We start from the raw sequence: 57,091 nt of genomic DNA on the forward strand, positions 1-57,091 counted from the left end.
CAGTGCGCGGCGATCGGCAACCAGACGGGTGGCCGCGTCGGCTTCTTCCTGAAGACCGACGATTTCGCCCGCGATTATGCCGCGATGCTCGGCGCCGGTGTGCGCTTTCTGGAGGAGCCCAGGCATGAGGTCTACGGCACGGTCGCCGTCTTTACGGATCCTTACGGCAACACCTTCGACCTGATCCAGCATGCCGCAGCCCGAACCACTTGATTGCGACGGGTTGCCCGTGCATAAGCCGCGGCGTTAGCAACATGGGCGAACAGCCCTGGGGCCCTCCACCAGCCTATTGAGGACGACATGAGCGAATTCCAGAAACTCGTATTCTCCGGCGTGCAGCCGACCGGCAATCTGCATCTCGGCAACTATCTCGGTGCGATCCGCCGCTTCGTGGCGCTGCAGGAAGGCAATGACTGCATCTACTGCGTCGTCGATATGCATGCACTCACCGCCCAGCTGGTGCACGAGGACATGCCGAGCCAGACGCGCTCGATCGCCGCTGCCTTCATCGCCGCCGGCATCGATCCGGAAAAGCACATCGTCTTCAATCAGTCGGCCGTGCCGCAGCATGCGGAACTTGCTTGGATCTTCAACTGTGTCGCGCGCATCGGCTGGATGAACCGCATGACGCAATTCAAGGACAAGGCCGGCAAGGACCGCGAGCAGGCTTCGCTCGGCCTCTACGCCTATCCAAGCCTGATGGCCGCCGACATTCTCGTCTACCGCGCCACCCATGTGCCAGTCGGCGAGGACCAGAAGCAGCATCTGGAGCTTGCCCGCGACATCGCGATGAAGTTCAACCTCGATTATGCCGAGCATATTCGCAAGAGCGGCTACGGCATCAACATCACCGTCGGCGACGAGCCGGTGCATGCCTATTTTCCGATGGTCGAACCCTTGATCGGCGGACCGGCGCCGCGCGTCATGTCGCTTCGCGACGGCACCAAGAAAATGTCGAAATCCGATCCTTCCGACCTCTCGCGCATCAATCTGATGGACGACGAAGAGGCGATCTCGAAGAAGATCCGCAAGGCCAAGACCGATCCGGACGGTTTGCCGAGCGAGGTCGACGGGCTCCAGGGCCGTCCGGAAGCCGACAATCTGGTGGCGATCTATGCCGCGCTCGCCGACAAATCGAAGGCCGAGGTGCTTACCGAATTCGGCGGCCAGCAATTCTCCGTCTTCAAGCCGGCGCTGGTCGATCTCGCCATCCATGTGCTGGCGCCGATCACCGGCGAGATGCGCCGGCTGATGGACGATACCAGCCATATCGACGCGATCCTGCGCAAGGGCGGCGAACGCGCCAGGGAGCGCGCCGAAGTGACGATGAAGCAGGTGCGCGACGTCATCGGCTTCCTGTACTGAGACAATGCCCCTGTCCTTCGGGGAGCAAGGGAATCCCCAGAGGCAGAAGCGCCAAAAACTGCGCTTGCAATTTTTCCGCTTCGGGTGTCAGAGTCCGCCCCATGGTATCGAAGCGACTCTCACGGCTCGAAGGCCACCGCCGAAAATTCATGGCGGTGATCGACGGGACACCCGAATGCCAGCGCGCCGTTCATTATGCCGGCCGGCGCGCGAAGAATTCCAATGGCGGCCTGGTGCTGCTCTATGTGATCCCCAACGGCGATTTCCAGCAATGGCTCGGCGTCGAGGAGATCATGCGGGCCGAGGCGCGCGAGGAAGCCGAGGCAACGGTTGCCAAGATCGCCCAGATCGTGCGCGAGACGATCGGCATCGAGCCTGAGGTCGTCATCCGGGAAGGCAGTGCCGCCGAGCAGATCAACGCCGTGATCGAAGAAGACCGCGATGTGGCGATCCTCGTTCTTGCCGCCGGCTCGGCAAAGGAAGGTCCCGGACCACTGGTTTCGTCGGTCGCCGGACGCGCGGCGGCGTTTCCGATCCCGGTCACTGTCCTGCCGGATACGCTGACCAATGAGGAAATCGACGCCCTCTGCTGAGCCTATTTCTTGAGTACAAGTCTCTTGATTAGGTCGGGCAATGGGCTTATCTTCTTTGGAAGAATTCTAAAGACGGCCGAGGTCTCGAGCCTGTCACATGGAGAGCCAGATGTTCATTCAGACCGAAGCCACGCCGAACCCCGCCACACAGAAGTTCCTGCCGGGCAAGGTTGTCATGGAAAACGGCACCGCCGAATTCCGCAGCGCCGAAGAGGCTGAAGCCTCGCCGCTCGCCGCCCGCCTGTTCGAAATTCCTGGCGTCACGGGAGTCTATTTCGGCTATGATTTCATTTCCGTCTCCAAGGACAACGCCGAATGGCAGCATCTAAAGCCGGCTATCCTTGGCTCGATCATGGAGCATTTCATGTCCGGCAAGCCGGTCATGGGTGATGCTTCCATCCTTTCCGAAGATGCCGATGCCGGGGACGAGTTCTTTGATGAAGGCGACGAGTCGATCGTGCTGACCATCAAGGAGCTTTTGGAGACCCGCGTGCGTCCGGCCGTCGCGCAGGACGGCGGCGACATCACCTTCCGCGGCTTTAAGGACGGCAAGGTCTATCTGAACATGAAAGGCTCCTGCTCCGGCTGCCCGTCTTCGACGGCGACGCTGAAGCACGGCGTCCAGAACCTGCTGCGCCATTTCGTTCCCGAAGTGCAGGAAGTGATTGCCGCTTAAGAATTTCGAATTCGCTCCGGCCGTTCATCTCAGGTTCGGCCGGAGGGTCTATGGTTAGGCGGCAAACAGTTTATTCGGAAATTGATGGCATGATCGTTCTGGCGCTCGACACGGCAGGTGTGGATTGCGCTGCCGCCGTTTATGACAGCGGCAGGAATACGGTGCTGGGGGAGGCATCGGACATGATCGGCAAGGGGCATGCTGAACATCTGATCGGGATCGTCGATCGCGCGCTGGATCAGGCGGGTGTCACACTTTCTGACGTCGACCGCCTTGCCGTCACCATCGGCCCCGGCTCGTTTACCGGCATCCGCGTCGGCGTTGCCGCAGCCCGGGGTTTTGCGCTTTCCCTCAATGTGCCCGTCGTCGGCGTCACCACGCTCGAGGTGATGGCATCAGCCCAGCGTGCGAGGACGCCCGGCCGTGCCGTGCTGGCGGCGATGGACGCCAAGCGGGACGAAATCTATCTCCAGTCCTTCGCCGCCGATGGTTCCCCGCTGGATCAACCGCGGGCGGCAAGCGTTGCCGAGGCCCAGGCTTTCGCCGCCGGCTTCGATGGTGAAATCACCGGTTCGGCAACGCCGCTCCTGAAGGCCGGCGCCGGCGGCGACCACCCCAACGTCTTTCCGATTTCGATTGTCGCTCGTCTGGGGGCTGCGGCCCCTGCCGACGCCGGAAAGCCCAAGCCCCTCTATCTGCGCGGACCGGATGCCAAGCCGCAGGCCGGATATGCGATTGCGCGACGAGTGTGACATGCTGGAAGCCTATCTGACGCTGAAGCCGGAATTCGAAATCATCGCCATGGAGCGCGAGGATTGCCGCGACGTCGCCGTCCTGCATGGCGAGCGTTTGGCCCAGCCCTGGGGCGACGGCGAATTCCACAGCCTGCTGTCGCAGGAGACTGTTTTCGGCTTCGTCGCGCGCCAGACCAACGCCATCCTGAAAAAGCCGCTTCCCGGCTTTATCCTTGCCCGCCAAGTCGCCGGCGAAGCCGAGATCCTGACGATTGCCGTGCAGGCGAAAGCCGCCCGTGCCGGACTGGGCTGGCGGCTGATGCAGGCGGCGATGCGCGAGGCGCGGGCGCGTGGCGGCGAGAGCATGTTTCTTGAGGTCGACAGCGGCAATACGGCAGCACTCGGCCTCTACCGCAAGCTCGGTTTTGAAAAGGTCGGCGAGCGCCAGGGCTACTACAAGCAGGAAAACGGCGCCCCTTCCACGGCGCTTGTCATGAAGCGCGTTCTTCGATAGTTCCCTGGCAGAGCAGGACATGCGGACCGGCGCAAACGCCGTGCAGGCATTGTGGAAACGCGATTACTTTTGAAGGCGGGCCATGACCGACGTAGCCAAGACCCTCGAGGAGCTTTGCGCCGAACGCGGCATGCGCATGACCGAGCAGCGCCGCGTGATCGCGCGCATCCTCGAAGAATCCGAAGACCATCCCGACGTCGAAGAGCTTTACCGCCGTTCTGTGAAGGTCGACGCGAAAATCTCGATCTCCACGGTCTATCGCACCGTCAAGCTGTTCGAGGATGCCGGCATCATCGCCCGCCACGATTTCCGCGACGGGCGCTCGCGCTACGAAACGGTGCCGGAAGAGCATCATGACCATCTCATCGACCTGAAGACCGGCACGGTCATCGAATTCCGTTCACCTGAGATCGAGGCGCTGCAGGAGCGCATCGCCCGCGAGCACGGCTTCCAGCTGGTCGACCACCGCCTGGAGCTCTACGGCATTCCGTTGAAGAAGGAAGATCTCTGAAGCGATGGCCGCCCGGGAGTGCCGCATTTGATCGCCTGGCTGCGCATTGCCTTCGCTGCGGTCGTGATCCTTGCCGTCAGCATCGTGCTCATGCCGCTGCAGCTGTTGGCCCTGCGTTTCGACTGGCGGCTGCGCCGCAGACTTCCGCGCGTCTGGCACCGTATCATCTGTTATTGTCTCGGCATCCGCGTCCGGGTGACGGGCAGGCTGGAAGACCGCCGACCGCTGATGCTCTGCTCCAACCATTCGTCCTGGCTTGACATCATGGTCATGTCGGCCGTCGCCGACGTCGCTTTCATTGCCAAGATCGAGGTCAGAGACTGGCCGATCTTCGGCACGCTCGCCAAGCTGCAGAAGAGCGTGTTCGTCGTGCGCGAGGAAAGGCGCAAGACCGGCCATCAGGCAAATGAGATCGCCGGGCGCATGGCCGACGGGGAAATCGTCGTGCTTTTTCCGGAGGGCACGACCTCGGACGGCAACCGGTTGCTTGAGGTCAAGTCGTCGCTGTTCGGCGCTGCCGCGATGGCGGTGCCTTATTCGCCGACGGGAACCGTCGTGGTGCAGCCGGTGGCCGTTGCCTATACCAGGGTGCATGGCATTCCGATGGGGCGCTACCACCGGCCGCTCGCTGCCTGGCCGGGGGATATCGAGCTCCTGCCGCATCTGATCGACATCCTCAGATGCGGCGCCATCGACGCGGAAGTTTCCTTCGGCGAGGCGGTGGAATACCGCGCCGACAGCAATCGCAAAGAGGTGAGCGCGACGATCGCCTCGCGCATCCGCAGCCTTCTCAACACAAGCCTGCGCGGGCACAATGTCGGGTGAGCCGAGAGTCTCTTTTCTCGGACGGCAAAAACCACTAAATAGCGCGCCATGACACAGGATAACGCCCTTCTGCAGGCCCCGGAGGTTTCTCTCCGTGACGGCAGCAACAGCCGCAAGGTCTTCATCAAGACCTATGGCTGCCAGATGAACGTCTATGATTCCATGCGCATGAGCGATGCGCTTGCCCGCGACGGCTACGAACCGACCGAAGACATGGAACAGGCGGATCTCGTTCTGCTCAACACCTGTCATATCAGGGAGAAGGCGGCCGAGAAGGTCTATTCGGCGCTCGGACGCCTGCGCGAGATGAAAAAGAAGAAGGCAGCCGACGGCCGGGAGATGATGATCGGCGTAACCGGCTGCGTCGCCCAGGCCGAAGGTGAGGAGATCCTGCGCCGGGCGCCGGCCGTCGACGTCGTCATCGGGCCGCAGACTTATCACCGCCTGCCGGAGGCGCTGCGCCGGGCCAAAGAGGGCCAGCGCGTCGTCGATACGGAATATGCGATCGAGGACAAGTTCGAGCATCTGCCGATTGCCGAGAGCCGCAAGATCCGCGCCCGCGGCGTCACCGCCTTCCTGACGGTGCAGGAGGGCTGCGACAAGTTCTGCACATTCTGCGTCGTGCCTTATACGCGCGGCTCGGAAGTATCGCGGCCGGTCTCGCAGATTGTCGAGGAGGCCGAAAAGCTCGTCGAAGCCGGAGTGCGCGAAATCACCCTGCTCGGCCAGAACGTCAATGCCTGGCATGGCGCCGGACCGCGCGGCGAGGCATGGAGCCTCGGCGACCTGCTCTACCGGCTTGCCGAGATCCCCGGCCTGGCGCGGCTGCGTTATACCACAAGCCATCCCCGCGACATGGACGACCGGCTGATAGAGGCGCATCGCGACCTCCGGGCGCTGATGCCCTACCTGCACCTGCCGGTGCAATCGGGCTCCGACCGGATCCTGAAGGCGATGAACCGGCGTCATACGGCGGCCGAATATCTCAGTCTGATCGAGCGCATCCGCGCCATGCGCCCGGACATCGCGCTATCGGGCGATTTCATCACCGGTTTTCCGGGGGAGACAGACAAGGATTTTGAGGATACACTCAGACTTGTGGAGGAGGTGCGCTATGCGCAGGCCTTCTCGTTCAAATACTCGACTCGGCCGGGCACGCCCGGCGCGGAACTGAAGGACCAGGTGCCGGAAGAGATCAAGGCAGAACGGCTGGAACGCCTGCAAGTGCTTCTTTTGAAGCAGCAGCAGGAATTTGCCGAATCCTGCATCGGCAAGGAGATCGATCTGCTGCTCGAAAAGCCCGGCCGCATGCCGGGTCAGCTGATCGGACGTTCTCCCTGGCTTCAATCCGTGAATGTTGATGCAAAAGCATCGCAAATCGGTGACATTATCAAAGTGCGAATCACCGGAACCGGAACGAACAGCCTGTTTGCCGAACGCGCAGAGGCTACGGTCTAACCCAAGGAGCCCGACCGCTTGAACGGACAAGAATTGGTTTCTTCTTCACCGCGCCACCCCCGCACGCCGAGCGACACCAATCACTTCGTCCTGACGTTCGAGAACAATCGGTTCGCCAGCGAACTCTTCGGCCAGTTCGACCAGCATCTAAAGCTGCTCGAGGAGCGGCTGAATATCGATGCGCGGGCACGCGGCAATTCCGTCGTCATATCGGGCGATGTCGTGACCACCAATCAGGCGCGGCGCACGCTCGATTATCTCTATGAAAAGCTTCAGAAAGGCGGCAGCGTGGAACGATCCGACGTCGAGGGCGCAATCCGCATGGCGGTCGCCGCCGACGATCAGCTCAGCCTTCCCACCATGGAGCGCAAGGCCAAGCTGACAATGGCGCAGATTTCGACGCGCAAGAAGACGATCATCGCCCGCACGCCGACGCAGGACGCCTATATCAGGGCGCTGGAGCGCGCCGAGCTCGTCTTCGGCGTCGGCCCGGCCGGCACCGGCAAGACCTATCTCGCCGTCGCCCATGCCGCCCAGATGCTGGAGCGCGGCGCAGTCGAAAAGATCATCCTGTCGCGCCCGGCCGTCGAGGCCGGCGAGCGCCTCGGCTTCCTGCCCGGCGACATGAAGGAAAAGGTCGACCCCTATCTTCGCCCGCTCTATGACGCGCTCTACGATATGATCCCGGCCGACAAGGTCGATCGGGCGATCACCGCCGGCGTCATTGAAATTGCGCCGCTCGCCTTCATGCGCGGCCGCACGCTCGCCAACGCCGCCATCATCCTCGACGAAGCGCAGAACACGACGTCGATGCAGATGAAGATGTTCCTGACGCGTCTTGGCGAAAATGCCCGCATGATCGTCACCGGCGACCCGAGCCAGATCGACCTGCCGCGGGGCGTCAAATCCGGCCTCGTCGAGGCCCTGGAGCTGCTGAACGGCGTTGAGGGCATCTCGATCGTGCGCTTCAAGGACACCGACGTCGTGCGCCATCCGCTGGTCGGGCGCATCGTCAGAGCCTATGACGCCACCTATCTTGTCGAAGCCGAAGACGTCGGCCGGCAGGACTGATGGCTGAACTCGATATCCAGATCAGCATCGAGAATATCGGCTGGCCCGGCGAGGAAACGCTGCTGGTTTTTTGCGAGCGTGTGCTCGGGGCCGCCGCGGTCTATCTTCGCGACAATGAGAAGCAGCCCTTCCCGAAAATGCCGCCCGAAGTTTCGCTGGTCTTTACCGACGATGCCTCAATCCAGGACATCAATGCCGAATGGCGCGGCAAGGACAAGCCGACCAATGTCCTTTCCTTCCCGGCCTTTCCGGTTGAGCGCGGCAAGCTGCCCGGGCCGATGCTTGGCGACATCATCATCGCCCGGGAGACGGTGGAGCGGGAAGCCCAGGAACTCGAGAAGAGTTTTGACGACCACCTGACCCATCTTCTGGTGCACGGTTTCTTGCATCTTCTCGGCTACGACCATATGAATAATGCCGAAGCCGAAATTATGGAGGGGCTGGAGACTCGCATTTTGGCGCAGCTCGGCCTATCTGATCCCTACGAGGGTCAAGACCTTAAAATGGAACCATGAGCGACTTTACGACGAAGCCGGCGGCAGACGCCAAGGACTCCGAGCCATCCTCTTCTTCGGATGAGGTCGGCAGTAGTAGTCGGCCATCCGGCCGATCCCAATCCTTCTGGTCGCGCGCCGCCCGCATTCTCCGCCCGCAGCAGGGCTCGCGACTGCGCGAGGATCTTGCCGATGCGCTGATGACCGATGCGGCCGGCGACGACGCCTTTTCGCCCGACGAACGGGCGATGCTGCACAATATCCTGCGCTTTCGCGAGGTGCGCGTCGCCGACGTGATGGTGCCGCGCGCCGATATCGAGGCGGTGGACCAAAATATCACCATCGGCGAGCTGATGATCCTTTTCGAGGAATCCGGCCGCTCGCGCATGCCTGTTTATGCCGATACGCTCGATGACCCACGCGGCATGGTGCATATCCGCGACCTGCTCTCCTATGTCGCCAAGCAGGCGCGCAACAAGCGCCGCGGCCCGGCAAAGCCGGCCGCTGCAGCCCCGGCGATCGAAGTCGCGCCGGAGAACATCCAGAAGCCGCCGCGCTCGAGCAAGCCGAATTTCGATCTTGCCCGGGTCGACCTGCAGAAGACGCTGGCTGAGGCCGGCATCATCCGCAAGATCCTGTTCGTGCCGCCGTCGATGCTGGCCTCCGACCTCTTGCGCAGAATGCAGGTGAACCGTACGCAGATGGCGCTCGTCATCGACGAGTATGGCGGCACCGACGGTCTCGCCTCGCACGAGGACATCGTCGAAATGGTGGTCGGCGATATCGACGACGAACATGACGACGAAGAGGTGATGTTCAAGCGCGTCGCCGAAGACGTCTTCGTCGCCGACGCCCGTGTCGAGCTGGAAGAGATCGCTGAAGCGATCGGACCGGATTTCGACATCAGCGAACAGGTCGACGAGGTTGACACGCTGGGCGGGCTAATCTTCTCCGCGCTCGGCCGCATCCCCGTCCGCGGCGAAGTCGTCCAGGCCCTGCCGAACTTCGAATTCCATATTCTCGACGCAGATCCGCGCCGCATCAAGCGGCTGCGCATCACCCGCAAGCGCCACGCGATCCGCCGCCGCGCCAAGGAGGCTGGCGACATCACTCTCGGATCCGAGACCGGCGACGACCGGCCGGCCGAATCGACCACGAACTAGGCATCAGTACGAAAATCGGGTCGCCTTTCAGGGCCGATGCGGAAACAGGACAAAGAGCCGCTTTTTTGAAAGACTGCGCATGGGTTGATTCGCGGTTTGATGGGAGTGCGCATGGAGCGGCTTGCGGACAGGGTTATCCTCGTCTGGGGGTTAAAACGGTCGTTGCTGGCCGTCGCCGCTGGAGCATTCGCCGCTCTGGCGCTGCCGCCTTTCGGTTTTTTCGCGGCGATGTTTCTCTCCTTCACGCTGCTCGTCTGGCTGCTCGACGGGACGGCGGCTTCTCCTGAAAGCGGCCTGATCGGCAGGCTATGGCCGGCCTTTGCCGTCGGCTGGCTGTTCGGCTTCGGCTATTTCGTCGCCGGCCTCTGGTGGATCGGCCATGCCTTGCTGGTCGATTCGGAGGAATTTGCCTGGGCGCTGCCCCTGGCAGTCCTCGGACTGCCGGCCGGCCTTGCGGTCTTCTACGGGCTGGCGACTGCACTTGCCCGGATCGTCTGGTCGGACGGCATGGGACGGATCGCCGCACTTGCGGCCGGTTTCGGCCTGATGGAATGGCTTCGAAGCGTGATTCTCACCGGCTTTCCCTGGAATGCCATCGGTTACGGCCTTATGCCCGTTCCGCTGATGATGCAGTCGGCGCATGTGATCGGCGTGACGGGGGTGACGACACTTGCCGTCTTCGTCTTTTCCACCCCCGCGCTCATCGGGACGCGACAGGGCGCGAAGCCTGGAATTGCGCTCGCCGCCCTGCTGTTTACCGCACATCTCGGTTACGGCGCCTATGCCCTCCATCTGGCGCCGCGACCGCAGCCCTTGCCCGAGGACAAGCGACCCGTGGTGCGGCTGGTGCAGCCGGCCATCGATCAGGCGGCGAAGATGGACAACGACGCCGACCGCAATGCGATCTTCGAGACCCATCTGAAGCTTTCGGCCGAAGCGCCGAGGAATGGCGGACGCAAACCCAACATCATCGTCTGGCCGGAAACCTCGATCCCCTTCATCCTCACCGACAACCAGGATGCGCTGACGCGGATCGCCGATACGCTCGACGACGACCAGATCCTGATCGCCGGCGCAGTGCGCGCCGAGGAGCTGGGGCCCGGCACACCGGTGCGCTACTACAATTCCATCTATGTGATCGACGGCCGCGGCCAGATCATCGCCGCCTCCGACAAGGTGCATCTCGTGCCTTTCGGCGAATATCTGCCCTTCGAGGACATCCTCACCGAACTCGGCATCCAGAACGTCGTCGAGATACCGGGCGGCTTTTCGGCCGCCGCAAGCCGGCACCTGCTGGCGCTGCCCGGCGGCCTCAATCTCTACCCGCTGATCTGCTATGAGATCATCTTTCCGGGCGAAATGACCGGCGACATCGTGGATGCCAACGCGCTCCTCAACCTCACCAACGATGCCTGGTTCGGCATCACGCCCGGACCCTACCAGCATTTTCAGCAGGCGCGGGTGCGGGCAATCGAGACCGGCCTGCCGCTGATTCGCGACGCCAACAACGGCATATCGGCACTCGTGAACGCGCATGGGGAAATCATCGCAGGCCTCGGTCTTGGTGAGACCGGCTTTATTGATGCAACTGTTGATGGGTTCGGCAATGGGTTCGGAACCACATACCCCCTTCAGACATACTTCTGGTTGACCGAAGCACTGTTGATATTGATTGCGCTAATTTCACGCAGAGGTTTTATTTTAGGGTTGAATTGACCAAAAACCCCTAAAATTGCATAGTGGTGTCAATCGGCGTTCTTAACGTATGTTTATCGGCGGGTTCCCGCCGCTTACAACGTGGCGTTTTGGGATGGATCAGGGGCATGCCGGTTGGAAACAGAAATTCGTAGCTAGGGCACGACCATGATTGAAAATAAGAAGAAGCCGAATCCGATCGACATCCATGTTGGCAGCCGCATTCGCCTTCGCCGGACGATGTTGGGCATGAGCCAGGAAAAGCTTGGCGAAAGCCTCGGCATCACCTTCCAGCAGATCCAGAAATATGAGAAGGGCACCAACCGTGTCGGCGCGAGCCGTCTGCAGAACATCTCGAGCATTCTCAATGTTCCGGTCTCCTTCTTCTTCGAAGATGCGCCCGGCGAACATGCCGGCGCCGTCGGCGGCATGGCCGAAGCCTCCAGCTCGAATTACGTCGTAGATTTCCTCTCCTCCTCGGAGGGGCTGCAGCTCAACCGTGCCTTCGTCAAGATTTCCGATCCCAAGGTCCGCCGCAAGGTCGTGGAACTGGTCAAGGCGCTCGCTGCCGAAGCCGACGCTGACTGATCCAGCTCTCATCGCAAAATAGGAAAGGCGGTCGAAAGGCCGCTTTTTTGCGTTTTTCGGGCAAAATTTGTCACATCGCCGCAGATATAAAGATATATTTATGTCCTTGTGCGCTTGTCATCAGCGCTCGAACTGAGTACCTACTAGCTGGCTTTTATTCTTTGAGGGGAATCCCGGAATGCGCGCGAATTATCTCTTTACCAGCGAATCTGTTGCCGAAGGTCATCCGGACAAAGTGTGTGACCGCATCTCCGACGAGATCGTCGATCTGGTCTACCGCGAAGCGGCCAAGACCGGCGTCAATCCGTGGGGCGTGCGCATTGCCTGCGAAACGCTGGCGACGACCAACCGTGTCGTCATCGCCGGCGAGGTCCGCCTGCCGCCGAGCCTGATGAAGAAGGACAAGGACGGCAAGGACGTCATCAATCCCTCAAAGTTCAAGGCCGCCGCCCGCCGCGCCATCAAGGATATCGGCTACGAACAGGACGGCTTCCACTGGAAGAAGGCAAAGATCGACGTGCTGCTGCACTCGCAGTCGGCCGATATCGCCCAAGGCGTCGATAGCGCCGCCGACCAGCAGGGCGACGAGGGCGCCGGCGACCAGGGCATCATGTTCGGTTACGCCTGCAAGGAAACGCCGGACCTGATGCCGGCTCCGATCTATTATTCCCACAGGATTCTGCAGCTGCTTGCAGCCGCCCGCAAGAAGGGCGACGGTGAAGTCGCCAAGCTCGGCCCCGATGCCAAGAGCCAGGTGACTGTGCGTTACGTCGACGGCAAGCCGTCGGAAGTGACCTCGATCGTGCTTTCGACCCAGCATCTCGACGAGAGCTGGGATTCCAAGAAGGTCCGCGCCGTCGTCGAGCCCTATATTCGCGAGGCGCTCGGCGAACTGAAGATTGCCGAGGATTGCAAGTGGTACATCAATCCGACCGGCAAGTTCGTCATCGGCGGACCGGACGGCGATGCGGGCCTGACCGGCCGCAAGATCATCGTCGACACCTATGGCGGTGCGGCTCCACATGGCGGCGGCGCATTTTCCGGCAAGGACACGACCAAGGTCGACCGTTCGGCTGCCTATGCCGCCCGCTACCTCGCCAAGAACGTCGTCGCCTCCGGCCTCGCCGACCGCTGCACGATTCAGCTCTCCTACGCCATCGGCGTCGCTCAGCCGCTGTCGATCTATGTCGACCTGCACGGCACCGGCAAGGGTGTGTCGGAAGACCAGGTTGAAGCGGCGATCCGCCAGAATATGGACCTGTCGCCGTCGGGCATCCGCCGTCACCTCGACCTCAACAAGCCGATCTACGCCAAGACCTCGGCCTATGGTCATTTCGGCCGCAAGGCTGGCCGCGACGGCTCGTTCTCCTGGGAGCGCACCGACCTCGTCAAGGCGCTCAAGGAAGCCGTCAAGACCAAGGTCGCTGCATGACGGATATGGAGCGCCGGGGACGGGCGACCGAAGCCTTTTTCGGTCGCCGCAAGGGAAAGGCCCTGCGCGAACAGCAGGCGGAAACGCTGAATAGCCTGCTCCCGGCATTCCTCATCGATCTCTCGGCGGCTCCCCCGGAGCCGCTGACCTCCCTCTTTCCGGTTCCGGTCAAGACATTGCGGCTGGAAATCGGTTTCGGCGGCGGCGAGCATCTGATGCATCGCGCGCTGGAGACCCCGTCCACCGGCTTCATCGGCGTCGAGCCCTTCGTCAATTCGATGCAGAAGCTTTTGTCACGCGTCGGCCAGACGGGCGCGCAGAACATTCGCGTCTATAATGACGATGCGACGCAACTGCTCGACTGGCTGCCGGACGCTTCGCTCGACCACATCGATCTGCTCTATCCCGATCCCTGGCCGAAGCGGAAGCACTGGAAACGCCGCTTCGTCTCGAAGACCAATCTTGACCGCTTTCACCGGGTGCTGAAGCCCGGCGGCCTGTTCTGCTTCGCCTCCGACATCGACACCTATGTGAACTGGACGCTGATCAAATGCCGCGACCATGGCGGCTTCGACTGGCTGGCCGACAATGCGGCGGATTGGCTGACCCCCTATGAGGGCTGGCCGAGCACGCGCTACGAGGCCAAGGCACGCCGCGAGGGCCGCTCTTCGGCCTATCTGACCTTCAGGAAGATCTGAGGCTGTCGGCAATTTCCGGCATCCGGCTCTAAAACCGACGACGACAACAAACCGAACTGAACGCGCTACGCTCTCACTTGTGGCGCGTAGAGTTCCGCCGTGGAACGGTTGCAATTGCCGCTGACGCGACTATTTCCGTGCTGGCCACCCTCCGCTCAAATGGAAGGGAGAAAATGACCGGGAGCATGTCATGTGCCGAAATGATGATCCTACATCTGGCTTCCACTGCGGCGACAGTGTTGATTTTTCAGGTCGGTATTGGCTTCATGAGCGGCGACTGTGTTCAGGAACCGGTCGAGCATCGAGTTGAAGCTCTCCGGCTTTTCCCAGAAGGGCGCGTGTCCAGCCCCTTCTATTACATGCGCTTTGCCTTCGAAGAGCAACTGGATGTTCAGGCCCGAAAAATAGCTGAGTTTGACAAAGGGGTCATAAGATCCATTCACAAAAGCAATGGGTATATCAGCCTGTTCGACGGTGCGGCGCTGATCCACCCCCTGCCCCCGCAACATTGCTCGAGAAAAAACGCTCCTTAGTCTCCCGTCCGCGCGCGCTATGGCATCGCGAAAGGAGGAATTGCTCGTGTCTCCAAAGCAAAGAGACTGAAACCGCTCCACATCACGCGATGTAAAGTTCTCCTTTGATGCCAGAAGAATATCAAATGATGGATGGAATCCCCGCAGCATTCCGAGGAGACCGCTGTGGATCGGTGGCGTGCCGCACAACATCAGGCCCGAAATGCCGTTGCTGCTGCCCGCCATCTCAATCGCGACATGACCGCCAAGCGACCATCCCAGCACGGGAAAGCGATGAAGCCCCAGGCGGGCTGCCACCTCTCCTATGCAGTCGGCAAGACCGGTGACGGTGTAAGTTGACTGCGGATCTCGAGCGTCGCTCGATTCGCCATGTCCCGGAAGATCGAGCGCAATCAGACGCCAATTCCGGGACAACTGGCTGTGTAGTTGCTGTGAAAAGACCGTCCGTGAGCTGCCCGAACCGTGTATCATAACCAGTGGTGCAGCGCCATCAATAGTGTCACTGATGCGCACAGCGCCGTGGCTGGTGTCGATTGTACAGTGAAATATGTCCATAAACTGCGACCCCTAATGCGCAGCCAAAGTCTTGCACGAAAATATCTATGGCAGGTGCATGATCATCGTAAACCAGATCTGAACCAGGTCGTGCAATCACGACACGTTTCGGGGCGGTTACGCGTCAATACACAATCATTTGCCTTGGCGTTGTATACGGGTTAGGTCTGTCGCAGCAGCAATTGCAACCAACCTTTCACGGTGAGCATCACGATGCAATTTCTTCTGGACATTGTTATTTCGATCACCAGCCTGAGTGTCGTCGGGTTCTACGCGTGGTCGTTGCGAGGCCACTTCAACTCGCCGAAGATGGAAGCCGGAGCAAAGCTGATCACCGTCGTCGTCATCGCGACGACGGCGTTTTTCCTGTACCTGGTTTGGTCCGGGACGCAGATGCTATGGGTACAGCTAGTCGGACTAGGATTTGAAATCGGGTCGGCGGGCTTGTTCTGGTGGGCGGTGTCGGCGTCGCGAGAGGCCAGGTTGCGCTTTGTGTTCACCCTCGATCACCCAGATAGTCTTGTCACCGACGGTCCCTATCGCTACCTGCGGCACCCCTTTTACACGTCCTACCTGCTCTTCTGGTCGGGGTGGGCGCTGGCATCTTGGTCGATATGGTCGATCCTGCCGGTCTTATTTTTTACGGTTGTCTACGTGATTGCAGCCCGCAGCGAGGAGAGGAAATTCGCCCTATCACCGCTGGCATCCGAATATGAAGCCTATCGGCGCAAGACGGGCTTGCTGACGCCGTGGTTCGATTGGCGATAATGTCGCGACATCCGTCCCGACGGCAGCGAATCGAATAGAGCGACCGTGCACCGCAAGCAGTGAAACGTAGCAGACGGTGTTGACGGTCAGTGCAGGCTGACCGTCTTCAATTCGTCCTCGGCCGCTTTGAAGAAGGTGCTGGAACGGTTGTCCGTCAGCAGAATCGGCGTGCCGTCGGCGCCGAAGAGCGCCCAGAGATCGACATTCGGATCGATATCCGGCGCCTCTGGAAAACACTTGGCGACCTCGTCGGTGCGCATCTTTCTAATGTAGGCGACCTCGCCGTTGCCGATGTGGGCAAGCTCGGATTTGGTCAAGTGAGACGTGGCTTCTTTCATCAACATTCCTGTTCCTCCGGAAGAAGGGACCAACGGTTCGACAAACCGTTGTGCTACTGTGAAACCGAAATGTTAATTTTCTTGACCATGCGGGCGGGTTCGGGTCGAATTAGATCGACGGAGAGCAGACCGTTCTTTAGGCCGGCGCCTAAGACCTGCATGCCGTCGGCCAGCACGAAGGTGCGCTGGAACTGGCGGGCGGCGATGCCGCGATAGAGATAATCCCGCTCGCCCTGCTCCACCTGACGGCCGCGGATGACAAGCTGGTTCTCCTCGGTGGAGACATCAAGCTCCTCCTCGCTGAAACCCGCAACGGCAAGGGTGATGCGCAGACGCTCGGGCGCGCCGCTGTCGGCGGCGATACGTTCGATATTGTAAGGCGGGTATCCGTCGCTCGCCTTGGAAATGCGCTCCAGCGTCTTTTCCATGGCGTCAAAGCCCAGAAGTAGCGGGCTGGCGAAAGGGGTAATGCGGCTCATCTCTTTTCAAGTCCTTGATGCAAGCGACCATCCCGGACCTAAAAGTGCAGCATCCGGATGCCGCTAATATGGGGGCATGATCACGGCGCTGCAAGGCGCGTCGCGCCCTCCCCGATTTAAACATCTGTCACTTTTCGAATGGCGGCGTCTGCCTCCTTGCTTGACAAAGGACCTGCTGCCTCGCATCAAAACATGCCCGCGCGGAATGTGCCGATTTGTGACGGGAAATGAAGAAATGGTGCCCGCCGGGATAAGCGGCGTGGCGAGAACGGGACGATTGGAATGGCAAGCGCGAGAAAGATCATCATCGACACCGATCCCGGCCAGGACGACGCGGCCGCCATCATGCTGGCTTTCGGCAGCCCGGGTGAGCTCGAGGTGCTGGGGATCACGACGGTCGCCGGCAACGTGCCGCTGTCTCTCACCAGCCGCAACGCGCGCATCGTCTGCGAGCTCTGCAGCCGCACGGATGTGAAGGTTTCCGCTGGCGCCGACAAGCCGATCGCCCGCAAGCTGGTGACGGCAGAACATGTGCACGGCAAGACCGGCCTCGACGGCCCTGTTCTGCCCGAACCGACGATGGCGCTGCAACCCGGCCATTCCGTCGATTTCATCATCGAGACGCTGCGCCGCGAGCCGGAAGGCACGGTGACGCTATGCACCCTCGGGCCGCTCACCAATATCGGCATGGCCTTCCAGAAGGCGCCCGACATCGTTGCTCGCATTCGCGAGCTGGTGATGATGGGCGGCGGCTTCTTCGAGGGCGGCAATATTACGCCGGCCGCCGAATTCAACATCTATGTCGATCCCGAGGCGGCCGATATCGTTTTTCGCTCGGGCGTTCCGATCGTGATGATGCCGCTCGACGTGACGCACCAGCTGCTGACCCGCAAGGACCGGGTCAAACGCATGGCTGAGATCGGCACGGCGCCTGTTAAGGCCATGGTCGAAATGCTGGAATTCTTCGAACGCTTCGATATCGAGAAATACGGCTCCGACGGCGGGCCGTTGCACGACCCGACGGTTGTCGCCTATCTGCTGAAACCGGAACTTTTCCAGGGCCGGGACTGCAATGTCGAGATCGAGGTCCGGTCCGAACTTACCGCCGGCATGACCGTCGTCGACTGGTGGCATGTGACGGACCGCAAGCGCAACGCCAAGGTGATGCGTTACGTCGATGCGGACGGTTTCTTCGATCTCCTGATCGAGCGCTTCGCCCGCATCTGATTATTCTTTCCTTCTCCGAAGAGCGAAACGACCTCAGGCGTCTTTCTCGTCGAAGACGGAATTGGCTTCGGCCTCAACCGGTTTCGGGCCGCCCTTGGCGACGCCGACCATGGCCGGGCGCAGGACGCGCTCGCCGATGGTGAAGCCGGCCTGCACGACCTGGACGACGGTGTTGTTCGGCACTTCGGAGTTCGGCACCTCGAACATGGCCTGATGGAAATTCGGATCGAATTTCTGGCCGACCGGCTCCAGCTTGCGAACGCCGTGTCGCTCCAACGCCGAGAGCATCGAGCGCTCGGTCATTTCCACACCTTCGATCAGCGTGGTGAGGCCGGCGTCGGCCGTGGCTTTGGCCTCGGGAGAGATGGCGTCCAGCGCCCGGCGCAAATTGTCCGAGACGGCGAGCATGTCGCGAGCGAAACCGGCGACGGAATAGGATTTTGCATCCTTCACCTCGCGCTCGGTGCGACGGCGCAGATTATCCATCTCGGCGGCAAGTCGCAGATAGCGGTCACGCAGCTCGGCATTCTCGGCCTTCAGAAGCTCGAGCGGATCCGGCTGCTTGGCCTCCTCCTGCTCGACAGTGGCAGTCTCGACGTTGACGGCAGCGTCGGCTGCGGCATCGGCCGCAGTTGCGTCAGGTCCGTTTTTCGTCGTTTCATCGGTCATGACGGTCTCCGGTTGGTATTTTCAGATGCGCCCGATATCGAGGTTTGGCCGGAAAAAATCAAGTCTGCGTGACGAAGAAGCGAAAATTCCGCGCTTCCTCAGTGATGATGTCAAAGCGGATTGCGCGACAGGCGGGAGACGAGCTGAGCGGTGTAATCCACCATCGGCACGATGCGGGAATAATTGAGCCGCGTCGGGCCGATGACGCCGACAGCGCCGACGATCCGGTCATCATCGTCGCGATAGGGCGCGACGATGAGCGACGAGCCGGACAGCGAGAAGAGCTTGTTTTCCGAACCGATGAAGATGCGCACGCCCGAACCGCTTTCGGCCAGGTTGAGAAGCTCGATCAGGCTGTCCTTTTTTTCGAGATCGTCGAACAGCATGCGAAGCCGGTCGAGATCTTCGGCGCCGGCAAGGCCTTCGAGCAGGTTGGCGCGGCCGCGGATGATCAGCTGGGCGGGCTTTCCCTCCTCCGGGCTGCCGGCCCAGACTGCGATGCCGCGCTCGACAAGATCGCGCGAGAGCGCATCGAGTTCGTGGCGGACATCATCCTTCAAACGGCTCAATTGTTTGCGCAGCTCCGGCAGCGTCTGGCCGGACATGTGCGCGTTGAGGAAATTCGCCGCCTCCGTCAACTGCGAGGAGGTGATGCCGGCAGGCAGTTCGATGATGCGGTTTTCCACCTGGTCGTGATCGCCGACGAGCACGGCGAGCGCCTTTGTCGGTTCAAGCCGGATGAACTCGACATGTTTCAGCACCGGATCGCTTTTCGAGGTGATGACGAGGCCGGCCCCGCGCGAGATGCCGGAAAGCATGCGGCTCGCCTCGTTCATCATCGATTCCACCGGATTGCCGCCGCTTTCGGCCCGCACTTGGCGGTCGATACTGGCGCGGTCCTCGGCGGAGAGATCGCCGATCTGCATGAAGGCATCGACGAAGAAGCGCAGCCCGATCTGGGTCGGCAGCCGGCCGGCGCTGACATGGGGGGAATAGATGAGACCGAGTTCCTCGAGATCGCTCATGACATTTCGCACCGACGCCGGCGAGAGTGACATCGGCAACAGGCGCGACAGATTGCGCGAGCCGAGCGGCTCGCCGCTTTCGAGATAACCCTCGACGATGCGGCGAAAAATTTCTCTGGAGCGCTCGTCCAGCGCAGCAACGGCATCCGAAACCGACGTCGACCTGATGCCCATGAACCTCTCGAACCCACGCTGATGATGCTCCCGAAAATATAGTCAAACTCGCACGCGTGGCAAAAGGGAATTTGCAAATGAGCGCCGCCAATCGTAGAAGCGGTCAGCAACTCCAGGAGATAAGAATGCGGCCTTCAGGCAGAAAAACCGACCAGATGCGCAAGGTCTCGTTCGAGCGCAATTTTTCCAAGCATGCGGAAGGCTCCTGCCTGGTGAAATTCGGCGATACGCATGTGCTTTGCACCGCAAGCCTCGAGGAAAAGACGCCGCCATGGCTGCGCAACACCGGCAAGGGCTGGGTCACGGCCGAATACGGCATGCTGCCGCGGGCGACCGGCGAGCGCATGAAACGCGAGGCCGCCGCCGGCAAGCAGGGCGGCCGCACGCAGGAAATCCAACGGCTGATCGGCCGGTCGCTGCGCGCCGTCGTCGATCTGCAGGCGCTCGGCGAAAAGCAGATCACGCTCGATTGCGACGTCATCCAGGCCGATGGCGGCACACGGACCGCCTCGATCACCGGCGGCTGGATCGCGCTTTACGATTGCCTGAAATGGATGGAAAGCCGCAACATGATCAAGGTCGACCGGGTCCTGAAGGATCATGTCGCCGCCATCTCCTGCGGCGTTTTCGCCAACCAGCCGGTGATCGACCTCGATTATCTCGAGGATTCCTCTGCCGAGACCGATGCGAACTTCGTCATGACCGGCGCCGGCGGCATCGTCGAAATCCAGGGCACGGCCGAAGGCACGCCGTTCAGCGAAGAGGAATTCACCTCTCTGATGCGGCTTGCCAAGAACGGCATCAGCGAACTCGTCACCCTGCAGAAAGAGGCGATTGCGGGATGAATGCCATGCTGGAAGGCATGTTGGAAACGGCGCTTTATGCGCGCGATCTCGATCAGGCCGAGACGTTCTACGAGGGCGTTCTCGGGCTTGAAAAGATCTCACGCGCCGGCAACCGGCATGTCTTCTTCCGCTGTGGGCCAGGCGTTCTCCTCATCTTCAACCCCGAGGAAACGATAAAGCCGCCGGCAGCCGACGCGCTGCAGGTGCCGCCGCATGGCGCGACCGGCCAGGGCCATGCCTGTTTTCGTGTGTCCGGCCGCAATATCGATGCCATGGCCGAACGGCTGAAGGCGGCTGATGTCGCGATCGAATCCGAGGTGCACTGGCCAAATGGCGGCCGCTCGATCTATTTCCGCGACCCTGCCGGCAACAGCCTGGAATGCGCGGAGGCAAAAATCTGGGGCCTCGAACAGGATATCTGAATGCGCAAGCTCGAAACCAAAACAATCGTCGTCGCCAGCCACAATGCCGGCAAGATCCGCGAGATCCAGGAATTGATCGGGCCGCTTGGCTTCACCGCCAAATCCGCGGCCGAACTGAATTTCGTCGAACCTGACGAGACCGGCACGAGCTTCGAGGAGAATGCGAAGATCAAGGCGGTGGCCTCGGCCAATGCCGCCGGCATGCCGGCGCTTTCGGACGATTCCGGGCTGGTGGTCGACGCGCTCGGTGGCGATCCCGGCGTCTACACCGCCAACTGGGCGGAGACCGCAGACGGCACGCGCGATTTCGACATGGCGATGGCCAAGGTGGAAAAGGCGCTGCAGGATGCCGGCGCAACGACGCCTGAACAGCGCGGGGCGCGTTTCGTCAGCGTGCTCTGCCTTGCCTGGCCGGACGGGCATACCGAGCTTTTCCGCGGCGAGGTCGAAGGCCATGTCGTCTGGCCGCCGCGCGGCACGCAAGGCTTCGGCTACGATCCGGTCTTTCAGCCCGAGGGTTATGACGTCACCTTCGGCGAAATGAGCGGCGAGGAGAAACACGGCTGGAACCTCGGCAAGCCGCAGGCGCTGTCGCACCGGGCCCGTGCCTTCAAACTTTTCGTCGAAACCTGCCTGGAGGCATAAGGTCTGTTCGTGGGCAATTTCGATACGCCAAGCCTCTCGCGCGACGCCGCGCTGCTGCCCGATACCGGCGAGCCCGGCTTCGGCGTCTATGTGCATTGGCCCTTCTGCGCGGCGAAGTGTCCCTATTGCGACTTCAACAGCCATGTACGCCATCAGCCGGTGGACCAGGAGCGCTTTGCATCGGCTTTTCTGAAGGAGATGGCGGCAGTCCGGGCAATGAGCGGGCCGAAGACGGTGACGAGCATCTTCCTCGGCGGCGGCACGCCATCGCTGATGAAGCCGGAAACGGTCGATGCCATTCTCGACGGCATCGCGCGGCACTGGCATGTGCCCGCCGGCATCGAAATCACCATGGAAGCCAATCCGTCGAGCGTCGAGGCCGAACGGTTCCGCGGCTACCGCGCGGCCGGCGTCAACCGTGTCTCGCTCGGCGTACAGGCGCTGAACGACCGCGATCTGAAATTCCTCGGCCGGCTGCATGACGTCGCCGACGCGCTGAAGGCGATCCGGCTGGCGCGCGAGATCTTCCCGCGCATGTCCTTCGACCTCATCTATGCCCGGCCGGACCAGACAGTCGAGGAATGGGAGAAGGAACTGAAGGAAGCAATCTCCTATGCGGTCGACCATCTGTCGCTCTATCAGCTGACCATCGAGGAAGGCACGCCCTTCTTCGGTCTGCATAAATCAGGCAAGCTGATCGTGCCGGACGGCGAGCAATCGGCCCTGCTCTACGAGGCGACGCAGGAGATCACGACGCGTGAGGGCATGCCCGCCTACGAGGTTTCCAATCATGCCCGGCCGGGTGCCGAAAGCCGCCATAACCTGACCTACTGGCGTTACGGCGACTATGCCGGCATCGGTCCGGGCGCGCACGGCCGGCTGACGCGTGGGCATGAGAAGCTCGCGACGGCGACCGAGCGCAAGCCGGAAGCCTGGCTCGAGATGGTGGAGCGCGACGGCCACGGCATTATCGATGAGGAGCGGCTCGGTTTCGAGGAACAGTCGGACGAACTGCTGCTGATGGGACTGCGGCTCAGGGAAGGCGTCGATCTCGCCCGCTGGCAGCAGCTTTCGGGCCGTGAGCTCGACCCGAAACGCGAGGAATTCCTGCTCGAACATAAATTCGTCGAGCGGATCGGCAATTCGCGGCTGCGCTGCACGCCATCGGGCATGCTGATCCTCGATTCCGTCGTCGCCGATCTCGCCTGCTGGCACCCATAAGAGTTCCGGCGCGGTAACGATATCGCTGCCCGCGCCGAAAAATCTTCTCAGCCGTGGCTGGTGGCGCCTGCCTTGAAGAGGCTGCCGGTCGGCGTCTTCAGGAACATCTCCAGCGGAATGTGTTCCTGGTGCAGGAAACCGGACGCCGGCAAGAGACCATCGCGGACCATCTCGATGACGGCGACGACCGAGGCCGACGTCGTCCAGGCGATCGCTGTGCGGCGGGCGCCGGCGATCTCGATCGGGTAATAAGCGCGCACGAATTCCTTGCGACGCAGGCTGCCGTTCTCCGTGCCTTCCCCGGCCACGTGCACGTAGACGACATCGTCTTCGACAGGCGGCTTGGCATTGGTCAGGATCTCGCCGGCGAGCTTGCGCTTGTCGCGCATCAAGAGCTCATGGAAGAAGAAGTTCATCAGCTCCATATGGCCGGGATAACGCATGGTCTTGTAGTCGAGATTGTCAACCGTGCCGAGCATGGTGTCGCACATGGTGCCGAGGCCGCCCGATGTCGTGAATGCTTCGAGCTTGACACCACCGACATAGATGGTCTCGTGCCACTCCATCGGCGAGACGAGCTTGCGCACGCCGCCCTCGATGACCTCGCAATCATTCAGATATTCGTTGACGACGCCTTCCGGCGACCAGTTGAAGGCATAGCCGAGAAGACCCGTGGGATGCTGCGGCAGGGCGCCGACGCGCATGCGGATCGATCGGCAGCGATCGAAGCCGTCGGCCAGGCTTGCGCCGACGATGCCGACGAAACCGGGCGCCAGGCCGCATTGCGGCGCCATAAGTCCGCGGGCGGTCTTCGACAGTTCGATGATGAAATTGGTGGTTGGGACGTCTTCCGTCAGATCGAAGTAATGAATGCCGGCAAGATGGGCAGCGCGAGCCAGCTCGATGTTCAGGTGATAGGGCAGGCAAGACAGCACCGCCTCAACGTTCGAGAGCAGTTCGCCGATCACCTGCGGATCGGATATGTCGCCTGCGCGGCATGTAAAGGGCAGCTCGCCCAGGGGCAGTTGCGCATCGACACCAATGACCTTGAAGCCGCCTTCATGCAACAGCGTTGCCGCCAGCCGCCCGACCTTGCCGAGGCCGAGAACGGCGATCTTTTCGAAACTCATTCATTCCCTCCCATGCGCCGTTCGGCGCTCTTCTTGGACGCGGGGAGGTATAGAATAAAAAGCTTATAAAGGAAAACGGCTGGAATCGCTTCCAGCCGTCAAATTTCCCGACAGGTCCGCCGATTACTCGTTGATCAGCCGCTTCAGCAGCTCGATTTCGTGCGAAAGCTTGGTGTCACCTGATATCAGCTCCTCGATCTTGCGCACGGCATGCAGCACGGTCGTGTGATCGCGCCCGCCGAAGCGGCGGCCGATTTCCGGAAAGGAGCGCGGCGTCAGCGTCTTCGACAGATACATGGCGATCTGGCGCGGCTTGACGATCACGCGGGTGCGCCGATTGGAGACCAGTTCCTGGCGCGAGACGTTGTAATGCCTGGCGACGATGCGCTGGATATCCTCGATGCGTACACGGCGCGGTTCGCCCGAACCGACGAGATGGGCGAGCAATTCGTCGACGCGCTCGATCGACAGGTTCGGCTCGAAGGAGCGGCGGAAGATCAGCTGGTTGAAGGCGCCTTCGAGTTCCCGGCCGCTGGCCGTGATATTGCGGGCGACATGCTGCAGGAGGTCTGCGGGAATTTCGAGAGAGGGGTCCTCGAGCCGGGCCGCGGCCAGGCGCCGCTTGAGGATTTCGAGGCGCATTTCATAATCCGGCGCGTCGAGTTCGATGGCAACACCGCCCTGCAGGCGCGAGCGGACGCGCGGATCGAGCGACTCCAGCTCCCATGGCGCGCGGTCGGCGGCGACGACGACCTGCTTGGCGCTGTCGAGCAGCATATTCAGGAGATGGCAGAATTCATGCTGGATCATCTTGCCCTGCAGGAACTGCATGTCATCGATGATCAAGAGGTCGATGTTGCGCAACGAGTCTTTCAGCGTCAGCGCGTCGTTGTCGCGGATCGCCGTGGCGAAGCGCCACATGAAATATTCGGCCGTCAGATAGACGACACGCAGGGCCCGCGGGTTCTGGACCGCCGCATTGGCGATCGCCTGCAAGAGATGAGTCTTGCCGAGCCCGACCGTCGAATGGACAAACAGCGGATTGAACCGTACGGCGCCGGAGCCGACTTCCGCGATCGTTTTGGCAGCCGCAAGCGCGACGCGGTTCGAGCTGCCTTCCACGAAGGTATCGAAGGTGAAACGGCTGTCGAGCGGCGAGCCGAACAGCGGGGTACCGAGGCTTGCGGGCCTTGCGGCGGCAACGGCCGAAACTGCCTGCTGGACGGCCTGACCGGCCGGCTGGGCGCTCGGCGGACGGCGCATCTGCGCAGGAGCAGCCGTCTCGGGCTGGACCACCTCGTCGACGGCCTTCATGCCGCTGCGCGTTGCGGTGCGCACCAGGATTTCGATTTTCAGGATTTCCGGGTCTTCGGCCTGGAACAGACCGGTGATGAGATCGAGATAACGATTGTTGATCCACGACTTCAGGAAGGTCGTGGGAACAGAAAGGCGAACGACGCTCTTCGAGACCGAATGCAGCTTCAACCTGGCAAACCAGCTGGCATAGACGTCAGGACCGACCTGGGCCTTCAAGCGCGCGCTGACGCGCTCAAACAAAATGCTCTGCTTCATTTCCGCCTTAGCTTCCCCCACTTCCTGGCGCATGGAGCCGAACGCTTGCGGTGCCGCATCCCCATTGTCGAGCCCGCCTGCCATCATCGTATTCATCTGCATAATGCCGCCTTTCAATTCCACCGGGCGGCCTCCGCTAAAACAGCCGCCCGATCATTCCCCGCTTTGACGGGCTGGCGGCATCCTCATGAAGCCACTCGCCTGCCGGTTCACTCAAACACGACACAGAAGTCCATTGCAGGTACCGCATTCATGCGGCGCCTTCATCGGCTTTCCGTGCCAGGCTGTCGGTCAATCCTCGTTTTCGGCCGACCAGCCCGAACGCAATATTACTATCCCTATCCGGCAGCCTCACGTTAAACGTGTGGTTGCCATAGGCACAAAACATCCCTGTCCCGTAACAGCCACGTTACGGCCCAAATCCGTCAAGTGCTTGAAAAAACGGAAGCGCAAGGCTCCGTAACAGATGGCACAAATTCATCGCCCTGCCGACGTGGCAGTTAAGACCGAACTCTGCAGGTGATGTCCGCGCCCTCTGTTGGACGCCATTTAGGCAGGATCAAATGGCAAGATCAACGATGAATTTTACGCAAAATTAAGATGCGGCCATTGACTCCGGCCGCCCTTTTCGGGCGTCACACCAGCGTCAAAAAAGAATCGCAGTTGAATCAAAGAGATTCCCCATTCGGGCTATTTTGACACGCAAAGAAAGAAAAAAAATAAAAATCTTCTTGACTCGCCCGTGATCCGCAAAGGTTCGGCCAGAGTCGCGCAACGGGAAAGCATCCTTGCGCAAGCACTTGTTTTTAAAGTCTTTTTCATGTCATGGCACTGACACGAAACAGTCGTGAGATTTACCATGCAGAGGTTGTTCGGCGGAATCGAAAAAGCCCGGTAAAATTACCGGGCTAATCATAACGAGGAGGTCGTTAATGGATTATTACGCGGTCGTGGAGACCGACAGAGCCTTCACACGAGCGGCCAGGCGAGAGACCTTGCGCGATGCCGTGTTGGAGTGCAGCACACCCTTGCTGGCGGCGCGGGCGAGTTCCGGCTGAGCGGCCAGGAAAGCTGCCTTCGCCTTGTCGGCGTCACCGGATGCGATGGCCTCTTCGACCTGGCGAACGAAAGTACGCACGCGCGAGCGACGAGCCTTATTGACGTCGGTACGGCGGGCGATCTTGCGGGTCGCTTTTTTCGCCGAAGTTGTATTGGCCATGGATGCCTCTCTCAAGAATTCGAACAAACTCCGCCATTACCGCGGGCCCTGCGGCCACCAAATCCAGCAATACGGGAGCAATCGCGGAAAACCAGAGCGGCTTTCCGAACCGTGGGCGGGCATATAACCCTAAAGCCGGCCCGCGTCAACGCGGATTTTCAAGCTTTCCGGCAGCAAGCGCCGAAAAGGATTCAACGGTGCTTGAAGGCAGGTTTGCGCTTCTCGATGAAGGCGGCCATGCCTTCTTTCTGATCGTCCGTGGCAAAGAGACTATGAAACAGGCGGCGTTCGAACCGCAACCCTTCCTCCAGCGTCGTCTCGAAGGCGCGGCTGACCGCCTCCTTGGCCATCATGACCGAGGGCTGTGAAAGCGAGGCGATCTTTTCGGCCGCGGCCAAAGCCTCGTCGATGAGACGCTCGGGCGCCACCACACGCGAAACGAGTCCGGATCGTTCCGCCTCGGCCGCATCCATCACGCGGCCGGTCAGGATCAGGTCCATGGCCTTCGCCTTGCCGACGGCGCGCGTCAGCCGCTGCGAGCCGCCCATGCCGGGAATGACGCCAAGGGTGATCTCCGGCTGGCCGAACTTCGCGGTCTCCGAGGCGATAATGAAATCGCACATCATGGCAAGTTCGCAGCCACCGCCGAGAGCAAAGCCACTGACGGCAGCGATGACAGGCTTGCGCGCCTTGGCGACGTCATCCCAGCCGCTGATGAAATCACTCTTATAGATATCGGCGAACTGAAGCGACTGCATCTCCTTGATGTCGGCACCGGCGGCAAAAGCGCGTTCGGAGCCGGTGAGCACGATCGCACCGACGGTATCGTCTTCATGGAAAGCGGCATAGGCCTGCTTCAGTTCCCTCAGCACAGTGGAGTTCAGCGCGTTCAGCGCCTGCGGGCGGTTCAGCGTGACGAGGCCGACAGTGCCTCGGGTTTCCACGATCAAGGTCTCGTAAGCCATGCTGCTCTCCCGGTTTCTCACTGTTACTTCTGACAGGCGGCGCAATAGAAGGTGGAGCGGCCCGCCTGCACGATGCGACCGACCGTACTGCCGCAGCCGGGCGTGCCGCAAGCCTCACCTTCGCGATCATAGACGGAGAAGGAATGCTGGAAATAGCCGAGCGATCCGTCGGCCTGGATATGGTCTCGCAGCGACGAGCCGCCGGCGGCGATCGCATCGGCGATGACGTCGCGGATCGAGGCGACCAGCAGGTCGAGCTGCTGCTTCGGCCGGCCGCCGGGCGTCACCAGCGTGCCGGCGGCACGCAGCGGCGACAAATGCGCGCGCCACAACGCCTCGCATACATATATATTGCCGAGACCGGCAATGTTCTTCTGGTCGAGTAGCGCGCTCTTCAGCGGCTGCGCCTTGTCCCGGAAGCGTTCGGCCAGATAGGCGGCGCCGAGTTCGTTTCCCGTCGGCTCCGGGCCGAGATCGCGGAAGAAGGGATGGGCGGCAAGATCGGCGCGTCCGACCATATCCATGAAGCCGAAGCGGCGCGGGTCGTTGTAGATGACGCGGCGAACGCCGTCCGGACCCTGCAGATGAAAAACGACATGATCGTGTTTCTCGTCCTTCGAGCGTGCGTGGTGGAATTGCCCCGGCGTTGCGGAGGCGGCGCCCTCTTCGATGCGAAAGGAACCGGACATACCGAGATGGGAAATCAGCGTGTTGCCGTCGTCGAGATCGATCAGCAAATATTTTGCGCGGCGGCCGAGACCGACGATGGTGCGTCCGGAAACCCTGTCCGCCAAGGCATCGGGAAAGGGGAAGCGCAAATCCTTGCGCCGCAGTTCCAGCCTGGCAACCAGAGCGCCTTCCATCGCCGGCGCCAGGCCGCGTTTGACGGTTTCGACTTCTGGCAATTCCGGCATCTTAACCCATCTCTATCGAACGTGTTTCAACCGAGGACGATGTGCGCTATAGCGCCATGTGCCGCGGAGAGCGCGGTCCAGTGATAACGTCGCGCGCGGTCTTTCGCTACGGTCGCCGCGCCGATCTTCAAGGAACGGAGCAGCCTGATGTCAGAAAGCCGCACTTCCGCCGATGGCGGCATGGAGACCTCTTACGGCTTCCGCGAGGTGCCGGGCGGCGAGAAACAGGGTCTGGTCAACCAGGTATTCCACAAGGTCGCCAAGCGCTACGACATCATGAACGACGTCATGTCGATGGGCATGCACCGGGTCTGGAAAGATGCGATGATCTCGGCGCTCAACCCGCGCAAGGAGCCAGGCTACAAGGTGCTCGACGTTGCCGGCGGCACCGGCGACATCGCCTTTCGCATCATCGAGGCCTCTGGTCGGCAGGCACATGCGACGGTGCTCGATATCAACGGCTCGATGCTTGGCGTCGGCGCCGAACGGGCGGCAAAGAAGAAGCTTTCCGACAATCTCACCTTCATTGAGGCGAATGCCGAGGAACTGCCGTTTGAGGCCGCCAGCTTCGATGCCTATACGATCGCCTTCGGCATCCGCAACGTGCCGAGGATCGACAAGGCGCTGTCCGAGGCCTATCGCGTGTTGAAACGCGGCGGTCGGCTGCTGGTCCTCGAGTTTTCGGAAGTCGACATGCCGCTTCTCGACAAGATTTATGACGCCTGGTCGTTCAACGCCATTCCGCAATTCGGCAAGGCGATTACCGGCGATGCCGAACCCTACCAGTATCTCGTTGAATCGATCCGCAAGTTTCCGAACCAGGAGAATTTCGCGGCGATGATCCGACAGGCTGGTTTTTCGCGCGTCACCTATACCAATTATACCGGCGGCATCGCCGCGCTCCATTCCGGCTGGAAGCTCTGAGGGAATGAAGGAAAAGAAGACGAACCTCCCTCGGCGAGGCACTTCAGCATGAGCACTTTCGGAGCCTATTTTCGCCTTTGGCGCGTCGGCTGGGTGCTCGTGCGCGAAGGCGTCGTGTCGGCCCTGCCGTCCGAAGGCCTGCCGCCTTCGGTCGCACTTGCCAAATCCTTCGTCACGATTTTCGAGCGCGGCAGGGCGCGGTATCAGAAGCGCAGCGATCGGCTGGCACAGGCCGTCGAGCGGCTCGGCCCCTCCTATGTCAAGATCGGTCAGTTCCTGGCCACGCGGCCTGACGTCGTCGGCGTCGAATTCGCCAACGACCTGTCTCAGTTACAGGACCGGATGGCCTTCTTTCCCTCGGCGGCCGCAAAGGCGAATATCGAAGGATCGCTCGGGCGGCCGGTCGATGAACTCTATGCGAGCTTCGGCGAGCCGATCGCCGCCGCCTCGATCGCGCAGGTGCACCCCGCCGAAGTCGAAACGACAGAAGGCCGAAGGAAGGTCGCCGTCAAAGTCGTCCGACCGGGCGTGCGCCAGCGTTTTGTCCATGACATCGAGGCAATGTACCTGGTCGCTCATATGCAGGAGCGCTTCATGCCCTCCAGCCGGCGGCTGCGGCCGGTCGAGGTGACGAAGACGCTGGAACAGACGACGAAGGTGGAGATGGATCTTCGCCTTGAGGCCGCAGCGCTTTCGGAGATTGCCGAAAACACCGACAGCGATCCCGGCTTTCGCGTGCCGAAGGTCGACTGGGAGCGCACGGGCCGCGACGTCATCACCATGGAATGGATCGACGGCACGAGAATGTCCGACGTCGAGGGGCTGCGCGCGGCCGGCCATGACCTCAACCTGCTCGCCGACACGCTGATCCAGTCTTTCCTGCGCCACACGCTGCGCGACGGTTTCTTCCATGCGGACATGCATCCCGGCAATCTCTTCGTCGATGCCGGCGGCATGATCGTCGCGGTCGACATGGGTATTGTCGGGCGGCTCGGCAAGAAGGAGCGGCGGTTCCTCGCCGAAATCCTCTATGGCTTCATCACCCGCGATTACATCCGTGTCGCAGAGGTGCATTTCGAGGCCGGCTACGTGCCCGGCCACCACAATGTCGAAAGCTTCGCCCAGGCGATCCGGGCGATCGGCGAGCCGATCCACGGTCAGCCGGCCGAAACGATCTCGATGGGCAAGCTGCTGACGCTGCTGTTCGAAGTGACCGAACTCTTCGACATGGCGACACGGCCGGAGCTGGTGATGCTGCAGAAGACCATGGTCGTGGTCGAGGGCGTGTCGCGCATGCTCAACCCGCGTTTCAATATGTGGAAGGCCTCCGAGCCCGTCGTCGGCGACTGGATCCGCACCAATCTCGGCCCGAAACGGATCGTCACCGATCTCAAGGATGGGCTGAAGGCGGCGGTCAAGCTCGCCGAAGCTGCGCCCGAAATCGCAGCAAAAACCGAGAAATTCCACCATCAGCTGCTGCATATGAGCGAACACGGCCTGCGTTTCGACGATCAGACGGCCGAGGCGATCGGCAAGGCCGAGGCGCGGCACAACCGCTCGGGCAGGATCGCGCTCTGGGTGATCGCATTGACGCTCCTCTATATTGCCTGGATGTTGAGCTGACCGCTCCGACAACATGCTGTGTTCGGCATTTAGGATATCCCATGTGACAGAGGGCTGGCTTAGTCTCGCAGTTTAGGAGATACGGCACATGCACGAACGCCTTGGCATCGAACTTTCCGGACGGCCGCTCGGTTTTGCCGAGATGGTGACGATTGGTGCCGGCAAGGCGAGGATTTCGGCTTCACCAACCGGCATGGCCCGCATCGCGATTGCCCGCGAAATCGTCGAGGACGCGATTGCCGCCGGCACGCCCGTTTACGGATCGACGACGGGCGTGGGCGCCATGAAGGATGTGGAGTGGTCGGCCGACGAACTCGACACCTTCAATCTCGGCCTGGTGCGCGCCCATCATTTCGGCACCGGCACGCCCTTTTCCTGCAATGTCGTGCGCAACGCCATGGCAATCCGCGTCAACACGGCGCTGACCGGCCAGGTCGGCTGCACGCCGGAGCTGATCGACGCCTATATAAGGATGCTCGAGGCCGATCTCATCCCGGTCGTGCGCCGCACCGGCTCGATCGGCTGCGCCGATATCGGCCTGATGGGGCAGATCGGTGCTGTGTTGACCGGTGTCGGCGAAGCGGTCTATCGCGGCAGCCGGATGCAGGCGGCCGACGCTTTCCGGGCTGCGGGGCTGGAACCGGTGCGGATGGCGCCGCGCGACAGCCTCGCTTCGCTCAGCGTCAATGCAGTGAGCTTTGCGGCGGCGGCGGAAACGACGCGCAATGCCGCGGCCTCGATCCGCATTCTGCTCGCCACCGGGATGATGGCATCGGGTGCGCTCGGCGCCTCCCGTGATCCCTGGAAGGCGGTACGCCATGTCGGCACTGCGCGTGAGGCACTGATCGGCGCCTGGCTCTGCAACGCGTCGGACGAATGGGACTGGCCTGTTGCAACGCATGTGCAGGATCCGCTCAGCCTGCGCATGATCGCCCAGGTATTCGGCGCCGTCATCGAAAATCTGCTTTCGACCGGCCACAAGATTCTCGCCGCCACCGGACGCTCGGACGACAATCCCGTCGTCGTCGAGGGGCGGGTGATGACATCAGGCGGTTCGCTTCCGCTCGATGTGACGATCCTGCTCGAATCGGCCGCACTCTGCATGGCGCATGCGGCGCGCAACGCCTTCAACCGCTGTGTCATTCTCGGCAACGGGCAACGGCGCGACCTGCCGGTCAACCTCGTGCCGTCGGGACGGATTGCCACCGGCTTCGGGCCGATCATCAAGCTTGCCGGCGAAATCTTCTCGCGCGTCCTGTCGATGTCCGGCCCCGTTTCGGCGCAGTCGCTGGTGGTTGCGGCCGGCCTGGAGGATGAGGCCGCCTTCTTGCCGCTGGTCATCGAGCGCTTCGAGCGGCAGATGCAGGCACTGAAGCGCCTGGCGGCGCTCGAGGCGCTGCTGTCTGCCCAGGCGGTCGACATTCTCGGCGATGAGCCGAAGGGCGTGGCCGGCATGCTCTACGACGTCGTTCGCAAACATGCGGCCTTTTATACCGTCGACCGGCCGCTATCGGCCGAAGTGGAGGCGATCGAGGAAGAGCTCGGATCGGACGACTTTCTCGCGAAACTGACCGAGCAGGTTCCGATCGCCTCCTTCGACGATTTCTTCGCACTCGGCTCGCCGGAGCCCATCGAAGGGCGCTTGGCAAGCCGAGCAGGATGATTGCGGGCCGAGGCCCAAAATCTCAATTCTGCTCTACATTAACCCATCGATGCGTGATGCCGTCCGAAAGACGTTTCAAACTTTGGCATCACGTTTCGGCCGACAGCGGTTCCGACGTCAGTCTAGGAGGAAGCGGCATGGACTTCGATCTCGTTCTGCAGGGCACGGTGGTGCTGCCGGACCGCATCGTCGAAGCGGGTTATGTCGCCGTGCACGCCGGCAAGATCGCCGAAGTCGGCCTCGGCGTCCCGCCTGCGGCGCGCGAACGGCATCTGCTCGGAAGAGCGTTGATCCTGCCCGGCGCCATCGACGCGCAGGTGCATTCGCTTTCCCAGAAGGATCAGGAGGATTTCGTCTGGTCGACGCGGTCGGCAGCGGCCGGCGGCGTGACCACGATCGTCGACATGCCTTATGACGAGGGCAACCTCGTCTGCTCGGCGGCGGCCGTCAAGCGGAAGATCGACCATGCCGCCCCGCAGGCGCGCGTCGATTTTGCCCTTTACGGCACCATCGATCCGCAAGAAGGCCCAGCGCGAATCCGGGAGATGGTTGAGGCCGGCGTCGCCGCCTTCAAGTTTTCGACCTTCGGCACCGATCCCAAACGTTTTCCGCGCATTCCCCCCGCCCTGCTCGACGCCTGCTTTGCCGCAATCGCGCCGACCGGGCTGACGGCAGGCGTGCATAACGAGGATGACGAGGCGGTGCGCAGCTATATGGAACAGGTGAAGGCGAGCGGCATCACTGACTGGCGGGCGCATGGTCTGTCACGGCCGCCAATCACCGAGCTCCTGGCGATGCACACGATCTTCGAGACCGGCGCCAATACCGGCTGCCCCGCGCATGTGGTGCATTGCTCGCTCGGGCGCGGCTACGATATCGCCCGCGCCTATCGCCGCGATGCTTTTGCCGCGACAGTCGAATGCTGCATCCATTACCTGACGCTCGACGAGGAAAACGATGTGAGGCGCCTCGGCGGCAAGGCGAAGATCAACCCGCCGGTGCGGCCGCGCGCCGAGGTGGAGAGGCTCTGGCGGAAGGTGGCCGAAGGCGATGTCTGGTTGGTCTCGACCGATCACGTCAGCTGGTCGGAGAACCGCAAGACCGATCCCGACATGCTCGCCAACGCATCCGGCGTTCCCGGTCTCGAGGTGATGGTGCCCCTATTCGTCAAAGGCGCTTTCGAGCGCGGCATTCCCCTGACCTGGGCCGCGCGGCTGATGGCCGAGAACCCGGCGAAACATTTCCGGCTCGACCATATCAAAGGGGCGCTGGCCCCAGGCAAGGACGCCGACATTACCGTGCTGGAGCCGCGCGGAAGCGTCTACGATGCGGCTGCGAGCGGCAACAATGTCGTCGGCTGGAGCCCCTATAACGGCATCCGCCTGCCCTGGACCGTTTCCGCCACCTATCTGCGCGGCGAAAAGATCGCCGAGGGCGGGAAGGTATTGGCCGAGCCCGGCACTGGCCGGTTCATCCGGCCGCCGCCGCGCCAGGTCATTTCGGGAGCCGCCGCATGAGCCGCAATCTTCCCGTCAATGCCGACCGGATCGCTGAAGATATCCAGGCGCTTGCCGATATCACCGAGCCGGGGCGCTCCTGGACACGTCGGGCTTTCACGCCGCTGTTTCTGGAAGGCCGGGCCTATATCGAGACACGAATGAAGGCGGCAGGGCTGGAAACACGGATCGATGCCGCCGGCAATCTGATCGGCCGGCGCACCGGCAGGAAGCCCTGGCTCGGCACGATCATGATCGGCTCGCACTCCGACACGGTGCCGGAGGGTGGCCGCTTCGACGGCATTGCCGGCGTGGTTGCGGCGCTCGAGGTGGCGCGGGCGCTGCATGACCACGGCCTGGAACTCGACCATGATCTTGAGATCGTCGATTTCCTTGCCGAAGAGGTCAGCATCTTCGGCGTCTCCTGCATCGGCAGCCGCGGCATGACCGGACAGTTGCCGGAGGCCTGGCTGTCGCGGGCAAGCGGCGGGCTCGATCTTGCCGGCGGCATCGCCCAAGTGGGCGGCGAGCCGGGCGTGCTGGGACAGCAGAAGCGACCCGATCTGGCAGGCTTCCTGGAGCTCCATATCGAACAGGGGCCAGTGCTCGAAGCCGAAAGGGAGGATATCGGCATCGTCACGGCAATCTCCGGCATTACCCGCATCGAGATCACCGTCGAGGGGCGGGCCGACCATGCCGGCACGACGCCGATGGACAGGCGGGCGGATGCTCTGGTGGCGGCCTCGCAGCTAGTGCTCGACATCCGCAACGCCGCCGCCGAGCTTGCCAACACGCCGGGGCATTTCGCGGCGACGGTCGGCGAGTTCAGGATCGAGCCGAATGCCGCCAATGTCGTGCCCTCGAAGGTCGTGCTGCTGATCGACGGGCGCGCGGAAATCCGCGCCGACATGGAGGCCTTCTGCCGCTGGCTCGAGGGCCATGTCGAAAAGCTGGCAACCGCCTATGGCGTTACGATCGAGCCGCCGAATCGGGTTTCCGACAATCTGCCGACGCCAAGCGATGCCGCGCTGCTTTCGACGCTGGAGACCGCCTGCGACCGCGTCGGCGCAAAATACCGGCGCATGGCCTCCGGCGCAGGGCACGATACCGCCTGGATCGCCAAGGTGGCGCCGGCGGCAATGATCTTCGTGCCCTGCCGGGAAGGCCGCAGCCATTGCCCCGACGAATGGGCCGACAATGACGATATCGCGCTCGGCACCGCCGTGCTTTTCCAAGCGGTGCGCGAGATGGACAAGGATTCGAAGCGGGAGAAGGCCGATGGGACGCATACTGGTTGAGAAGGACGTGGAAGCCGCCGTCAAAGGCGGCTCCGTCTATGCCGCCGGCGGTGGCGGCTGGGCTGAGCACGGGCGGATGCTCGGGCATGCGGCCGTCACCATCGGCAAACCGGAGCTGGTCTCGATCGACGAGTTGAAGGATGACGACTGGGTCGCCACGGCGGCCGCGATCGGCGCGCCGGCTTCCACCACGCCCTGGGAAATGCAGGGCGTCGATTATGTGAAGGCGGTGCAATTGCTGCAGGAGGCGCTCGGCGAAAGGCTTTCCGGACTGATCATCGGCCAGAACGGCAAATCCTCGACGCTGAACGGCTGGCTGCCATCGGCGATCCTCGGCACCAAGGTAGTCGATGCCGTCGGCGACATCCGCGCGCACCCGACCGGCGACATGGGGTCGATCGGGATGGCCGCCTCACCCGAGCCGATGATCCAGACCGCCGTCGGCGGCAACAGGGCCGAGAACCGTTACATCGAGCTGGTGGTGAAGGGCGCGACGGCGAAGATCTCGCCGGTGCTGCGCGCCGCCGCCGATCAGTCCGGCGGTTTCATCGCCAGCTGCCGCAATCCGCTCCGGGCTTCCTATGTCCGGGCACATGCGGCCCTCGGCGGCATCTCGATGGCGCTTGCGCTCGGCGAAGCGATCATCGCGGCGGAGAAGCGCGGCGGGCCAGCGGTCATTGATGCGATCTGCAAAACGACGGGCGGACATATCCTTGCCGAAGGCGTCATCACCCGGAAGGACGTCGTCTATACCAAGGAGGCCTTCGATATCGGCACCATCGTCGTCGGCTCGGGCGACAAATCGGTGACCCTGCATGTGATGAACGAATATATGGCCGTGGACGATGCGGATGGCGGGCGGCTTGCCACCTTCCCGGCCGTGATCACTACGCTGTCGCCGGAGGGCGAGCCGCTGAGCGTCGGGCAGTTGCAGGAAGGTATGCATGTCTTCATCCTGCATGTGCCGATGGACATCATTCCGCTCTCGGCCAGCGTGCTCGATCCGACAGTTTATCCCGTCGTCGAAAAGGCGATGGGTATCGAGATCGCGCGTTATGCGCTGGCGGCGAAGGCCTGAGCCATGGCACGCGATCCCGGCCTTGAAGAACTGCTGCGCGAGGAACTCGATGATCGTCCTGGCCTCAGCGAAAAATCCATGTTCGGCGGCCGCGCCTTCCTGCTGAACGGCAATCTTCTCTGCGGCGCGCGCAGTGACGGCATGCTGATCCGTCTCGGCAAGGGCAATGATGATTGGGCGCTGGCGCTGCCGGGCGTAACCCGGATGCTGATGGGCGAGCGAGTCATGCACGGCTGGCTGCGCGCCTCCGCCGAGGCTTACGGCGACGATGCTCTGAGACGGCGTCTGCTCGATGCGGCGCTTGCCTATGTGGAATCGCTGCCGGGCAAGTGACCAACTAGCTTTCGCCCTTCTCTCCAGCGGGGAGAAGGGAAAAGCAGAGAAAAACGAGGAACCCACGATGCCGAAGGCCAATCCACGCCATCCGAAATTTCCCATTCCCGGCGGACCGGAGTTGCGCGCCAAGGGCTGGCGGCAAGAGGCGCTGCTGCGGCTGCTCGAAAACGTGCTGGCCGTCGGCGAGGATCCCGACAATCTGATCGTCTATGCTGCGCTCGGCAAGGCCGCGCGCAACTGGGCGGCGCACAAGGGCATTGTCAAGGCGCTGACTGAGATGGATGAGGACCAGACGCTGCTCATCCAGTCCGGAAAGCCGATCGGGCTCGTAAAGACCCATGCCCGGGCACCCCTCGTCATCATGGCGAACTGCAACATCGTCGGGCAATGGGCAAAGGCCGAAGTGTTCTACGAGCTGCAGCGCAAAGGGCTGATCTGCTGGGGTGGGCTGACGGCCGGGGCCTGGCAATATATCGGCAGCCAGGGCGTCATCCAGGGCACCTATGAAATCTTCATGCGCATCGCCGAGCGGCGTTTCGGCGGCGACCTTCACGGCCGTTTCGTGCTGACGGCCGGACTCGGCGGCATGGGCGGGGCCCAGCCGCTCGCCGGCCGTATGGCGGGCGCGGCGATCCTCTGCGTCGACATCGATCCGGAGCGAGCGCGCAAACGCCAGCAGATCGGCTATCTCCAGGAGATCGCGCCGGATCTCGATACCGCGCTTGAAATGATCAATGCGGCGGTGAAGGAGAAGCGGGCGCTGTCCGTCGGCCTCGTCGGCAATGCGGCGGAGATCTATCCCGAAATTGCCCGGCGCGGCATCGTGCCAGATATCGTCACCGATCAGACCTCGGCGCATGACCTCGTCTATGGCTACGTGCCGAAGGGCATGAGCCTCGATCAGGTCAGAGGCCTGCGCGATGATGGCCAGGGGCAATTGATGGCGGCAAGCCGCGCCTCGATCGTCGAGCATGTGACGGCGATGCTGGAGTTCCAGAAGAAGGGCGCCGAAGTCTTCGACAACGGCAATCTCATCCGCACGCAGGCTCGCGAGGGCGGCCTTGCCAATGCCTTCGATATTCCGATCTTCACCGAAGCCTATCTCAGGCCGCTGTTTGCCCGGGCGATAGGCCCGTTCCGCTGGATGGCTCTGTCAGGCGAGGAGAGCGATATCGCGCGGATTGACGATCTACTGCTCGAGATGTTTCCCGACAACAAGATTATCACCAACTGGATCCGGCTGGCGCGCGACCATGTGCCCTTCGAAGGCCTGCCGGCGCGCATCGCCTGGCTCGGCCACGGCGAACGCACGATGCTCGCCCGACGCGTCAATGCGCTGGTTGCGAGCGGCGAGCTCAAGGGGCCGGTCGCCTTCTCCCGCGACCATCTCGATGCCGGCGCCATGGCGCATCCGAATATCATGACCGAGCGGATGAAGGACGGCTCCGATGCGATCGCCGACTGGCCGCTGATCGATGCGATGATGCTCTGCTCCTCGATGGCCGATCTCGTCGTCGTCCATTCCGGCGGCGGCGGCTATGCCGGCTACATGACAAGCTGCGGCGTCACCGTGATCGCCGACGGCACCGATGCCGCCGACGAACGGCTCGATCATGCGCTGACCAACGACACGGCGCTCGGCGTGATGCGATATGCCGACGCCGGATATGACGAGGCGCTTGATGAGGTGGTGAAGAAGGACGTTCCCTATCTCAGACTCGATTGATTCAAGAAGGGAGCGTTGCCTGAGGGAATAGAAATCGCAGGTCGCTGCGATATCGGCGACGGTCAGCACGAGATGGTCGAGACGGTCGATGCGGATCATGCCTTTCTCCTCGCAAGGCGCCGGGCTGCACAGGCTGACATAAAGGCCAGGGCCAGCATGGCAAGGGTGAAGACAACGACAGCTGCCCAGCCTTCGACCGCGAAGAACCAGCCACCGGCCGAGCCCATCAGGCTGGACCCGACGTAATAGGCCAGCATGTAGATGGAAGAAGCGTGCCCCTTGTTGCCAAAGGCCAGCTTGCCGACAAGGCCGCTGGCGATGGAATGGCTCATGAAGAAGCCGGCGGTCAGCACGATGATACCGAGGATGATCGACGGCAGCGCGGCTAAGAGCGTCAATGCGCTACCGGTAGCCGTCAGCGCGAGGCCGAAGAGCAGCACGGGAAAGTGACCGATCCGGTCTCCCAGCAGCCCTCCGATCGAGGCGGCGCCGATGCCGAAGACATAGACGGTGAAGATCAAGCCGAGTTCGGTCTGATTGAGCCCATAAGGCGGCGCCACGAGGCGGTAACCGGCGTAATTGTAGATTGTCACGAAGGAGCCCATCGCCAGGAAGGCGATGGCGAAGAGGAAGGGTAGCGCCGGATTTCTAAGATGGCTAAGCCAGGCTTTCGCGTGGAAACGCGGATCGAAACCCGGCCGGCGAACGAAATTCCTTGAGGGCGGCAGAAGGGCCATGAAGCCGATCGCCGCGGCAAGACCGATGGCGCCGACGAGGAAGAGCGCCGGGCGCCAGCCAAAATATTCGGCTAAGATGCCGGTGAGCACGCGGCCCGACATGCCGCCGAAGGCCGTACCGCCGACATAAAGGCCCATGGTGGCGCCAAGGCCGCGCGGATCGATTTCTTCGGCAAGATAGGCCATGGCGACGGCCGGCACGCCGCCGAGGACGAGGCCCTGCAGGGCGCGGATGACGAGCAGCAGGTGCCAATTCGAGGCGAAAGCCGTGGCAATTGTCAGTACTGCCGCGCCAACCAGCGATATCGACATCAGGCTGCGGCGGCCCAGCCCCTCCGCAACGGCGGCGGCACAGACAATGGCAAGCGCGAGAAAGCCGGTGGAAAGCGACAGCGACAGCGAGCTTTCGGCCGGGCTGACGGAAAACTCCTGCGAGAAGACCGGCAGCAGCGGCTGCACACAGTAGAGCAGCGAGAAGGTGGAAAAACCGGAGAGAAAGAGCGCCAGGCTGGCGCGGCGATAAGCGCCTGTGCCGCGCGTCAGGTAATGCTTTTCTCGTGCGATCACGGTCTTCACGCTTTCCGCTGCCGGCGGCATATCTTCATCCTGGCGGGTCTTCGAACTCACGTGTTAAACCGCCGGATCCCAATAGGGCGGATCGCCGAAGCTCTTCCTCAAGTGATCGGCGATGGCGCGAAGCTTGGCGGATGGATTTCGACCTTCCGGATGGGCCATAAAGATGAATTCGGCCTCCGGCCTGTGACCGACATCGATTTCGGCAAGCCGGCCCTCGCGGATGGCCGGGCCGGCGATGAAGGCCGGCAGCAGCGCGATGCCGAGACCGGCAATCGCGGCATCGCGCATCATGTCGCCATTGTTGATGCCGAGCGCCAGTTTGGCGCGGACGGCGACCGCCCCCTCCGGCGTCTGGAAGCGCCAATCGGCGACGCCGCGGTTGGTGTAGAAGACGCCGCGATGGCGGTTCAGGTCGGCGAGCGACGATGGCGTTCCCTCGCGGGCGAGATAATTCGGCGAAGCGCAGAGAAGACGCCGGCTGCGGGTGAGCTTCCAGGCGATCAGCCTGCTATCGGCGATCGGGCCATTGCGGATGATGGCGTCGTAGCCGTCCGAGGCCGCATCGACGCGGCGGTCATCGATGTCGAGCGTCAACTCGATATCGGGATGATCGGCAAGAAAGGGGTAGAGCGCCGGGCCGAGATGCATGCGGCCGAACGTGACCGGGGCGGCGATGCGGATCGGGCCGGACAGCGTGCCGCGCCGCTCGGCCATATCGGCGGCGGCCTCGTCAATTTCACGCACGATGCGCGCGGCGCGCCGCAGAAATGCAGCTCCGTCCTCCGTCAAGGTGAGCTTGCGTGTCGTTCGGTGCAGCAGGACGCCGCCCAAGGACTTCTCCAATTCCGCCAATCTTTCGCTGACGACGGATTTGGAGAGCCGCAGCCGCCTGGCCGCCTCGCTGACCGAGCCTGCCTCCGTCACGGCGACGAAAGCCGCGATGCCTTCTATCCTGATCATCGTTCGGTATTTCCGAATTCCAGTTCCTCAATCTGGAGACTAATCCGAACGAAAAGAAAATGCCATCTTCTGATCAACGAAACGGACGGCAAGGGCCGCCTCGGATCAACCACAGGAGATGCAACCATGAACCGCTTGAATAACAAGGTCGCAATCGTTACCGGCGCAAGCTCCGGCATCGGCCGCGTCACGGCAAAGCTCTTTGCCGCCGAAGGTGCCAAGGTCGTCGTCGGCGCGCGCCGCGAGCGCGAACTCGACAGCCTCGTCGCAGAGATCGAGGCCGAGGGCGGCAAGGCTATTGCCGTTGCCGGCGACGTCCGCTCGGAAGATTATCATAAAGCGCTGGTGGCCGCCGCGATGACGAATTACGGCAAGCTCGACATCGCCTTCAACAACGCGGGCATCATCGGCGAAGCCGGTCCGAGCACCGGTGTCTCGGAAGCAGGCTTCAGCGAGGCGCTGGCCGTCAATCTCACAGCATCCTTTCTCGCTGCCAAACATCAGATCGGCGCGATGGCAGAAAATGGCGGCGGCTCGGTGATCTTCACCTCGACCTTCGTCGGCTACAGCTTCGCCTTTCCCGGCGTTGCCGCCTATGCCGCCAGCAAATCCGGCCTGATCGGGCTGACGCAGGCTCTCGCCGCCGAGTTCGGACCGCAGGGCGTGCGCGTCAACGCCATTCTGCCGGGCGCCGTCGATACCGACATGTACCGCGATGTGAACGATACAGCAGACAAGCAGGCTGCCATCACCGCTATGCATGCGCTGAAGCGCGTCGCGACACCTGATGAAGTCGCACGCTCGGTTCTCTACCTCGCCTCCGATGATGCGAGCTTCGTCACCGGCACGGCCTCGCTGGTCGACGGCGGCATTTCGATCACTCGCAGCTGAGGCGGCGAGGACTGCCTCCATCGACCCGGAAAAGACACTCCCCAACCCCTCCCCACAAGGGGGCGGGGTTAAAACGTTGCATCAACTAGACAGACATTGGCCTTTCTGCGGATGAGACGATGAAAGGCATATGGGCGGCGCGGCATCTAAGCCCCTCCCCCTTATGGGAAGGAGTTGGCGAGGGGTCGTCCTGCGCAACCGGTCGGCGCTGGCGAGCAGATCCAATACCTGGCGTCCGCGCGATTGCATGTTCTCCGCCAAAGGCTTAGGGTCGGGCCAGTCAGAAAAGGCGACGGGTAGAAAGCCATGGCTCTCAGCGGCAAACGCATCCTCCTCATCATCTCGGGCGGCATCGCCGCCTATAAGAGCCTGGATCTGATTCGCCGGCTGCGGGAGCGCGGCGCAAGCGTGCGTCCGGTCATGACCAAGGGCGCGCAGGAATTCGTCACACCGCTGGCCGTCGGCGCGCTTGCGGCCGACCATGTCTTTGTCGATCTGTTTTCGCGCCAGGACGAACAGGATGTCGGCCATATCAGGCTGGCGCGCGACTGCGATCTCGTGCTGATCGCGCCTGCCAGCGCCGATCTGATGGCGAAAATGGCGAACGGTCTTGCCGATGACCTCGCCTCGACCGTGCTTCTGGCGACGGACAGGCCCGTGCTGGCCGCACCGGCGATGAACCACAGAATGTGGGCGCATCCAGCGACACGGCGCAATGCGGCGAGACTCCGGGAAGACGGCGTGCGTTTCGTCGGGCCGACGGCTGGCGAGATGGCCGAGAGCCGCGAGGCCGGGCTCGGCCGGATGGCGGAGCCGCTTGAGATCGTCGCAGCCGCCGAAACCCTGCTTGACGACGGGGAAAAGCCGCTGAAGGGCCGCAAGGCGATCGTCACGTCAGGACCGACCCATGAGCCGATCGATCCGGTGCGCTACATCGCCAACCGCTCCTCCGGCCGGCAGGGCCACGCGATCGCCGCGGCGCTGGCGAAGCTCGGGGCCGACGTGACGCTCGTCTCCGGGCCGGTGACCATCGCCGATCCGGTCGGCGTCCACGTCACGCATGTCGAGCGGGCCGAGGAGATGCGCGATGCCGTGCTGGCGGCGCTGCCGGCCGATATCGCCGTGATGGTGGCGGCGGTGGCGGACTGGCGCGTGGCGTCCGCCGCCGACCAGAAACTGAAGAAACATCCGGGCGAATCCATTCCGACGCTGGCGCTGACCGAGAACCCCGACATATTGAAAACGCTGGGACATCACACGATGCGGCCGAGGCTGGTGATCGGCTTTGCCGCCGAGACCCAGGACGTGGAAAGCAATGCCAAGGCGAAGCTCGAGCGAAAGGGCGCGGACCTGATCGTCGCCAATGACGTTTCTCCTGCGACCGGCATCATGGGCGGCAGCCGCAACAGGGTCAAACTCATTCGCCACGACGGCGTCGAGCAATGGCCAGACCTGACGAAGGAAGAGGTCGCCGAAAGGCTGGCGGCGCTGATCGCCCAACGCTTCCACGCATAGTCCCCTCGAAAATCGATCCCGTTTTTCGGAAGGGATTATGCCGAGATAGCCATGCGTTGCGATTTGGTTTTGCTCGGCTTTTCCGCCCGAAATTCCGCGACATCAATGCCGTCTCTGCCGACGATGACGGCGCTGCCGTCAGGAATCTCCGCCCAGGCGTCGACGTCGTCGTTCAAGGGTTCCGAGACGAGGCAGTAGCCGGCACCGACGGGCGAGGCGTAGAGCGTCGGCGCCTTGCGATCCGTGGCATAGCGGATCGCATAGAGCGACTTGCCGTCGGAGAAGGCGGCGGTAAAGCGCAGCAGGATCGAGCCGATGATGCTTTCGGCCAGATCTTCGACGAAGCCGATCATATCAGCCATCGCGGCGACCGGCGCCTCGCGCAGGCCGAACTGCAGCGCCAGCAGGAACATCAGCTCGGAATCGGTCGTGCCGCTGCGGGCATTGAACAGCTCGTCGTCAAGCATCGCCTCCATCGGCCGACGCAGACGCTCGAAGCCCGATATCTGGCCGTTGTGCATGAATGACCAGGTCTCATGCGTGAAGGGATGGCAATTGTCGCGGCGGGTGCCGCCGCCGGTGGCGGCACGGACATGGGCGAGGAAGAGCGGCGAGCGGATCTGCCGCGCCAGGCTCTTCAGATTGCAATCCGACCAAGCCGGCAGGATGTCGCGGTAGCGCCCGGGCTCCGGCCTGTCGCCATACCAGGCGATGCCAAAGCCGTCGCCATTGGTCGCGGTCTTGGCACGGGTGGCGCAATGGGACTGCTCGATCAGCGAATGGGCCGGCGAGGATACCAGCTCCTCGAGGTAGAGAGGGTCTCCGCGATAGGCTGCCCAGCGACACATGGCTCTTTTGCTCCGGAACCCGCGGCATAGGCGGGCATGCTCTAAATTGTCGAACGCCACGGCTAATAACAGCTTAACGCGCGACTGATTTGCAGGCCGATCATGACGGTTTGGTGACCGAGTGGAACTTCAAGTTCGGCGAAAACCTGTGTTCTTTTGTGAACGCGGGCCCGCCCCAAGTGGATGCTTCGAGTGCAATTTCTTCTTGCATCTGGCGCGAATCGTCCTACCTTTTCCCTATCAGCAACAGAAAGAAAGGAAGGTGATCCAATGTCTAATGAGATTTCGGACCTCGTATCGGGCATGGAAGAGGTGATGAAAGCGAGGCAGCCCTCGCTCTAAGACCCGCCTTCCTGGGGCTGCTTTGACAGTCCAGGCCAGTTCGAGGCCAAGCTCATGGAAAGGGTCGCCGAGGCGGCCCTTTTTTATTGCCCGCCTCCCAACATTGACAGAAGACGGAAATTCTTCTACTCATAAAGTCATCTGATGACTTTATGAGTAGAAGATGCAGGCGCTCAGCAAGACCAATCTCGCCGATGGAGCGATAGAGGCAATTCGCAACGACATTCTCGGCAAGCGCTGGGCGGTCGGCGACAAGCTGCCGAACGAGGCTTCGCTGTCGGCCACGCTCTCCGTCAGCCGCGGAACGGTGCGCGAGGCGGTGCGGGTGCTTGTCTCCCAAGGTTATCTCGAAACGCGGCAGGGATCAGGCACCTATGTGCGCTCGACCAGCGACGCCGGCCGGCCGCTGACCATGGCGCGGCGCGCCAGCCTGCGCGATCAGTTCGAAGCGCGCTGCGCCCTCGATGTCGAGGCGGCACGACTGACGGCGATGCGCAAGACGCCGGAGGTGATAGCCGAGCTGCGCCGGCTGCTGAACGAACGCGGCAGTTACGCAGGCGGCGATGAAACCGCCTTCATCGAACGGGACCTCGCCTTTCACAAGGCGGTCATCGCTGCTTCCGGCAATCGGGCGATGATCGAAATCTACGATTTCTTCTCGGCCTCGATCGCCGACACCATTGCGGCGACGCTCGGCAAGGATATTCCCGAACCCGACATGCAGGCGCATGTCGATATTGTCGATGCGATCGAAACCGGCGATCCCGATCAGGCGGATGCGGCGGTGCGCCGCTTCATGGCCCCCGTTCTTGCCGCACTCGATCGAATGATCCTGTCATGAACACGTCTTCTAACAATGCCGCCGTCACGCTTGATCTGGCCGACGAATTGCTGATCGATGCCGAGGCTGCCAGCCTTCCCGCCCTAGAGGCGACGCCGGTGCGGGCAGCCAGTTTGCTGCTCGGCGCGAGCCTCGTGCTCATCGCTTTCAACCTGCGCCCGGTCTTTTCGAGCGCCTCGGCACTCCTGCCTGAGATCCGTAGCGAGCTCGGCTTGAGCGCGCTCGGCGCCAGCCTGCTGACGACGCTGCCGGTCGTCTGCCTCGGCGTCTTCTCGCCGCTTGCGCCGCGTCTTGCCCAGCGCATCGGTTCGGAGCGCACACTGCTCGGCGTTCTGCTATTGCTCGCCCTCGGCACCGCCTTGCGTGGGCTTTCCTCCGTGCCGCTGCTCTTCATCGGCACGGCCCTTGCCGGTGCCTGCATCGCCGTCGGCAATGTACTGCTGCCGGGAATGGTGAAGCGGGACTTCCCCATGCGCGCCGCGCTGATGACCGGCTTTTATACGATGGCGCTCTGTGCGGGTGCTGCCAGCGCGGCCGGGCTGACGCTACCGATCGAGCATGCGCTCGGCGGCTCTCTGAACGGCGCGCTCGCTGCCTGGGCGCTGCCGGCGCTCGCCGTCGGTCTCATCTGGCTGCCGCAGGTCCTTCGCGGCGGCGCCGGAGCAAGGCGAAACGGCTTTCGCGTCAAAGGCCTCTGGCGGGACCGGCTCGCCTGGCAGGTCACGCTGTTCATGGGGCTGCAATCGGCTCTGGCCTATTGCGTTTTTGGCTGGCTGGTTCCGATCTTGCGCGAACGCGGCCTCGACGGCGTCACGGCCGGGGCGGTCGTTTCGCTCTCGGTGATGGTGCAAGCGGCGTCCTGCCTTGTCGTGCCGCATATCGCCGTGCGCGGCCGGGATCAGCGATGGATCAATGCCGCCCTCTGCGGCGTCGCCGTCACCGCTCTGCTCGGGCTGCTCTTTGCGCCGCTTTCGAGCGTCTGGCTGTGGGCGGTGCTGCAAGGCATCGGCCAGGGCGGGCTGATCGCGGCCGCGATGACGACGATCGTGTTGCGCTCGCGCGATCCCGATGTTGCCGCCCATCTCTCCGGTATGGCGCAATGCGTCGGCTATCTGCTCGCCGCAATCGGGCCGCTGATCGTCGGCCTGATCCGCAGCTGGACCGGCAGCTTTTCCTGGTGTGCGGCTCTTTTCATCGCGCTCGGGCTCGGGGCCGCGATCAACGGCTGGAAGGCCGGCCGGGCGCTGGAAGTGAATGTGCACGCCGTCGAGAAACTCTGAGCGGCCCTGCACCTCACCGGCCCATCACCATCTCTTGATGCCGGTCGTCAGACGCGGATGCTACGCTATGTCAGCCTGCATTCGCCGGAGGACAAATCGTGCGCATACGAACCCTGTTTCTGCTCACCGCGTTAATGGCATCGCTAGGGCCTGCCCTTTCCCCGGCGCAGGAAAGCGGCGGGCGCCAGGCCAATGTCGAGCGGAGCGCGCGCGACGGCGTGCTGAAACTGCTGCCGGCCGACTCCGTCACCGAGCACGAGCTGACGGTCAACGGCCGGAAGATCGCCTATACGGCGACCGCCGGCACGCTCGATCTGTTCGGTCAGGACGGAGCACAGACCGGCGCGATCTTCTACACCGCCTATGTCGCCAAGGGTGGCGGGCCGGATCGGCCGCTGACTTTTGTCTTCAACGGCGGGCCGGGCGCGGCCTCCGCCTTTCTGCATCTCGGGCTGGTCGGGCCCAAAGTGCTCGATTTCGGGCCTCAGGCACGCGACGGCGCCCATGCGAAACTCGTCGACAACGAGCATAGCTGGCTCGACTTTACCGATCTCGTGCTGATCGACCCGATCGGCACCGGCTGGAGCCGGACGGCGAAGGCGGACGACGCCTCCAACTATTACAACGTTAACTCGGATGCCCAGAGCATCGCCAAGGCGATCGCGCTCTATGTCGCCCATAACAACCGTTCCAACTCGCCGAAATACCTGCTCGGCGAAAGCTACGGCGGTTTCCGTGCCGCCAAGGTTGCCTCCACCCTGCAGGAAAGCCAGGGCATTCTCGTTGCCGGCGCCGTGATGCTCTCGCCCCTGCTGGAAGGGCAGCTGATGTTCGATGCCGACCAGTTCGCGCTCGGCGCGGCACTCGAGCTGCCTTCGTTGGCTGCAGCCGAACTCGACCGGCAAAATGGCTTTACCGAGGAGAAGCAGAGGCAAGCGGAGCGTTTCGCGCTGGGCGACTATTTGACGACGCTCGCCGGCCCGCCGCCGACGGGCGCCGATGCTGCAGCCTTCTATGGCAGGATCGCTGGGCTAACCGGCATTCCGCAGGATATCGTCGCCCGCAACCGCGGCTTCCCAGGCAATTCCTTCGTCAAGCATTCGGACGGCGGCGGTCAGGTGACAAGCCCCTACGATGCGTCCTTCGCGGCGCCCGATCCCTATCCGGAATCCGATTACGACCGCGGCGACGACGCCATCCTCGACGGCTTCACCCGCGCCTATGGCGGCGCCTTCGCCGATTATGCCCGCAACGAGCTCGGCTTCAAAACCGAAATGACCTATTCGCTGCTCGACAGCGACATCAGCCGGCGCTGGGAATGGGGCGGCGGCCGCGGCGGATCACGCTTCCAGGCAAGCGCCACCGACGACATCAGGCAACTGCTCGCCTCGAACGCGGCCTTCCATCTGCTGATCGCGCATGGCTACAGCGATCTGGTGACACCGTACAGCGTCAGCCGCTATGTGGTTGACCACCTGCCGCCGTCGCTCGCCGATGGCCGCGTCGGGCTGAAGCTCTATCATGGCGGCCATATGTTCTACACGCAAGCCGATCAACGGGCCGCCTTCACGGCCGATGCCAAGGCCTTCTATCCCGCACGCCCGGCCGCACAGCCGGCGGATTGAGGAGTTGCCGATGCATATAACGGGAGGATGTCATTGCGGGGCGATCCGCTACCAGGCGGAAATCGATCCGGACCGCATCTCGATCTGCCACTGCACCGATTGCCAGCGATTGACGGGCTCGGCCTATCGCGTCACCGCGCCGGTGCAACCCGAAAGCTTCACGCTCATTTCCGGCGAGCCGCACATGTATACGAAACATGGCGACAGCGGCGCCCTCAGCCGGCAATTCTTCTGTCCGAATTGCGGATCGCCACTCTACCGCACGGATGGCGAAGGCCGCGCGATCGGCATCCGAGTCGGCAGCATCGACCAGCGGCGGGACCTGACGCCAAAGAAACAGATATGGTGCCGGTCGGCTCTGCCGTGGGTGGAGAATATCGAGCCGCTGCCGCGGTTCGATGGCGAGGCTAACGGAGCCAAGATCCTTAGGACCTGACTAAAGGAGGGGTTAGGCCGCATTCGGTCATCAGCCACTTTGTCAGCGCGTTGAGTTGCCGGACCGCCACGGTGATGGGCCGCCTGTGGCGACAGCGCAAGCCAAAGACCACTCCCTTAGAGCGCCGGCAATGACTTCCACTGGCATCCCAGAACTGGGCGGAGTCATTTCCAGTGTTGCGCGAACAGCCAAAGCGAGAACCCGTTATTATTGCTCTGATCTTAGCTCGAACTGGCTAAGTGCATCGAAGATCAATTTATAGTATATGGAAGATGAGGGGATAATCGCGCATACGGCGCGGAAGGTTGTCTCAGTACTCAGTGGATTTCTTCTGAATTTTACATCCTTGTATTGCATTTTTTTGGACGTAGGCTTCAGAGAAGCTATCATAGCAGCCTTAGATGCGGGCTTTAGTCGTAACGCGTATAGGGACTTTAGTCTTAATACCCTCCAACTGTGAGTGAGTTGGTCCTCTCGATCGACGGCAATCGCAGTCAATCGAGAGCTCTAGCTTCAATACGCAAGAGGGTGGGCTCGGAGATGCAGTTCGGCATCCGGACTCTGTGACCCTCTGCGAGCTAGCCGAGGGAGAAGCTCCATGGCACTCGATATCACAACTCAAGATCTCATCATCGACGAAACTGCCAATTTGCAGGACGACGACGTCAACCCGGCGATTGCGCCGCATAACAACGCGACGGTGCAATATCTGTTGAGCCGCGACGCTACCGGCGGGCTGACCGCGCCGGAAGTCGCCTATCAGAGCAATTTCGTCGTGGCCTCGGCCAGCGCCGGGGAAACCATCACCTCGGTGGTTCTCACCCAGAACTCTTCCGGGACCCCATACTCCACCACGGTCGGCGTCAACAGCGGCATTCGCACCGTCGACGGCAAATACGTTTGGCTTTTCCAAGATGCAACGCATGCAAACGTCGTGATCGGGGTGATCGGCACGTCCGACGCGCTCACCGCGCCGGCCGCCGGGGGGCCGCTCGCCTTTTCGCTGGCGCTCCTCAGCACCAGCGCCACCAATGCCGACCTCTATACCGTCCAATACGTGCCGTTGCTCCATCCCAATGTGAACAACGCCGACGACCGCATTGATCTGACCAACAAGGTGTTCGCCTCGGTCGCCGGAACCACGGTGGTGAATTTCAGCCAGCTTGGCGATGCCCCTTCAGGACATAACAACTGGTATATTCTCGACGCCGACGCCGCCAGCCCGCAAAAGATCCTGGTGACGGCACACGACAATGGCGTGCAGGCGGAAGTCAATGTCAGCACCCAAGGCCTTGGCGTCGCCTCTCAAGACGTGCGCGAGGGCCGTGAACTTCAGATCGACCTGATCACCGGCGGCATCCAGAGTGCGGGGAAAAGCTTTACCGACACGCCGACTGCGCCCGACTATGGCTCGCACATCGAGAACGTCTCCAGTGCCGGTTTTTCGGTCTCGCAGTCGACGCCGACCAGCAGCGTCGCCGACATGGAGATCCATGCCTATAACAATAACGACAATGTGGAGGGCGCTTCGTTCCCCACTGACGACAACGATACCGAGATCAATATCACCGGCGTAACTTTCAAGTTGAACGGTGTGGCAACGACAGCAGCAGCACTGGGCATTACGGTCGATCTCTCAGGAACCGGGCTGATCCTTCGCAATGTCGGCGAGGGCGTGACGGTCGACTTCGCCACCGCCGGCGGGGCTGGCGGAACTTTCGACCGTTTCACCATCAAGAATATCGACGCCGGGCATGACTATTTCGATGTCAAGGAAGTGCATTTCAGCGGTGACGTCAGTAACGCCTATAACGAAGAAGTTGGCTCCTTCATCAACTTCGACGATGACGGGCCTAGCATCACGGCAACCGGCACCCCGCCGCAACTGACAGTGGACGAGACCGTGCTGGCGGATAATGCCAGCGCCGACTTCTCGACCTTCTTCACCTCGAATGCCGGGGCCGATGGCGGCGCCGCCACCGCTATCACTTATGCGCTGGGCATCAGCCAGGCCGGCAGTGCCAGCGGCCTCACCGACACCGCAACCGGCCAGTCCGTGCTGCTCTACGTCGAAGGCGGCAATGTCGTCGGACGCGCCGGATCCGCCGCCGGCGCAATCGTCTTCACCGTCAGCGTCAGCGCTGCCGGCGTCGTCACCCTCGACCAGCAGAGGGCAATCGTCCATGCCAATGCCAGCGACCCGGACGACAGCCGAACCCTGGCGGCCGCCAACCTCGTCACCCTGACCGCCACCATTACCGACGGTGACGGCGATCACGCCGCAGCCACCCACAATATCGGCCAGAACCTCAACTTCGAGGATGACGGACCGATAATCGGGGTAAAAGGCGGGGGATCTCCACTGACGGTCGACGAGACCGACCTGACGACCGATGTCAGCGCTTTCGGGCCCGCCTTCGTCGCCTTCCCCGGGGCCGATGGCGTTGGCAACGGAATCACCTATGCGCTCGGCATCAATCCGAACAACAATGTCAGCGGTCTTACCGATACCGTAACCGGCCAGTCCGTCCTGCTCTTCCTCGAAAACGGCAGCGTGGTCGGCCGCGCCGGAGCTGGCGGTCCGGTCGTCTTCACCGTCAGCGTCAGCGCCGCCAACCTTCTCACCCTCGATCAGCAACGGGCAATCATCCACGCCGATGCCAGCAACCCTGATGACAGTCGGACCCTGGCGGCCGCCGACCTCGTCACCCTGACCGCAACAATCACCGATGGTGACGGAGATCAGGCAACCTCCACCCGCAATATCGGCCAGGACCTCTTCTTCAAGGATGACGGGCCGACAATCACCAAGCCGTTCGACGGCAACCCGGCTTTGGCGGGCATTCAGCATGAAACCTTAGCCGACACGCTCAACGCATCGGCGAGCGGCGACTTCGGCTACAACATCGGCGCCGATGTTCATCCGGCCGCGTTCTATGCCAGCGGCTCCGACTTCGTCGACCAGGACGGCGGGACAGCCGGCGTCCAGATCGGACTGACAGGCACGATCACCGGCGGCGGCGGCGGCAGCCTCCTCAGCTCGAATGTGACGCTCGCCTCGGAGAGCCTGACCTCCGCGACGTTCAACTTCACCTTCACCTATGACAAGGATCCGGCGGCCGGCAACCAGGTTGGCACGGCGGGCGGCACTCTCGTTTTCGACAAGGTAGCCGACACCTACACGATCCAGCTGACGGATCCGCTCGAAGGCTTCAGCTTCGACGTGCTCCACACCAGCGAGCTCCTGTCCAAAGAGCCGACAGGCAATACCGGCCACCCGGAGATCGTGGTGGAGCGGCTACAGGCGGATGATCCGGCTACTACGGGGGTTGACGAAGACTTCTACGTCCAGTTCACCGGCAACCTGATTGACAAATCCCACCCGTTCAGCCTCACGAGCAATGGTGAGGGGTCATCCAATGACGCCGTCTTCAGCCCCGGCGCTCACGAGATGGTCAGCAACACCAATGAAACCTGGGTGTCGGCGACGCAGAGCACCAATGGTGTTGCCGGCGACACGATCCAGAAAGACGAACTGCTCACCTTGCGGTTCTTCAACAGCAATGTCGGCATCGCCAACGAGGCCCTCACGCCGACGGCGACTGCCGGCGCGATGGCCATCAAGTTCGACGGCATCGGCAACAGCGAAGACCTGATGCTGATCCTCAACCTGATCGACACGAACGGCGCCGACAATATCGCGGGTAACGGGGACGACAACGCGACGATTACCCGGGCCATGTATGTATCGAACGGCGACATCTACAAGACCGGCCAGGTCCCGGCGCCTTACAGCAGCGAGTTCACGCTCGACAATAATGACGGCCTCGTGATCGTCGAGCAGAACGACTACAACGCTGCCGGCGAAGACTACGTGTTGCAGGGTGCGCAAATCATGCAGTCGGGCAATGGGATCACCGGCACCGCTGCGGCGATCGACCTGAACAGGGTGACTGGCGCCAATGGCGGCAGCAACGCGACGTCAAGTCTGGTCGATTTCGACCCCACCGATAACGACGTTCTGAAGATCACCGATATCGGCTTCACCTCGACCGTGACGCAGACGCCGGATGCCAATCTCGACTTCGCCTTCAAGGTGGTGGACGCCGATGGTGACCAGACAGCGATGCAGCACATCCTTGTCGACGTCGCCTGATAACTGACGAGACGGGGGCAGCCATGGCTGCCCCCTGCTGTCTTTGCATGCTCATGGAATCTCGTAGGCCAGAGACATTATGATGAAAACAAATCAGCAGCCTCCTGCCCTGCAGGTGGTGATGAAAGAGGCCAGACGCGCCATTCGGCCGCTTCTCTGGTTCAGCGGGAGCATCAACGTGCTCATGCTGAGCGGAGCGCTTTACATGCTCCAGGTCTACCACCGCGTGCTGTCGAGCCACAGCCTTGAGACATTAGCGATGCTCTCGCTGATGGCGGCCGGCGCGCTTGTGTCGATGGCGGGGCTGGAGGTGGTGCGCGGCCGTCTCCTGGCAACCGTCGGATCCTGGATGAACGCACGCCTGGCGCCGGTGCTGCTCACCGCATCGGTGGAATACGCCGCTTCCGCGCCCGGCCAGGTCAACGCCCGACCGCTGCGTGACCTCGATCAGGTGCGCAACTTCTTCACCAGCCCAAGCATCTTTCCGATCCTCGACGCACCTTGGGCGCCTTTGTTTTTCGCCGCTATCTTTTTCATGCACCCCTGGTTGGGCTGGCTGGCGCTCTGCGGCGGCGGAGTGCTTTTCGCTTTGGCCCTGCTCAATGAATGGCTCACACGCAAGCCGTTGACCGAGGCCGCAGGCGCGCAGGCGCGGGCCTATGTCCAGGCCGAGGCGGCGATCCGCAACGCCGAGGTCGTCCAGGCGATGGGCATGTTGAAGCCCTTACTGGAAGGCTGGAAGCTGCAGCAGGACGAAGCGAATAGAGGCCAAGTCGTTGCCGCCAACCGCGGCGGCATCATCTCCGCCATCGCCCGTTGTCATCGGCTGGCCCTGCAAATGGGCATATTGGGGCTTGGGGCCTATCTTGTTCTTCGCAACGAAGCTTCCCCCGGCATCATGGTCGCCGCCTCGATCCTGATGGGTCGTGCATTGTCACCTGTCGAACAGGCGATCGGCACGTGGAAGGCGACGGTTGGAGCGCGGGCCGCTTACCGGCGCCTCACTGCCGTCGCAGGCCAGCATCCGGAGGCAACCCCGGTTCTGGCGCTGCCGCGACCGACGGGGAGGTTCGAGGCCGACAATATCGTGCTTGCCCGGCAGGGCGGCGAACATATCCTGAAAGGAATCAGCTTCCATCTCGAGCCGGGTGAAGCCATGGCTTTGATCGGCCAGAGCGCGGCCGGCAAGACCAGTCTGGCGCGCATATTGGCCGGTGCCTGGCGCCCTTCCGGCGGGCGGGCGCTGCTTGACGGCATGGATGTCGCCCAATGGGCGGCGGAGGACCGTGGCCATTATGTCGGTTACCTCCCCCAGGATATCGAACTCTTCGCGGGGACGGTTTCCGAAAATATCTGCCGCTTCGCCAAACTCAGCCCGGTGATCTTCGACAACGTCGTCAAGGCCGCGCAGCTGGCGGGCGTTCACGAACTGATCAAAGGACTGCCGAAAGGTTATCTCACCGAAATCGGCGAATCCGGCGCGGTCCTGTCCGGCGGACAGCGCCAGCGCATCGGCTTGGCGCGGGCCCTCTACGGCGACCCGGCGCTCGTTATCCTGGACGAACCCAACTCCAACCTGGACCGTGACGGTGAGGAGGCATTGATATCAGCCCTCGGCACGATCAAGGCGGCGGGCACGACCGTCATCCTGATCGCCCATCGACCGAACATCATGGAGACGGTCGACAAGATCCTTGTCCTCAATCGTGGACAGCAGGATCTCTTCGGCCCACGCGACCATGTCTTCAATGAACTCGCTGCGCGCGTGCGCAAGGTCGCTCAAATGCCGACGATCGTGGCGAAGTAGCAAGGGAACGAAACCGCCATGAAAAAGGACCTGAAGGTCGTTCCGTTACCCGTTTCGCCGCCCCCGGCACCGGTCCCGTTGCGTCTCACTGGCGTCACTTTTACTGGCTTCGCAATCATGTTCCTGTTCTTCGGCATGGCCGGAGGCTGGGCGACGCTTGCACCGCTGGACAGCGCTGCAGTGGCGCCCGGCCTTGTCAAGGTTGCCGGTGACCGCAAGCTCATCCAGCACCTCGAGGGCGGGATCATTGCAGGATTGACCGCCGCCAACGGCGACATCGTCAAGGCCGGCAAGGTCCTCCTCCAACTCGATGATACGCAGGCGAGGGCAAGGCTAGATCTGGTCCAGAACCGGATCGCGACACGCGAGGCGCTGGCCGCTCGCCTGAGAGCCGAGCGCGACGGCAAAGCCGAGATCGAGTTCGATCCGGCGCTGCTTGCAAACCCCACCAAATCGGCAAGGGACGCGGTGGCCGCCCAACGTGACGTGTTTTCGGCCAAGCACCACAACCTGAAGGACGAGCGAGAGATCCTCAGCCAGCGCCGCCGCCAGACCGAGGAAGAGATAACGGGACTGCAGGAACTCATCGTCACCGAGGACAAGCAGATCGAGGTGTTCGAAGGCGAAACCAGGGATCTCGAGAGCCTCGTCAAGCGCGGCCTCGTCACCCGCGAGCGTTGGCTGCTGCTCAGACGGCAACAGCGGGAAGTCGAAGGGGAGCGCGCGACCAATGTCGCAGCCATCGCTCGCGCCAGGAGCGCCATGGCCGAGATCGACATGCAGATCGTCAACCTCAACACCTTGCAGCTGAACCAGGCCGTCGAGGAGCTGAGCAAAGTCGAAGCGGAAATGTTTGACCTCAGGCAGGAGGAACGGTCCGCCAAAGACGTGCTCGCCCGCACCAATGTCGTCGCGCCGGTCGACGGCATCATCATGGACCTAAAGGTCCATACGACCGGGGGCGTGGTGAAACCCGGCGAGACGCTGATGACGATCGTCCCGATGGGACAGCAGCTCGTCATCGAGGCGATGGTCAGACCGGAAGACGTCGAGACGATCGCTCCCGGACAGCCGGCGCGCGTCAGTTTCCCTGCCTTTGCCCGCTACAACCTGCCGCCGCTCGACGGTGTCGTGGAGATCGTATCGGCCGACAGGATGGTGGAGGAACGCAGCGGCGCGCCTTATTTCGCCGCGACCGTTGTGATCGACCAGAGCGAGCTTGCCAAGCTGGAGGGCCGCAAGCTGCTGCCCGGCATGTCGAGCGAGACGATGATCCGGACGGGTGCCCGCACCGTGCTTTCTTACCTCGCCGAGCCGATCACACAGAACTTCCGCCGGGCGATGCGGGAAAAATAGCCGCAGCGCCCACGCTTCCAAGACTCCCGATCACGCCGCCTTGGCGGCGTGATATTCCTTGATAGCGACCATCTTGATCGCCGGGTAGCGCTCCGCCTCGTAACGCAGCGAGAAGGCGTCCTGAGCGAGGAAGACTGGGTCGCCGTCGAGATCGCGGGCGATATCGCCGCGCTTGACGGTGAGGAACTTTTCCAGATCGGCCGGCTGGTCGGCCGAGATCCAGCGGCAGACAGAGAAACGCGACATTTCGAAGGAGACCGGCAGGCCGTATTCCGCCATCAGCCGCTCTTTCAGCACGTCGAGCTGCAGGGCGCCGACAACGCCAACGATCGCCGGTGAACCGTCTTCCGGCGAGAACAGCTGCACGACGCCTTCCTCAGCCATCTGCTGCAGCGCTTCCTTCAGCTTCTTCGCCTTCATTGCGTCTTCGAGACGAACGCGGCGCAGAATTTCAGGCGAGAAGTTCGGCACGCCCTGAAAGACCAGCGCTTCGCCTTCCGTCAGGGTATCGCCGATGCGCAGCGTGCCGTGGTTGGGGATGCCGACGACGTCGCCGGCATAGGCGGTGTCGGCGAGCTGGCGTTGCGAGGCGAAGAAGAATTGCGGCGCGGTCAGGCCGAGCTGCTTGCCGGTGCGGGCAAGTCTCGCCTTCATGCCGCGCTCGAGCTTGCCCGAGCAGATGCGGGCAAAGGCGATACGGTCGCGGTGGTTCGGGTCCATGTTCGCCTGAATCTTGAATACGAAGGCCGTCATCTTGTCGTCGGTCGCGTGCACGGTCCTGGTGTCGGCGACCTGGTCACGCGGCGGGGGCGCGAATTCGCCGAGCGCGTTGATGAGGTCGCGAACGCCGTAATTGCGCAGTGCCGAGCCGAAGAAGACAGGCGTCATATGGCCCTCGAGGAAGGATTGCCGGTCGAAGGGACGGCAGGCCTCGATGGCAAGCTCCGTCTCGTCGATGAAGGCCTTGCGTTCGTTTTCCGGCAGCCTGTCGGCAACGGCCTGCGGGCCGTTGACTGGCGTGGTCTCGACTTCGGTGTCTGAGCCGCGGGCGGTGCTGTT

At 62.3% G+C, this 57,091-nt stretch carries 53 protein-coding genes and 1 pseudogene (2 of these 54 only partly in view); 39 read left to right on the plus strand and 15 right to left on the minus strand.

The window, feature by feature from the left end:
• The 16 genes from AC13QO_RS00275 to trmB all read left to right on the plus strand — a co-directional run.
• On the plus strand, positions 1-213 hold the 3' portion of the coding sequence (locus tag AC13QO_RS00275) for a VOC family protein (RefSeq protein ID WP_285191904.1). Its footprint begins 195 nt before the window's first position; only the last 213 of its 408 coding nucleotides appear in the window; the start codon falls outside the window, past its left edge; it ends in the stop codon at positions 211-213.
• Between the two features lie 87 nt (positions 214-300).
• The gene (gene trpS, locus AC13QO_RS00280) at positions 301-1,365 is read left to right on the plus strand and encodes a tryptophan--tRNA ligase (RefSeq protein ID WP_285191905.1); all 1,065 of its coding nucleotides are present in this window, start codon (positions 301-303) and stop codon (positions 1,363-1,365) included.
• Positions 1,366-1,466: 101 nt separating this feature from the next.
• Complete coding sequence (locus AC13QO_RS00285; protein WP_011423764.1) at positions 1,467-1,958, plus strand: universal stress protein; 492 nt, start codon at positions 1,467-1,469, stop codon at positions 1,956-1,958.
• 109 nt (positions 1,959-2,067) lie between these two features.
• The gene (locus tag AC13QO_RS00290) at positions 2,068-2,634 is read left to right on the plus strand and encodes a NifU family protein (RefSeq protein ID WP_064693562.1); all 567 of its coding nucleotides are present in this window, start codon (positions 2,068-2,070) and stop codon (positions 2,632-2,634) included.
• 89 nt (positions 2,635-2,723) lie between these two features.
• Complete coding sequence (gene tsaB, locus AC13QO_RS00295) at positions 2,724-3,386, plus strand: tRNA (adenosine(37)-N6)-threonylcarbamoyltransferase complex dimerization subunit type 1 TsaB (RefSeq protein ID WP_085776724.1); 663 nt, start codon at positions 2,724-2,726, stop codon at positions 3,384-3,386.
• Between the two features lies 1 nt (position 3,387).
• Complete coding sequence (locus tag AC13QO_RS00300) at positions 3,388-3,882, plus strand: GNAT family N-acetyltransferase (RefSeq protein WP_488539642.1); 495 nt, start codon at positions 3,388-3,390, stop codon at positions 3,880-3,882.
• A gap of 82 nt (positions 3,883-3,964) precedes the next feature.
• Entirely contained in the window at positions 3,965-4,393 is a 429-nt protein-coding gene (locus tag AC13QO_RS00305; protein WP_085776722.1) for a Fur family transcriptional regulator, read from the plus strand.
• Between the two features lie 27 nt (positions 4,394-4,420).
• Entirely contained in the window at positions 4,421-5,218 is a 798-nt protein-coding gene (olsA, locus tag AC13QO_RS00310; RefSeq protein WP_221157650.1) for a lyso-ornithine lipid O-acyltransferase, read from the plus strand.
• A 48-nt stretch (positions 5,219-5,266) separates the two neighbouring features.
• Positions 5,267-6,676 carry a tRNA (N6-isopentenyl adenosine(37)-C2)-methylthiotransferase MiaB gene (gene miaB, locus AC13QO_RS00315; protein WP_488539643.1) on the plus strand — a complete coding sequence of 470 codons (1,410 nt, stop codon included), beginning with the start codon at positions 5,267-5,269 and terminating at the stop codon, positions 6,674-6,676.
• Positions 6,677-6,694: 18 nt separating this feature from the next.
• On the plus strand, positions 6,695-7,747 hold the full coding sequence (locus AC13QO_RS00320) for a PhoH family protein (protein WP_085776720.1): 1,053 nt from the start codon (positions 6,695-6,697) through the stop codon (positions 7,745-7,747).
• Positions 7,747-8,262 carry an rRNA maturation RNase YbeY gene (gene ybeY, locus AC13QO_RS00325; protein ID WP_097599452.1) on the plus strand — a complete coding sequence of 172 codons (516 nt, stop codon included), beginning with the start codon at positions 7,747-7,749 and terminating at the stop codon, positions 8,260-8,262. The genes AC13QO_RS00320 and ybeY overlap by 1 nt, the downstream gene beginning before the upstream one ends.
• Positions 8,259-9,404, plus strand: a complete 1,146-nt coding sequence (locus AC13QO_RS00330) for a hemolysin family protein (protein WP_488539644.1) — start codon at positions 8,259-8,261, stop codon at positions 9,402-9,404. The genes ybeY and AC13QO_RS00330 overlap by 4 nt, the downstream gene beginning before the upstream one ends.
• 111 nt (positions 9,405-9,515) lie before the next feature.
• Positions 9,516-11,120 carry an apolipoprotein N-acyltransferase gene (gene lnt / locus AC13QO_RS00335; protein WP_488539645.1) on the plus strand — a complete coding sequence of 535 codons (1,605 nt, stop codon included), beginning with the start codon at positions 9,516-9,518 and terminating at the stop codon, positions 11,118-11,120.
• Between the two features lie 147 nt (positions 11,121-11,267).
• Positions 11,268-11,687, plus strand: a complete 420-nt coding sequence (locus AC13QO_RS00340; RefSeq protein WP_064707753.1) for a helix-turn-helix domain-containing protein — start codon at positions 11,268-11,270, stop codon at positions 11,685-11,687.
• Between the two features lie 178 nt (positions 11,688-11,865).
• Positions 11,866-13,119 (plus strand): methionine adenosyltransferase, encoded by a 1,254-nt coding sequence (metK, locus tag AC13QO_RS00345; RefSeq protein WP_285191910.1) that lies wholly within the window; start codon positions 11,866-11,868, stop codon positions 13,117-13,119.
• A complete protein-coding gene (trmB, locus tag AC13QO_RS00350) occupies positions 13,116-13,817 on the plus strand; it encodes a tRNA (guanine(46)-N(7))-methyltransferase TrmB (RefSeq protein ID WP_085776716.1) in 702 nt (233 codons plus the stop codon). The genes metK and trmB overlap by 4 nt, the downstream gene beginning before the upstream one ends.
• A 209-nt stretch (positions 13,818-14,026) precedes the next feature.
• Here the strand turns inward: trmB and AC13QO_RS00355 are convergent, their stop codons facing one another.
• Positions 14,027-14,905, minus strand: coding sequence for an alpha/beta fold hydrolase (locus AC13QO_RS00355; RefSeq protein ID WP_488539646.1), 879 nt, complete (start codon positions 14,903-14,905; stop codon positions 14,027-14,029).
• A 213-nt stretch (positions 14,906-15,118) separates the two neighbouring features.
• Here AC13QO_RS00355 and AC13QO_RS00360 point away from each other — a divergent pair, with 213 nt between their 5' ends.
• Positions 15,119-15,673, plus strand: coding sequence for a methyltransferase family protein (locus tag AC13QO_RS00360; RefSeq protein ID WP_488539647.1), 555 nt, complete (start codon positions 15,119-15,121; stop codon positions 15,671-15,673).
• Positions 15,674-15,759: 86 nt separating this feature from the next.
• On the opposite strand, the gene AC13QO_RS00365 is transcribed toward AC13QO_RS00360, so the two are convergent.
• Positions 15,760-16,017 carry a BQ00720 family protein gene (locus tag AC13QO_RS00365; protein ID WP_003544838.1) on the minus strand — a complete coding sequence of 86 codons (258 nt, stop codon included), beginning with the start codon at positions 16,015-16,017 and terminating at the stop codon, positions 15,760-15,762.
• A 47-nt stretch (positions 16,018-16,064) separates the two neighbouring features.
• Positions 16,065-16,490, minus strand: a complete 426-nt coding sequence (locus AC13QO_RS00370; protein ID WP_010032703.1) for an Hsp20 family protein — start codon at positions 16,488-16,490, stop codon at positions 16,065-16,067.
• Positions 16,491-16,772: 282 nt separating this feature from the next.
• Between AC13QO_RS00370 and AC13QO_RS00375 the strand changes: the two genes are divergently transcribed.
• A complete protein-coding gene (locus AC13QO_RS00375; protein ID WP_488539648.1) occupies positions 16,773-17,717 on the plus strand; it encodes a nucleoside hydrolase in 945 nt (314 codons plus the stop codon).
• A 33-nt stretch (positions 17,718-17,750) separates the two neighbouring features.
• Here the strand turns inward: AC13QO_RS00375 and grpE are convergent, their stop codons facing one another.
• Together grpE and hrcA are read right to left on the minus strand one after the other, a co-directional pair.
• Complete coding sequence (gene grpE, locus AC13QO_RS00380; protein ID WP_085776712.1) at positions 17,751-18,386, minus strand: nucleotide exchange factor GrpE; 636 nt, start codon at positions 18,384-18,386, stop codon at positions 17,751-17,753.
• Between the two features lie 110 nt (positions 18,387-18,496).
• Positions 18,497-19,585, minus strand: a complete 1,089-nt coding sequence (hrcA, locus tag AC13QO_RS00385) for a heat-inducible transcriptional repressor HrcA (RefSeq protein WP_085776711.1) — start codon at positions 19,583-19,585, stop codon at positions 18,497-18,499.
• Between the two features lie 125 nt (positions 19,586-19,710).
• Here hrcA and rph point away from each other — a divergent pair, with 125 nt between their 5' ends.
• The 4 genes from rph to hemW are packed head-to-tail and all read left to right on the plus strand — an operon-like array spanning position 19,711 to position 22,718.
• Positions 19,711-20,430, plus strand: coding sequence for a ribonuclease PH (gene rph / locus AC13QO_RS00390; protein WP_488539649.1), 720 nt, complete (start codon positions 19,711-19,713; stop codon positions 20,428-20,430).
• The gene (locus AC13QO_RS00395; RefSeq protein WP_085776709.1) at positions 20,427-20,852 is read left to right on the plus strand and encodes a VOC family protein; all 426 of its coding nucleotides are present in this window, start codon (positions 20,427-20,429) and stop codon (positions 20,850-20,852) included. Before rph ends, AC13QO_RS00395 begins: the two co-directional genes overlap by 4 nt.
• Positions 20,853-21,497 carry an RdgB/HAM1 family non-canonical purine NTP pyrophosphatase gene (gene rdgB, locus AC13QO_RS00400; protein ID WP_488539650.1) on the plus strand — a complete coding sequence of 215 codons (645 nt, stop codon included), beginning with the start codon at positions 20,853-20,855 and terminating at the stop codon, positions 21,495-21,497. It begins immediately after the preceding gene.
• 9 nt (positions 21,498-21,506) lie between these two features.
• Positions 21,507-22,718 (plus strand): radical SAM family heme chaperone HemW, encoded by a 1,212-nt coding sequence (gene hemW, locus AC13QO_RS00405; RefSeq protein ID WP_488539651.1) that lies wholly within the window; start codon positions 21,507-21,509, stop codon positions 22,716-22,718.
• Between the two features lie 47 nt (positions 22,719-22,765).
• On the opposite strand, the gene AC13QO_RS00410 is transcribed toward hemW, so the two are convergent.
• The 5 genes from AC13QO_RS00410 to mutM form a co-directional block, all read right to left on the minus strand.
• The gene (locus AC13QO_RS00410) at positions 22,766-23,848 is read right to left on the minus strand and encodes a saccharopine dehydrogenase family protein (RefSeq protein WP_488539652.1); all 1,083 of its coding nucleotides are present in this window, start codon (positions 23,846-23,848) and stop codon (positions 22,766-22,768) included.
• A gap of 123 nt (positions 23,849-23,971) precedes the next feature.
• Positions 23,972-25,522, minus strand: coding sequence for a chromosomal replication initiator protein DnaA (dnaA, locus tag AC13QO_RS00415; protein ID WP_488539746.1), 1,551 nt, complete (start codon positions 25,520-25,522; stop codon positions 23,972-23,974).
• 838 nt (positions 25,523-26,360) lie between these two features.
• Positions 26,361-26,639, minus strand: a complete 279-nt coding sequence (gene rpsT / locus AC13QO_RS00420) for a 30S ribosomal protein S20 (protein ID WP_064800423.1) — start codon at positions 26,637-26,639, stop codon at positions 26,361-26,363.
• 191 nt (positions 26,640-26,830) lie between these two features.
• Positions 26,831-27,604: an enoyl-CoA hydratase gene (locus AC13QO_RS00425; protein WP_285191917.1), complete on the minus strand. Its 774-nt coding sequence runs from the start codon at positions 27,602-27,604 to the stop codon at positions 26,831-26,833.
• A gap of 23 nt (positions 27,605-27,627) precedes the next feature.
• Positions 27,628-28,518: a bifunctional DNA-formamidopyrimidine glycosylase/DNA-(apurinic or apyrimidinic site) lyase gene (gene mutM / locus AC13QO_RS00430; protein WP_285191918.1), complete on the minus strand. Its 891-nt coding sequence runs from the start codon at positions 28,516-28,518 to the stop codon at positions 27,628-27,630.
• Between the two features lie 147 nt (positions 28,519-28,665).
• On the opposite strand from mutM, the gene ubiE reads away from it, so the two are divergent.
• The 8 genes from ubiE to ertB all read left to right on the plus strand — a co-directional run bounded on the left by ubiE (position 28,666) and on the right by ertB (position 38,662).
• Positions 28,666-29,442 (plus strand): bifunctional demethylmenaquinone methyltransferase/2-methoxy-6-polyprenyl-1,4-benzoquinol methylase UbiE, encoded by a 777-nt coding sequence (gene ubiE / locus AC13QO_RS00435; RefSeq protein WP_488539653.1) that lies wholly within the window; start codon positions 28,666-28,668, stop codon positions 29,440-29,442.
• A 48-nt stretch (positions 29,443-29,490) separates the two neighbouring features.
• A complete protein-coding gene (ubiB, locus tag AC13QO_RS00440; protein WP_488539654.1) occupies positions 29,491-31,065 on the plus strand; it encodes a 2-polyprenylphenol 6-hydroxylase in 1,575 nt (524 codons plus the stop codon).
• An 88-nt stretch (positions 31,066-31,153) separates the two neighbouring features.
• Positions 31,154-32,728, plus strand: coding sequence for an aromatic amino acid lyase (locus tag AC13QO_RS00445; RefSeq protein ID WP_488539655.1), 1,575 nt, complete (start codon positions 31,154-31,156; stop codon positions 32,726-32,728).
• A gap of 137 nt (positions 32,729-32,865) precedes the next feature.
• Positions 32,866-34,245, plus strand: coding sequence for a hydantoin-5-propionate amidohydrolase (gene ertD, locus AC13QO_RS00450; protein ID WP_488539656.1), 1,380 nt, complete (start codon positions 32,866-32,868; stop codon positions 34,243-34,245).
• Positions 34,242-35,522, plus strand: coding sequence for a Zn-dependent hydrolase (locus AC13QO_RS00455; protein ID WP_488539657.1), 1,281 nt, complete (start codon positions 34,242-34,244; stop codon positions 35,520-35,522). Before ertD ends, AC13QO_RS00455 begins: the two co-directional genes overlap by 4 nt.
• Entirely contained in the window at positions 35,503-36,600 is a 1,098-nt protein-coding gene (gene ertC / locus AC13QO_RS00460) for a thiohydantoin desulfurase (protein WP_488539658.1), read from the plus strand. The genes AC13QO_RS00455 and ertC overlap by 20 nt, the downstream gene beginning before the upstream one ends.
• Positions 36,601-36,603: 3 nt before the next feature.
• A complete protein-coding gene (locus AC13QO_RS00465) occupies positions 36,604-36,933 on the plus strand; it encodes a TfoX/Sxy family protein (protein ID WP_020920210.1) in 330 nt (109 codons plus the stop codon).
• A 67-nt stretch (positions 36,934-37,000) separates the two neighbouring features.
• Complete coding sequence (ertB, locus tag AC13QO_RS00470; RefSeq protein ID WP_488539659.1) at positions 37,001-38,662, plus strand: thiourocanate hydratase; 1,662 nt, start codon at positions 37,001-37,003, stop codon at positions 38,660-38,662.
• Here the strand turns inward: ertB and AC13QO_RS00475 are convergent.
• The 3 genes and pseudogenes from AC13QO_RS00475 to AC13QO_RS00485 all read right to left on the minus strand — a co-directional run.
• Positions 38,651-38,761: pseudogene (locus AC13QO_RS00475) on the minus strand (VOC family protein); the annotation flags it as partial. The gene ertB and the pseudogene AC13QO_RS00475 overlap by 12 nt on opposite strands.
• On the minus strand, positions 38,758-39,996 hold the full coding sequence (locus AC13QO_RS00480; protein ID WP_488539747.1) for an MFS transporter: 1,239 nt from the start codon (positions 39,994-39,996) through the stop codon (positions 38,758-38,760). The gene AC13QO_RS00480 and the pseudogene AC13QO_RS00475, both read right to left, overlap by 4 nt.
• Positions 39,997-40,029: 33 nt before the next feature.
• Positions 40,030-40,935 carry a LysR family transcriptional regulator gene (locus AC13QO_RS00485; RefSeq protein WP_285191927.1) on the minus strand — a complete coding sequence of 302 codons (906 nt, stop codon included), beginning with the start codon at positions 40,933-40,935 and terminating at the stop codon, positions 40,030-40,032.
• Positions 40,936-41,061: 126 nt separating this feature from the next.
• On the opposite strand from AC13QO_RS00485, the gene AC13QO_RS00490 reads away from it, so the two are divergent.
• Both AC13QO_RS00490 and coaBC read left to right on the plus strand, forming a co-directional pair.
• Entirely contained in the window at positions 41,062-41,826 is a 765-nt protein-coding gene (locus AC13QO_RS00490; RefSeq protein WP_097599473.1) for an SDR family oxidoreductase, read from the plus strand.
• 306 nt (positions 41,827-42,132) lie between these two features.
• The gene (gene coaBC / locus AC13QO_RS00495; RefSeq protein WP_488539660.1) at positions 42,133-43,341 is read left to right on the plus strand and encodes a bifunctional phosphopantothenoylcysteine decarboxylase/phosphopantothenate--cysteine ligase CoaBC; all 1,209 of its coding nucleotides are present in this window, start codon (positions 42,133-42,135) and stop codon (positions 43,339-43,341) included.
• A 35-nt stretch (positions 43,342-43,376) separates the two neighbouring features.
• On the opposite strand, the gene AC13QO_RS00500 is transcribed toward coaBC, so the two are convergent.
• Positions 43,377-44,189, minus strand: a complete 813-nt coding sequence (locus AC13QO_RS00500) for a class II glutamine amidotransferase (protein ID WP_488539661.1) — start codon at positions 44,187-44,189, stop codon at positions 43,377-43,379.
• 505 nt (positions 44,190-44,694) lie between these two features.
• Between AC13QO_RS00500 and AC13QO_RS00505 the strand changes: the two genes are divergently transcribed.
• The 7 genes from AC13QO_RS00505 (at position 44,695) to AC13QO_RS00535 (ending at position 56,032) form a co-directional block, all read left to right on the plus strand.
• Entirely contained in the window at positions 44,695-45,372 is a 678-nt protein-coding gene (locus AC13QO_RS00505) for a FadR/GntR family transcriptional regulator (RefSeq protein WP_488539662.1), read from the plus strand.
• Entirely contained in the window at positions 45,369-46,652 is a 1,284-nt protein-coding gene (locus tag AC13QO_RS00510; RefSeq protein ID WP_488539663.1) for a CynX/NimT family MFS transporter, read from the plus strand. Before AC13QO_RS00505 ends, AC13QO_RS00510 begins: the two co-directional genes overlap by 4 nt.
• A gap of 98 nt (positions 46,653-46,750) precedes the next feature.
• A complete protein-coding gene (locus tag AC13QO_RS00515; RefSeq protein ID WP_488539664.1) occupies positions 46,751-48,277 on the plus strand; it encodes a S10 family peptidase in 1,527 nt (508 codons plus the stop codon).
• 10 nt (positions 48,278-48,287) lie between these two features.
• Positions 48,288-48,713 carry a GFA family protein gene (locus tag AC13QO_RS00520; RefSeq protein ID WP_488539665.1) on the plus strand — a complete coding sequence of 142 codons (426 nt, stop codon included), beginning with the start codon at positions 48,288-48,290 and terminating at the stop codon, positions 48,711-48,713.
• A gap of 598 nt (positions 48,714-49,311) precedes the next feature.
• Positions 49,312-52,869 (plus strand): DUF5801 repeats-in-toxin domain-containing protein, encoded by a 3,558-nt coding sequence (locus AC13QO_RS00525; protein WP_488539666.1) that lies wholly within the window; start codon positions 49,312-49,314, stop codon positions 52,867-52,869.
• A gap of 82 nt (positions 52,870-52,951) precedes the next feature.
• On the plus strand, positions 52,952-54,676 hold the full coding sequence (locus tag AC13QO_RS00530) for a type I secretion system permease/ATPase (RefSeq protein WP_488539748.1): 1,725 nt from the start codon (positions 52,952-52,954) through the stop codon (positions 54,674-54,676).
• An 18-nt stretch (positions 54,677-54,694) separates the two neighbouring features.
• On the plus strand, positions 54,695-56,032 hold the full coding sequence (locus AC13QO_RS00535) for an HlyD family type I secretion periplasmic adaptor subunit (RefSeq protein ID WP_488539667.1): 1,338 nt from the start codon (positions 54,695-54,697) through the stop codon (positions 56,030-56,032).
• Between the two features lie 30 nt (positions 56,033-56,062).
• On the opposite strand, the gene AC13QO_RS00540 is transcribed toward AC13QO_RS00535, so the two are convergent.
• Positions 56,063-57,091 carry the 3' portion of a peptide chain release factor 3 gene (locus AC13QO_RS00540; protein ID WP_488539668.1) on the minus strand. The gene runs 555 nt beyond the window's last position, so only the last 1,029 of its 1,584 coding nucleotides appear in the window; its start codon lies off the right edge, out of view; its stop codon occupies positions 56,063-56,065.

This window comes from Rhizobium sp. CNPSo 3670 (assembly GCF_057784555.1).

Excerpts from the sequence above, each read along its gene's own strand:
- trpS (WP_285191905.1), top strand. The coding sequence starts at position 301 with ATGAGCGAATTCCAGAAACTCGTATTCTCCGGCGTGCAGCCGACCGGC.
- AC13QO_RS00285 (WP_011423764.1), top strand. The coding sequence starts at position 1,467 with ATGGTATCGAAGCGACTCTCACGGCTCGAAGGCCACCGCCGAAAATTC.
- AC13QO_RS00290 (WP_064693562.1), top strand. The coding sequence starts at position 2,068 with ATGTTCATTCAGACCGAAGCCACGCCGAACCCCGCCACACAGAAGTTC.
- tsaB (WP_085776724.1), top strand. The coding sequence starts at position 2,724 with ATGATCGTTCTGGCGCTCGACACGGCAGGTGTGGATTGCGCTGCCGCC.
- AC13QO_RS00300 (WP_488539642.1), top strand. The coding sequence starts at position 3,388 with ATGCTGGAAGCCTATCTGACGCTGAAGCCGGAATTCGAAATCATCGCC.
- AC13QO_RS00305 (WP_085776722.1), top strand. The coding sequence starts at position 3,965 with ATGACCGACGTAGCCAAGACCCTCGAGGAGCTTTGCGCCGAACGCGGC.
- miaB (WP_488539643.1), top strand. The coding sequence starts at position 5,267 with ATGACACAGGATAACGCCCTTCTGCAGGCCCCGGAGGTTTCTCTCCGT.
- ybeY (WP_097599452.1), top strand. The coding sequence starts at position 7,747 with ATGGCTGAACTCGATATCCAGATCAGCATCGAGAATATCGGCTGGCCC.
- AC13QO_RS00330 (WP_488539644.1), top strand. The coding sequence starts at position 8,259 with ATGAGCGACTTTACGACGAAGCCGGCGGCAGACGCCAAGGACTCCGAG.
- lnt (WP_488539645.1), top strand. The coding sequence starts at position 9,516 with ATGGAGCGGCTTGCGGACAGGGTTATCCTCGTCTGGGGGTTAAAACGG.
- AC13QO_RS00340 (WP_064707753.1), top strand. The coding sequence starts at position 11,268 with ATGATTGAAAATAAGAAGAAGCCGAATCCGATCGACATCCATGTTGGC.
- metK (WP_285191910.1), top strand. The coding sequence starts at position 11,866 with ATGCGCGCGAATTATCTCTTTACCAGCGAATCTGTTGCCGAAGGTCAT.
- trmB (WP_085776716.1), top strand. The coding sequence starts at position 13,116 with ATGACGGATATGGAGCGCCGGGGACGGGCGACCGAAGCCTTTTTCGGT.
- AC13QO_RS00355 (WP_488539646.1), bottom strand. The coding sequence starts at position 14,905 with ATGGACATATTTCACTGTACAATCGACACCAGCCACGGCGCTGTGCGC.
- AC13QO_RS00360 (WP_488539647.1), top strand. The coding sequence starts at position 15,119 with ATGCAATTTCTTCTGGACATTGTTATTTCGATCACCAGCCTGAGTGTC.
- AC13QO_RS00365 (WP_003544838.1), bottom strand. The coding sequence starts at position 16,017 with ATGTTGATGAAAGAAGCCACGTCTCACTTGACCAAATCCGAGCTTGCC.
- AC13QO_RS00370 (WP_010032703.1), bottom strand. The coding sequence starts at position 16,490 with ATGAGCCGCATTACCCCTTTCGCCAGCCCGCTACTTCTGGGCTTTGAC.
- AC13QO_RS00375 (WP_488539648.1), top strand. The coding sequence starts at position 16,773 with ATGGCAAGCGCGAGAAAGATCATCATCGACACCGATCCCGGCCAGGAC.
- grpE (WP_085776712.1), bottom strand. The coding sequence starts at position 18,386 with ATGACCGATGAAACGACGAAAAACGGACCTGACGCAACTGCGGCCGAT.
- hrcA (WP_085776711.1), bottom strand. The coding sequence starts at position 19,585 with ATGGGCATCAGGTCGACGTCGGTTTCGGATGCCGTTGCTGCGCTGGAC.
- rph (WP_488539649.1), top strand. The coding sequence starts at position 19,711 with ATGCGGCCTTCAGGCAGAAAAACCGACCAGATGCGCAAGGTCTCGTTC.
- AC13QO_RS00395 (WP_085776709.1), top strand. The coding sequence starts at position 20,427 with ATGAATGCCATGCTGGAAGGCATGTTGGAAACGGCGCTTTATGCGCGC.
- rdgB (WP_488539650.1), top strand. The coding sequence starts at position 20,853 with ATGCGCAAGCTCGAAACCAAAACAATCGTCGTCGCCAGCCACAATGCC.
- AC13QO_RS00410 (WP_488539652.1), bottom strand. The coding sequence starts at position 23,848 with ATGAGTTTCGAAAAGATCGCCGTTCTCGGCCTCGGCAAGGTCGGGCGG.
- dnaA (WP_488539746.1), bottom strand. The coding sequence starts at position 25,522 with ATGCAGATGAATACGATGATGGCAGGCGGGCTCGACAATGGGGATGCG.
- rpsT (WP_064800423.1), bottom strand. The coding sequence starts at position 26,639 with ATGGCCAATACAACTTCGGCGAAAAAAGCGACCCGCAAGATCGCCCGC.
- AC13QO_RS00425 (WP_285191917.1), bottom strand. The coding sequence starts at position 27,604 with ATGGCTTACGAGACCTTGATCGTGGAAACCCGAGGCACTGTCGGCCTC.
- mutM (WP_285191918.1), bottom strand. The coding sequence starts at position 28,518 with ATGCCGGAATTGCCAGAAGTCGAAACCGTCAAACGCGGCCTGGCGCCG.
- ubiE (WP_488539653.1), top strand. The coding sequence starts at position 28,666 with ATGTCAGAAAGCCGCACTTCCGCCGATGGCGGCATGGAGACCTCTTAC.
- ubiB (WP_488539654.1), top strand. The coding sequence starts at position 29,491 with ATGAGCACTTTCGGAGCCTATTTTCGCCTTTGGCGCGTCGGCTGGGTG.
- AC13QO_RS00445 (WP_488539655.1), top strand. The coding sequence starts at position 31,154 with ATGCACGAACGCCTTGGCATCGAACTTTCCGGACGGCCGCTCGGTTTT.
- ertD (WP_488539656.1), top strand. The coding sequence starts at position 32,866 with ATGGACTTCGATCTCGTTCTGCAGGGCACGGTGGTGCTGCCGGACCGC.
- AC13QO_RS00455 (WP_488539657.1), top strand. The coding sequence starts at position 34,242 with ATGAGCCGCAATCTTCCCGTCAATGCCGACCGGATCGCTGAAGATATC.
- ertC (WP_488539658.1), top strand. The coding sequence starts at position 35,503 with ATGGGACGCATACTGGTTGAGAAGGACGTGGAAGCCGCCGTCAAAGGC.
- AC13QO_RS00465 (WP_020920210.1), top strand. The coding sequence starts at position 36,604 with ATGGCACGCGATCCCGGCCTTGAAGAACTGCTGCGCGAGGAACTCGAT.
- ertB (WP_488539659.1), top strand. The coding sequence starts at position 37,001 with ATGCCGAAGGCCAATCCACGCCATCCGAAATTTCCCATTCCCGGCGGA.
- AC13QO_RS00480 (WP_488539747.1), bottom strand. The coding sequence starts at position 39,996 with ATGCCGCCGGCAGCGGAAAGCGTGAAGACCGTGATCGCACGAGAAAAG.
- AC13QO_RS00485 (WP_285191927.1), bottom strand. The coding sequence starts at position 40,935 with ATGATCAGGATAGAAGGCATCGCGGCTTTCGTCGCCGTGACGGAGGCA.
- AC13QO_RS00490 (WP_097599473.1), top strand. The coding sequence starts at position 41,062 with ATGAACCGCTTGAATAACAAGGTCGCAATCGTTACCGGCGCAAGCTCC.
- coaBC (WP_488539660.1), top strand. The coding sequence starts at position 42,133 with ATGGCTCTCAGCGGCAAACGCATCCTCCTCATCATCTCGGGCGGCATC.
- AC13QO_RS00500 (WP_488539661.1), bottom strand. The coding sequence starts at position 44,189 with ATGTGTCGCTGGGCAGCCTATCGCGGAGACCCTCTCTACCTCGAGGAG.
- AC13QO_RS00505 (WP_488539662.1), top strand. The coding sequence starts at position 44,695 with ATGCAGGCGCTCAGCAAGACCAATCTCGCCGATGGAGCGATAGAGGCA.
- AC13QO_RS00510 (WP_488539663.1), top strand. The coding sequence starts at position 45,369 with ATGAACACGTCTTCTAACAATGCCGCCGTCACGCTTGATCTGGCCGAC.
- AC13QO_RS00520 (WP_488539665.1), top strand. The coding sequence starts at position 48,288 with ATGCATATAACGGGAGGATGTCATTGCGGGGCGATCCGCTACCAGGCG.
- AC13QO_RS00525 (WP_488539666.1), top strand. The coding sequence starts at position 49,312 with ATGGCACTCGATATCACAACTCAAGATCTCATCATCGACGAAACTGCC.
- AC13QO_RS00530 (WP_488539748.1), top strand. The coding sequence starts at position 52,952 with ATGAAAACAAATCAGCAGCCTCCTGCCCTGCAGGTGGTGATGAAAGAG.
- AC13QO_RS00535 (WP_488539667.1), top strand. The coding sequence starts at position 54,695 with ATGAAAAAGGACCTGAAGGTCGTTCCGTTACCCGTTTCGCCGCCCCCG.